50 protein-coding genes, 1 pseudogene and 1 other annotated feature are annotated in these 57,671 nt (G+C 35.6%); of the genes and pseudogenes, 46 read left to right on the forward strand and 5 right to left on the reverse strand.

What is annotated here, in order from left to right; all coding sequences use genetic code 11:
• Positions 1 to 135 precede the first annotated feature (135 nt).
• The 4 genes from rsmD (at position 136) to adhE (ending at position 5,041) form a co-directional block, all read left to right on the forward strand.
• Entirely contained in the window at positions 136 to 687 is a 552-nt protein-coding gene (gene rsmD / locus RU87_RS04535; RefSeq protein ID WP_068161600.1) for a 16S rRNA (guanine(966)-N(2))-methyltransferase RsmD, read from the forward strand.
• Complete coding sequence (gene coaD, locus RU87_RS04540) at positions 680 to 1,168, forward strand: pantetheine-phosphate adenylyltransferase (RefSeq protein WP_068161603.1); 489 nt, start codon at positions 680 to 682, stop codon at positions 1,166 to 1,168. Before rsmD ends, coaD begins: the two co-directional genes overlap by 8 nt.
• A complete protein-coding gene (locus RU87_RS04545; protein ID WP_068161606.1) occupies positions 1,137 to 2,207 on the forward strand; it encodes a SepM family pheromone-processing serine protease in 1,071 nt (356 codons plus the stop codon). Before coaD ends, RU87_RS04545 begins: the two co-directional genes overlap by 32 nt.
• Before the next feature lie 233 nt (positions 2,208 to 2,440).
• Positions 2,441 to 5,041 carry a bifunctional acetaldehyde-CoA/alcohol dehydrogenase gene (gene adhE / locus RU87_RS04550; protein WP_068161609.1) on the forward strand — a complete coding sequence of 867 codons (2,601 nt, stop codon included), beginning with the start codon at positions 2,441 to 2,443 and terminating at the stop codon, positions 5,039 to 5,041.
• A gap of 94 nt (positions 5,042 to 5,135) precedes the next feature.
• Here adhE and RU87_RS04555 read toward each other — a convergent pair whose 3' ends face one another.
• The gene (locus tag RU87_RS04555) at positions 5,136 to 5,558 is read right to left on the reverse strand and encodes an Lrp/AsnC family transcriptional regulator (RefSeq protein WP_068161612.1); all 423 of its coding nucleotides are present in this window, start codon (positions 5,556 to 5,558) and stop codon (positions 5,136 to 5,138) included.
• A gap of 110 nt (positions 5,559 to 5,668) precedes the next feature.
• On the opposite strand from RU87_RS04555, the gene RU87_RS04560 reads away from it, so the two are divergent.
• Positions 5,669 to 6,226: a cysteine hydrolase family protein gene (locus RU87_RS04560; protein WP_068161615.1), complete on the forward strand. Its 558-nt coding sequence runs from the start codon at positions 5,669 to 5,671 to the stop codon at positions 6,224 to 6,226.
• A gap of 58 nt (positions 6,227 to 6,284) precedes the next feature.
• Here the strand turns inward: RU87_RS04560 and RU87_RS04565 are convergent, their stop codons facing one another.
• Positions 6,285 to 6,851: a TMEM175 family protein gene (locus tag RU87_RS04565; RefSeq protein ID WP_068161617.1), complete on the reverse strand. Its 567-nt coding sequence runs from the start codon at positions 6,849 to 6,851 to the stop codon at positions 6,285 to 6,287.
• Between the two features lie 256 nt (positions 6,852 to 7,107).
• Here RU87_RS04565 and rpsB point away from each other — a divergent pair, with 256 nt between their 5' ends.
• From rpsB to RU87_RS04680, 23 genes and pseudogenes are all read left to right on the forward strand, one after another.
• The gene (gene rpsB / locus RU87_RS04570; RefSeq protein WP_068161620.1) at positions 7,108 to 7,890 is read left to right on the forward strand and encodes a 30S ribosomal protein S2; all 783 of its coding nucleotides are present in this window, start codon (positions 7,108 to 7,110) and stop codon (positions 7,888 to 7,890) included.
• Between the two features lie 234 nt (positions 7,891 to 8,124).
• Entirely contained in the window at positions 8,125 to 9,162 is a 1,038-nt protein-coding gene (tsf, locus tag RU87_RS04575; RefSeq protein ID WP_068161624.1) for a translation elongation factor Ts, read from the forward strand.
• A gap of 244 nt (positions 9,163 to 9,406) precedes the next feature.
• Positions 9,407 to 11,137, forward strand: coding sequence for a septation ring formation regulator EzrA (ezrA, locus tag RU87_RS04580; protein WP_068161626.1), 1,731 nt, complete (start codon positions 9,407 to 9,409; stop codon positions 11,135 to 11,137).
• A gap of 224 nt (positions 11,138 to 11,361) precedes the next feature.
• Entirely contained in the window at positions 11,362 to 12,234 is an 873-nt protein-coding gene (gene rfbA / locus RU87_RS04585; protein ID WP_068161629.1) for a glucose-1-phosphate thymidylyltransferase RfbA, read from the forward strand.
• Positions 12,235 to 12,237: 3 nt separating this feature from the next.
• On the forward strand, positions 12,238 to 12,831 hold the full coding sequence (locus RU87_RS04590) for a dTDP-4-dehydrorhamnose 3,5-epimerase family protein (protein ID WP_068161632.1): 594 nt from the start codon (positions 12,238 to 12,240) through the stop codon (positions 12,829 to 12,831).
• A gap of 12 nt (positions 12,832 to 12,843) precedes the next feature.
• The gene (gene rfbB, locus RU87_RS04595; RefSeq protein ID WP_068161636.1) at positions 12,844 to 13,893 is read left to right on the forward strand and encodes a dTDP-glucose 4,6-dehydratase; all 1,050 of its coding nucleotides are present in this window, start codon (positions 12,844 to 12,846) and stop codon (positions 13,891 to 13,893) included.
• A complete protein-coding gene (gene rfbD, locus RU87_RS04600) occupies positions 13,890 to 14,744 on the forward strand; it encodes a dTDP-4-dehydrorhamnose reductase (protein ID WP_068161638.1) in 855 nt (284 codons plus the stop codon). The genes rfbB and rfbD overlap by 4 nt, the downstream gene beginning before the upstream one ends.
• A gap of 159 nt (positions 14,745 to 14,903) precedes the next feature.
• Positions 14,904 to 16,046, forward strand: coding sequence for a beta 1-4 rhamnosyltransferase Cps2T (gene cps2T / locus RU87_RS04605; protein WP_068161642.1), 1,143 nt, complete (start codon positions 14,904 to 14,906; stop codon positions 16,044 to 16,046).
• Positions 16,036 to 16,971, forward strand: a complete 936-nt coding sequence (locus RU87_RS04610) for a glycosyltransferase family 2 protein (protein WP_068161647.1) — start codon at positions 16,036 to 16,038, stop codon at positions 16,969 to 16,971. Before cps2T ends, RU87_RS04610 begins: the two co-directional genes overlap by 11 nt.
• 275 nt (positions 16,972 to 17,246) lie before the next feature.
• Complete coding sequence (locus tag RU87_RS04615) at positions 17,247 to 18,056, forward strand: ABC transporter permease (RefSeq protein ID WP_068161650.1); 810 nt, start codon at positions 17,247 to 17,249, stop codon at positions 18,054 to 18,056.
• A 10-nt stretch (positions 18,057 to 18,066) separates the two neighbouring features.
• Positions 18,067 to 18,792: pseudogene (locus RU87_RS09990) on the forward strand (ABC transporter ATP-binding protein); the annotation flags it as partial.
• A gap of 518 nt (positions 18,793 to 19,310) precedes the next feature.
• Complete coding sequence (locus tag RU87_RS04625) at positions 19,311 to 20,717, forward strand: glycosyltransferase (RefSeq protein ID WP_068161655.1); 1,407 nt, start codon at positions 19,311 to 19,313, stop codon at positions 20,715 to 20,717.
• A complete protein-coding gene (locus tag RU87_RS04630; RefSeq protein ID WP_068161658.1) occupies positions 20,714 to 22,633 on the forward strand; it encodes a rhamnan synthesis F family protein in 1,920 nt (639 codons plus the stop codon). Before RU87_RS04625 ends, RU87_RS04630 begins: the two co-directional genes overlap by 4 nt.
• A 32-nt stretch (positions 22,634 to 22,665) precedes the next feature.
• On the forward strand, positions 22,666 to 23,499 hold the full coding sequence (locus RU87_RS04635; RefSeq protein WP_082782150.1) for an NAD-dependent epimerase/dehydratase family protein: 834 nt from the start codon (positions 22,666 to 22,668) through the stop codon (positions 23,497 to 23,499).
• Positions 23,492 to 24,523 carry an acyltransferase family protein gene (locus RU87_RS04640; RefSeq protein WP_068161665.1) on the forward strand — a complete coding sequence of 344 codons (1,032 nt, stop codon included), beginning with the start codon at positions 23,492 to 23,494 and terminating at the stop codon, positions 24,521 to 24,523. Before RU87_RS04635 ends, RU87_RS04640 begins: the two co-directional genes overlap by 8 nt.
• Positions 24,524 to 24,661: 138 nt before the next feature.
• Positions 24,662 to 26,446, forward strand: coding sequence for an LTA synthase family protein (locus tag RU87_RS04645; RefSeq protein ID WP_068161668.1), 1,785 nt, complete (start codon positions 24,662 to 24,664; stop codon positions 26,444 to 26,446).
• Positions 26,447 to 28,102, forward strand: coding sequence for a rhamnan synthesis F family protein (locus tag RU87_RS04650; protein WP_068161670.1), 1,656 nt, complete (start codon positions 26,447 to 26,449; stop codon positions 28,100 to 28,102).
• Positions 28,103 to 28,174: 72 nt separating this feature from the next.
• The gene (locus RU87_RS04655; protein ID WP_068161673.1) at positions 28,175 to 29,092 is read left to right on the forward strand and encodes a glycosyltransferase family 2 protein; all 918 of its coding nucleotides are present in this window, start codon (positions 28,175 to 28,177) and stop codon (positions 29,090 to 29,092) included.
• Between the two features lie 114 nt (positions 29,093 to 29,206).
• Positions 29,207 to 31,021: a rhamnan synthesis F family protein gene (locus RU87_RS04660; protein ID WP_068161677.1), complete on the forward strand. Its 1,815-nt coding sequence runs from the start codon at positions 29,207 to 29,209 to the stop codon at positions 31,019 to 31,021.
• 171 nt (positions 31,022 to 31,192) lie between these two features.
• Positions 31,193 to 32,317 (forward strand): glucosaminidase domain-containing protein, encoded by a 1,125-nt coding sequence (locus RU87_RS09930; RefSeq protein ID WP_143471378.1) that lies wholly within the window; start codon positions 31,193 to 31,195, stop codon positions 32,315 to 32,317.
• 18 nt (positions 32,318 to 32,335) lie between these two features.
• The gene (locus RU87_RS09935) at positions 32,336 to 33,775 is read left to right on the forward strand and encodes an NlpC/P60 family protein (RefSeq protein ID WP_068161685.1); all 1,440 of its coding nucleotides are present in this window, start codon (positions 32,336 to 32,338) and stop codon (positions 33,773 to 33,775) included.
• A 9-nt stretch (positions 33,776 to 33,784) separates the two neighbouring features.
• Complete coding sequence (locus RU87_RS04675) at positions 33,785 to 34,339, forward strand: hypothetical protein (protein WP_068161688.1); 555 nt, start codon at positions 33,785 to 33,787, stop codon at positions 34,337 to 34,339.
• A gap of 98 nt (positions 34,340 to 34,437) precedes the next feature.
• Positions 34,438 to 36,324, forward strand: coding sequence for a glycosyltransferase family protein (locus RU87_RS04680; protein WP_068161691.1), 1,887 nt, complete (start codon positions 34,438 to 34,440; stop codon positions 36,322 to 36,324).
• Between the two features lie 121 nt (positions 36,325 to 36,445).
• On the opposite strand, the gene pepA is transcribed toward RU87_RS04680, so the two are convergent.
• A complete protein-coding gene (gene pepA, locus RU87_RS04685; RefSeq protein WP_068161694.1) occupies positions 36,446 to 37,525 on the reverse strand; it encodes a glutamyl aminopeptidase in 1,080 nt (359 codons plus the stop codon).
• Positions 37,526 to 37,684: 159 nt separating this feature from the next.
• On the opposite strand from pepA, the gene RU87_RS04690 reads away from it, so the two are divergent.
• The 13 genes from RU87_RS04690 (at position 37,685) to pepT (ending at position 48,955) form a co-directional block, all read left to right on the forward strand.
• Entirely contained in the window at positions 37,685 to 37,984 is a 300-nt protein-coding gene (locus tag RU87_RS04690; RefSeq protein WP_068161700.1) for a hypothetical protein, read from the forward strand.
• Position 37,985: 1 nt separating this feature from the next.
• Positions 37,986 to 38,303 carry a thioredoxin family protein gene (locus tag RU87_RS04695; RefSeq protein WP_068161703.1) on the forward strand — a complete coding sequence of 106 codons (318 nt, stop codon included), beginning with the start codon at positions 37,986 to 37,988 and terminating at the stop codon, positions 38,301 to 38,303.
• A gap of 91 nt (positions 38,304 to 38,394) precedes the next feature.
• Positions 38,395 to 39,018: a YtpR family tRNA-binding protein gene (ytpR, locus tag RU87_RS04700; RefSeq protein ID WP_068161705.1), complete on the forward strand. Its 624-nt coding sequence runs from the start codon at positions 38,395 to 38,397 to the stop codon at positions 39,016 to 39,018.
• Positions 39,019 to 39,072: 54 nt separating this feature from the next.
• The gene (locus RU87_RS04705) at positions 39,073 to 39,459 is read left to right on the forward strand and encodes a single-stranded DNA-binding protein (RefSeq protein ID WP_068161707.1); all 387 of its coding nucleotides are present in this window, start codon (positions 39,073 to 39,075) and stop codon (positions 39,457 to 39,459) included.
• A gap of 64 nt (positions 39,460 to 39,523) precedes the next feature.
• On the forward strand, positions 39,524 to 40,087 hold the full coding sequence (locus tag RU87_RS04710) for a CHAP domain-containing protein (RefSeq protein ID WP_068161712.1): 564 nt from the start codon (positions 39,524 to 39,526) through the stop codon (positions 40,085 to 40,087).
• Positions 40,088 to 40,269: 182 nt separating this feature from the next.
• Positions 40,270 to 40,554: a co-chaperone GroES gene (gene groES / locus RU87_RS04715; RefSeq protein WP_068161713.1), complete on the forward strand. Its 285-nt coding sequence runs from the start codon at positions 40,270 to 40,272 to the stop codon at positions 40,552 to 40,554.
• A gap of 50 nt (positions 40,555 to 40,604) precedes the next feature.
• On the forward strand, positions 40,605 to 42,239 hold the full coding sequence (gene groL, locus RU87_RS04720) for a chaperonin GroEL (RefSeq protein ID WP_068161716.1): 1,635 nt from the start codon (positions 40,605 to 40,607) through the stop codon (positions 42,237 to 42,239).
• Between the two features lie 260 nt (positions 42,240 to 42,499).
• On the forward strand, positions 42,500 to 43,792 hold the full coding sequence (locus RU87_RS04725; RefSeq protein ID WP_068161719.1) for an adenylosuccinate synthase: 1,293 nt from the start codon (positions 42,500 to 42,502) through the stop codon (positions 43,790 to 43,792).
• Positions 43,793 to 43,966: 174 nt separating this feature from the next.
• The gene (locus RU87_RS04730) at positions 43,967 to 46,501 is read left to right on the forward strand and encodes a M1 family metallopeptidase (protein WP_068161722.1); all 2,535 of its coding nucleotides are present in this window, start codon (positions 43,967 to 43,969) and stop codon (positions 46,499 to 46,501) included.
• A gap of 35 nt (positions 46,502 to 46,536) precedes the next feature.
• Positions 46,537 to 46,608, forward strand: a sequence feature (ribosomal protein L21 leader region).
• 22 nt (positions 46,609 to 46,630) lie between these two features.
• The gene (rplU, locus tag RU87_RS04735; protein ID WP_068161725.1) at positions 46,631 to 46,942 is read left to right on the forward strand and encodes a 50S ribosomal protein L21; all 312 of its coding nucleotides are present in this window, start codon (positions 46,631 to 46,633) and stop codon (positions 46,940 to 46,942) included.
• Positions 46,943 to 46,956: 14 nt separating this feature from the next.
• Positions 46,957 to 47,301 carry a ribosomal-processing cysteine protease Prp gene (locus RU87_RS04740; RefSeq protein WP_068161729.1) on the forward strand — a complete coding sequence of 115 codons (345 nt, stop codon included), beginning with the start codon at positions 46,957 to 46,959 and terminating at the stop codon, positions 47,299 to 47,301.
• A 30-nt stretch (positions 47,302 to 47,331) separates the two neighbouring features.
• Positions 47,332 to 47,622 carry a 50S ribosomal protein L27 gene (rpmA, locus tag RU87_RS04745; RefSeq protein ID WP_003137946.1) on the forward strand — a complete coding sequence of 97 codons (291 nt, stop codon included), beginning with the start codon at positions 47,332 to 47,334 and terminating at the stop codon, positions 47,620 to 47,622.
• 106 nt (positions 47,623 to 47,728) lie between these two features.
• The gene (pepT, locus tag RU87_RS04750; RefSeq protein ID WP_068161732.1) at positions 47,729 to 48,955 is read left to right on the forward strand and encodes a peptidase T; all 1,227 of its coding nucleotides are present in this window, start codon (positions 47,729 to 47,731) and stop codon (positions 48,953 to 48,955) included.
• A gap of 32 nt (positions 48,956 to 48,987) precedes the next feature.
• On the opposite strand, the gene RU87_RS04755 is transcribed toward pepT, so the two are convergent.
• Positions 48,988 to 49,422: a universal stress protein gene (locus tag RU87_RS04755; protein WP_068161736.1), complete on the reverse strand. Its 435-nt coding sequence runs from the start codon at positions 49,420 to 49,422 to the stop codon at positions 48,988 to 48,990.
• A gap of 260 nt (positions 49,423 to 49,682) precedes the next feature.
• Between RU87_RS04755 and RU87_RS04760 the strand changes: the two genes are divergently transcribed.
• The 5 genes from RU87_RS04760 (at position 49,683) to RU87_RS04780 (ending at position 56,330) form a co-directional block, all read left to right on the forward strand.
• Positions 49,683 to 49,970 carry a hypothetical protein gene (locus tag RU87_RS04760; protein WP_068161739.1) on the forward strand — a complete coding sequence of 96 codons (288 nt, stop codon included), beginning with the start codon at positions 49,683 to 49,685 and terminating at the stop codon, positions 49,968 to 49,970.
• A gap of 131 nt (positions 49,971 to 50,101) precedes the next feature.
• Positions 50,102 to 52,147, forward strand: coding sequence for a cation:proton antiporter (locus RU87_RS04765; protein ID WP_068161742.1), 2,046 nt, complete (start codon positions 50,102 to 50,104; stop codon positions 52,145 to 52,147).
• 341 nt (positions 52,148 to 52,488) lie between these two features.
• Entirely contained in the window at positions 52,489 to 53,631 is a 1,143-nt protein-coding gene (locus RU87_RS04770) for a cysteine desulfurase family protein (protein WP_068161745.1), read from the forward strand.
• A 47-nt stretch (positions 53,632 to 53,678) separates the two neighbouring features.
• Entirely contained in the window at positions 53,679 to 54,902 is a 1,224-nt protein-coding gene (thiI, locus tag RU87_RS04775) for a tRNA uracil 4-sulfurtransferase ThiI (RefSeq protein WP_068161748.1), read from the forward strand.
• Between the two features lie 15 nt (positions 54,903 to 54,917).
• On the forward strand, positions 54,918 to 56,330 hold the full coding sequence (locus RU87_RS04780) for an MFS transporter (RefSeq protein ID WP_068161750.1): 1,413 nt from the start codon (positions 54,918 to 54,920) through the stop codon (positions 56,328 to 56,330).
• A 63-nt stretch (positions 56,331 to 56,393) separates the two neighbouring features.
• Here RU87_RS04780 and tyrS read toward each other — a convergent pair whose 3' ends face one another.
• Positions 56,394 to 57,647, reverse strand: coding sequence for a tyrosine--tRNA ligase (tyrS, locus tag RU87_RS04785; protein WP_068161755.1), 1,254 nt, complete (start codon positions 57,645 to 57,647; stop codon positions 56,394 to 56,396).
• Between the last annotated feature and the right edge of the window lie 24 nt (positions 57,648 to 57,671).

Genomic DNA, 57,671 nt, shown 5'->3' on the forward strand with positions numbered 1-57,671 from the left:
GTCGCAGGTTCGAATCCTGTCTTCCCGATATTTACGACTGTTATAGTCGTTTTTTTTGTTTTTAAGGAATTTTTAACTCGTATTTTGATATAATGTAACATGAAGTAAATCGACAAGTTAACGTAAGGAGAGTTTATGAGGGTTATTGCAGGAGATTTTGGTGGGAGAAACTTAAAAACATTGGGTGGGAAAACAACTCGACCTACAGGTGATAAAGTAAGAGCCGCCATGTTTTCTATGATAGGTCCTTTTTTTGATGGTGGACAAGTTCTTGATTTATATGCTGGTAGTGGAGGTCTTGCTATAGAAGCTGTTTCCAGAGGCATATCAAACGCTATATTAGTTGAACGTGATTATCAAGCTCAAGCTGTTATTCTGGATAATATTAAAATGACGAAAGAAGCGAATAAGTTTACGTTATTAAAAATGGATGCACATCGAGCACTACAGTCTATGAGTGAACGGTTTGATTTAGTATTTTTAGATCCACCATATGCTCAAGCATCAATCGTTGAAGATATAGAACAAATTGTATCGTTAAACTTATTAGCTGATCAAGCAATAATTGTCTGTGAAACTGATACATCTATAGATTTGCCATCTGAAATTGCTAATCTTAAGGTTATAAAAGAAAAAAATTATGGTATTTCTAAAGTCACGATTTATGAAAGAGGGTCTAATGAGTAAACGGATTGGGTTATATACAGGGACATTTGATGTGGCAACGAATGGTCATTTGGATATTATTGCTCGTAGTGCTAAACTTTTTGATATTTTATATGTAGGGATTTTTGATAATGTAAAAAAGAATCCTATTTTTTCTTTGAATGAGCGACAAGATATGCTAGTTAAACTAGTTAGTCAATATGAGCATGTGAAAGTCGTTGTTCACGAGTCGCAATTAACAGTTCATGTTGCCAAAGATCTGGGTGCCTCAGCACTTGTTAGAAGTGTTAGAAATGGGCAAGATTTAGCTTATGAATCTGAAATGTGTTTTTTTAATCAACAGATGACCGGTATTGAAACTATTGTATTATTAGCAAATCCAGAATTACAATATATCAGTAGTTCACGTATCAAAGAATTGGCAGCTATGGGGATGGATGTGTCAAAATGGGTGCCAGCATTAGTTAGTGATGAATTGGAGAACAAACTTGGCAGAAAATAAAAAAAATTTTATAAAAAAACGATGGTTTGTTGTGATTTTCCTGAGTATACTGATATTGTTAGGGACTTTAGTTCCCTTGCCATATTATATTGAAATGCCTGGATCAACAGAAAATGTTAGCAATATGATACAGGTTGAGAAAATGCCAGTAGTAGATAAAGGATCATTAAATTTAACCACAGTTTCTGTAATGCAAGCAACAGGTGCTAGTCTTATTTATGCTGCAGCAACAAATTTTACTGATGTTTATAGCAAAAAAGACATGATGGGCGATCAATCTGATAATGATTATAATCGGATGAATAAGTTTTATATGGAAAGCGCCCAAAATGTTGCAATTTATTCAGCATTTAAACTGGCAAATAAACCCTTTAGTCTAAATTATAAAGGTGTTTATGTATTAAATGTCTTACCAAAATCTACTTTTAAGAATGTTCTTCAAATTGCTGACACAGTAGTTGGTGCTGATGGAAAAACATTTAATTCTTCTCAAGAGTTAATGGCCTATATTAAATCCTTAAAGATTGGTGATAATATCTCAATACAATACACGAATGATAAGGGTGAAAAAAAATCATCTGAAGGTAAAACGATTAAGTTACAAGATGGTAAAGCAGGTATTGGCATTACCCTTGTGGATCACACGGATATTACAAGTACACCTGCTGTAAAAATTGATGCAGGGGATATTGGCGGACCATCAGCAGGTATGATGTTTACGCTTGAACTATATTCGCAATTAATGGGTAAAGATTTGACACAAGGCAGAAATATAGCTGGTACCGGTACAATTGAAGTCGATGGCAAGGTAGGACGCATCGGTGGTATTGATAAAAAGGTGGCTACAGCTAGTCAGAGTGGTGCAAGCATCTTTTTAGCACCTGATGATGAAATAACACCAGAGATGAAAAAATATGATAAACATATTGAATCAAATTATCAAGAGGCACTGGCTGCTGCAAAAAAATTAAAAACAAAAATGAAAATCGTACCTGTTAAAACAGTTGAAGAAGCGATTAGTTATCTGGAAAAGAATTAAAGTGAAGCTTGCTTCATTTTTTTTTTAAGTTTGTGAAAAGGAAAGTTAATCATCATACGTGTTTTAAAACAAAAAGTTAAACAATTCACAAAGTACAGAAGTTTTACGAAAAAAATTTTTATTTTTCTATTTACAAACGCTTACAAAGTGGTATAATAAACTCATAAATCAAGTTAGTGAATTCACTAACTTTACGAGATACCCTATACTTACCATTTTTAAGGAGAAAAAAGATGGCTACAAAAACAGTAGAAAAAATTGAAACATTTGACGTTGCTGGCATGATTGATGAGCTAGCTATTAAAGGTGCACAAGCACTTAAAGGGCTTGAGAAATTAAATCAAGAACAAATTGACCATATCGTTCATGAAATGAGTATGGCAGCTCTTGACAAGCACATGATGCTTGCAAAAATGGCAGTTGAGGAAACTGGCCGTGGTATCTATGAAGATAAAGCAATCAAAAATATGTATGCGTCTGAATATATTTGGCATGCGATTAAAGATAATAAAACGGTTGGTGTCATCAACGAAGATAAAGAAGCTGGTATTGTTGAGATTGCTGAACCAGTCGGTGTTATTTGTGGTGTTACACCAACAACTAACCCAACTTCAACAACTATTTTTAAAGCAATGATTGCGATCAAAACACGTAATCCAATTATCTTTGCATTCCATCCATCTGCACAACAATCGTCAGCAGCAGCAGCAAAAATTGTACTTGATGCGGCAGTAGCAGCAGGAGCACCAGCAGATTGTATCCAATGGGTAACAAAACCGTCAATCGAAGCAACTGGTCTCTTGATGAATCATCCTATTATTGCAACGGTTCTAGCAACGGGTGGTTCTGCTATGGTAAAATCAGCCTATTCGACTGGTAAACCAGCACTTGGTGTGGGTCCTGGTAATACGCCTGCTTATATCACTAAAGAAGCGAAAATTAAACGTGCTGTAAACGATTTGTTCTTATCAAAAACTTTTGATAATGGGATGATTTGTGCATCAGAACAAGCGATTATTGTTGATAACGAAGTCTTTAATGACGTTAAAGAAGAATTTTTAGCTCACAATGCTTATATCGTCTCTTCTAAATCAGAATTAGCTAAACTTGAAGCAGCCGTTATGTTACCGGATGGTCATGCGGTTAATCCTAAAATTGTTGGTTACTCAGCAAAACATATTGCAGACTTGGCAGGTATCAAGGTACCAGCTGAAACAAAACTGCTTATCGCTGAAATCGCTGGTGTTGGTCCAGAATATCCGTTATCACGTGAAAAATTATCACCAGTATTAGCGATGATTAAAGCGAATTCGACTGAAGAAGGACTAGACTTGTGTGAAGCGATGTTGGATCTTGGTGGTCTAGGTCATACAGCAGTTATTCATACTGAAGATGAAGCATTACAGATTGAATTTGGTATTCGTATGAAAGCTTGTCGTATCTTGGTAAATACGCCAGCAGCTGAAGGTGGTATTGGTAATATCTACAACGAAATGTTACCGTCGTTAACGCTTGGTTGTGGATCATATGGGCATAACTCAATTTCACATAATGTATCAGCAGTTGATTTGATCAATGTTAAAACACTTGCGAAACGGAGAAATAATATGCAATGGTTTAAATTACCACCAAAAGTTTATTTTGAAAAAAATTCAATCACTTACTTACAACAAATTAAAGCAAAACGTGTCATGTTAGTCTGTGATCCAGGTATGGTTCAATTTGGTTATGCTGATCTTGTTCGTAAACAGCTTGAGAAGAACCCAAACGATCCCCGCATTGAAGTATTTTCAGATGTTGAACCTAATCCTTCTACAAATACTGTCTACAAAGGGTTAGAAATTTTCAATAATTTCCAACCAGATGTCGTTATTGCACTTGGTGGTGGATCAGCGATGGACGCTGCTAAAGGCATGTGGATGTTCTTTGAACACCCAGATACAAGCTTCTTTGGTGCTAAACAAAAATTCTTGGATATTCGTAAACGTGCTTACAAAATTGAATATGCAGAAAAAGCGACATTTATCTGTATTCCTACAACATCAGGTACTGGATCAGAAGTAACACCGTTTGCGGTTATCACAGATTCAGATGATCATACTAAGTATCCATTAGCTGATTATGCATTGACACCAGATGTTGCGATTATTGATCCACAACTTGTTATGTCAGTACCGGCAAGTGTTACTGCTGATACAGGTATGGATGTGTTGACTCACGCGATTGAATCCTATGTTTCAGTTATGGCTTCTGATTATACACGTGGTCTATCATTACAAGCTATCAAGATTGTTTTTGAATACTTGGAAAAATCAGTTAAGACTGGTGATGCTGAGTCTCGTGAAAAAATGCATAACGCCTCTACAATGGCTGGGATGGCCTTTGCCAATGCTTTCTTAGGTATTTCTCATTCCATTGCTCATAAAGTTGGTGGTGCTTGGGGTATCCCTCATGGACGTACAAATGCTATCTTGTTACCACATGTCATTCGTTATAATGCAAAAGACCCTCAAAAACACGCGATGTTCCCTAAATATGATTTCTTCCGCGCTGATAGCGATTATGCTGATATCGCTCGTTTCTTAGGACTAAAAGGTAATACAACGGCCGAACTAGTTGAATCACTTGCGAGTGCTGTATACAATCTTGGTATTGCCACTGGTATCGAGATGAACTGGCAATCTCAAGGATTGACTAAAAAACAAATGGATGCAGAAATTGATCATCTTGCTGAAAAAGCATATGAAGATCAATGTACAACTGCTAATCCAAAAGAACCATTAATTTCTGAATTGAAAGAAATCATCGAAACTGCTTATGATTATAAAGCTTAAGTCATAAAAAAAGACCATCGTGAGATGGTCTTTTTGTTGTGGATAAGTTGAGAGTTCAGCAAATATGTTAAAGCAGTTGAGAGTTGACTGACTGCTATATATTGCAAAATACATCATCATTAGGTGTTTTTTTGTCTGCCATAACTGTTTCAATAGTATAGCGTCCCCATTTTGAAATAGTTGCTATAAACTGTTTTAAGGTATCAGTAGAAAAATGACTAACAATCATATAGCATGCTTGACCCGATACTTTATAAAAGTGCTCAATCTCTGTAAAGGTATTGACAGTTGACTCAAAATGACTATAGTCATTGTTGTCCATAAAGATGCGAATAAACTGTTGGTGATCATGCGTAATACAAATTGTATAGTGCTTAATATAGCCACTATCAATCAATTTATTGATTCTACTACCGACAGCTTGTCCTGTCATATGAATCATTTCTCCGATTTTTTTATGTGTGAGTTGGGAATCTTTTTTTAAAAAGTCAATAATCTGTTGGTCAACAGTATCCATTGTTTATTTTCCTTTCATGTTGAAAACAACTACCTTTATATGCTTTCAATAGCTTATTTACGAGTATATTAAAAACAATTATACTTTATTTTATAGAAAAGAGGTAGCTTATGAAACAAGGACTTTTAGTCATCGACGTGCAAAATGATTATTTTGCAGGAGGAAAAATGGTACTGAAGGGTGCTGATGAAGCACTTCGAAATATCAATCTTTTAGAAGCACAGTTTAGTGCTGCAAAATTACCTATTATTTACATTCAACACATCAAACATCAAAAAAATGCTGATTTCTTTGAGCAAGGTACGAGTGGAGCTGAATTACATGCTAAACTGAAAGTTGATGACACTTCGATCATTATCGTAAAACACTTTCCTAATAGTTTTCTCGAGACTACACTAGCAGAAGTGCTCAAAAACGATCAAATTGATCAGCTTGTTATTTGTGGGATGATGACACATATGTGTATTCGTGCGACAACACCAGTTGCAACAGACTTAGGTTATCATCCTATATTGATAGCTGATGCGACAGCGACGAAAGATCTCAGCCAAGATGGCCTGATCATTTCGGCTGATCAAGTACAAGCTGATATCATTTCAGAGTTATCATTAGTTGCAGACATCCAGACAACGAGTCAGTTTGTAAGGGGATTTAACCCAAGAACGTAGAGTTATCTTCAGATGATACGTTAAGTTGATCATACACAACTCAGTTCTGGCTAATAAGTTATCCAAGCATTTCTTCAACATTTTTATCTGGGATAATCCATAATGAAAATATAAAGATTGACATTAATAACATAATGATTGGTGCGATAAAGTAGCCTAGAACAATACTGAGTAGATTGAGTAGCAAACTTATCCTGTTTTTGATGATAGTGGACGTCCCCAACACTTTACTTTTATTAATGTTTAGCAATTCTCTCGTCAAAAGGTAATAAGTCAAGTTAGCCAATGTCAGTAATATGACGTAGCATAGTTCAGGAACAAAAGAATTGAGATAATGTGAGACCCAGTTGGATACAAAAGGCATCAAAGACAAAACAAACAGAAAAAACATATTAATCCATAATACTTTTCCGTTTATTTTGTTGATACTTTGTAACAAATGATGGTGATTAACCCAATAAACAGCTAACATGATGAAGCTGATAAAATAAACGCCCAAATGAGGTAATATTTTAGCAAGACTTTCCCAAGTGTCAGAATCAGGTCTAGCTAATTCTAATACTAAAATGGTCATAATAATTGCAATAACAGCATCAGTAAAAGCTTCTAATCTTGATTTATTCATTATAGTTTCTCCTTTAAACTTCTTTATTTTATCATAATCTTAAAGCCTTATCATTTTTTACGACCTGAAAACGTGATAGGTAATTGCGTATAAGGGTTGCAAATTAAAGAGAAACCGTGTATAATTAAATGGTTGTCGCGAAAACATCGTGCAACATAAACCACATTTTAAGTAGATATCATCGTAGTGCTAGCGATAGTAGCGGTGATAAGTGATACTTGAAAGAGGAAAAACTATTTTAAAAGGAGACTAGCTCATGGCAGTCATTTCAATGAAACAACTACTCGAAGCGGGTGTTCACTTCGGTCACCAAACACGCCGTTGGAACCCAAAAATGAAACCGTTCATCTTTACAGAACGTAACGGTATTCACGTTATCGATTTACAAAAAACAGTAAAACTTGCTGACGATGCTTACAACTATGTTCGCGACGCATCTGCAAACGGCGCAATTGTTCTTTTTGTAGGTACAAAAAAACAAGCTGCTGAAGCAGTAAAAGAAGAAGCACTTCGTGCTGGTCAATACTACATCAACCACCGTTGGTTGGGTGGTACTTTGACTAACTGGGGTACAATTCAAAAACGTATCGCACGTTTGAAAGAAATCAACAAAATGGAAGAAGATGGTACTTTTGAAGTACTTCCTAAAAAAGAAGTTGTACTTTTAAACAAACAACGCGATCGTCTTGAAAAATTCTTGGGCGGTATCGCAGATATGCCTCGTATTCCAGATGTTATCTACATTGTGGATCCACATAAAGAGCAAATCGCAGTTCAAGAAGCAACTAAATTGAATATCCCAATCGTTGCAATGGTTGATACTAATGCAAATCCTGATCCAATCGATGTTATCATCCCTGCAAATGATGATGCAATTCGTGCGGTTAAATTGATCACTGGAAAAATGGCTGATGCTATTATCGAAGGTCGTCAAGGTGAAGATGCTGTTGAAGCTGAAGATGCAAACGTTGCAGAACCAGCATCAGCTGAATCAATCGAAGAATTGGTAGAAGTTGTGGAAGGTTCAAAAGAAGCCTAAGCTTCTTTTGAATTGACCAATCAGTAACATGCGTGTTACGACAACAAAGAAGCCTAAGCTTCTTTTGAATTGACTAGATGAGTATTATTCTCTATCTAGTTAGTTAAAAAATGAAAATTAAAAGAGGGCGGGGCCTACGCCTCGTACCTCTTTTTTATAACATATCAACTCGTAGATTGTTTGCTTAAAGTTGTGCGTTAAGCATGGCAATCAGAATTAAAAAGGAGAAAAAAAATGGCAATTACTGCAGCTCAAGTAAAAGAATTGCGTGAAAAAACTGGTGCGGGCGTTATGGACGCTAAAAAAGCATTAGTTGAAACTGATGGTGATATTGCAAAAGCAACTGAGCTACTTCGTGAAAAAGGAATGGCCAAAGCGGCTAAAAAAGTTGACCGTGTAGCTGCTGAAGGTTTAACAGGTGTTTACGTTGATGGTAACGTTGCTGCCCTTGTTGAAGTTAACTCAGAAACAGACTTCGTTGCTAAAAATGAACAATTTGTAACATTAGTAAACGAAACAGCAGAATTGATCGCAAAAAATAAACCTGCTGATAACGACGCTGCACTTGCTATCCAAATGTCATCTGGAAAATCATTGGCAGATGCTTATGTTGAAGCAACATCAACAATTGGTGAAAAAATCTCTTTCCGCCGTTTTGCATTGATTGAAAAAACAGATGCACAACATTTTGGTGCTTACCAACATAATGGTGGTCGTATTGGTGTTATCACTGTTGTAGAAGGTGGAGATGCTGCGCTTGCTAAACAAGTCTCTATGCACATCGCTGCGATGAAACCAACTGTATTATCTTATACAGAATTAGATGCTCAATTTGTTAAAGACGAATTAGCACAACTTAATCACGCAATTGAACAAGATAACGAAAGTCGTGCTATGGTTGATAAACCAGCATTACCTTTCCTTACTTATGGTTCTAAAGCTCAACTTACTGATGAGATCATCTCAGCAGCTGAAGCAGCGATTAAAGAAGAGCTTGCTGCTGAAGGTAAACCAGAAAAAATCTGGGATAAAATTATTCCAGGTAAAATGGAACGTTTTATGCTTGATAACACAAAAGTTGACCAAGCTTATACTTTGTTAGCTCAAGTTTATGTTATGGATGACAGCAAAACTGTAGAACAATATCTTGCATCAGTTGATGCAACAGTTGTATCATTTGCACGTTTTGAAGTAGGCGAAGGTATCGAAAAAGCTGCAAACAACTTTGAAGCTGAAGTACAAGCTACAATGGCAGCAGCACTTGAAAACTAATAATTCATTCAACTTATTTAAAGTCAAACATTCCGAAGACTTAAGTAAAAAGTAGTTTCTCATTATCTAATAAACAATTTTGTTTATTAGATGTCGAAAGATGAGGATGAGGATAAGGAAATACACCGAAAGTTAACTTGCGGTGTATTTTTTTGCCTAAATGTGGTATAATGAAACACGGAATTTATAATTTGAATAGTAGCTATTGATAGATAAAAAAATCAGTGATGGAGAGTAAATAAGAATGCCAAAAAGTATCGTAATTGCAATAGTGATATTGCTAGTGATCGTCGTGATGTTTTATGTGATAGCGATGATACTACGCAAAAAAACTGAGAATCGGATTATTGCACTTGAAGAGCGCAAAGAAGATTTATTTGATTTGCCTGTACAAGAAGAAGTAGATGCTGTAAAAAAATTGCATTTAGTTGGTCAAAGCCAAACGCTCTTTAGAGAATGGAACCAAAAATGGATCGATCTTTCAGCGAATTCTTTTGCGGACTTAGAGAATCACATTTTTGAAGCAGAAGAATTAAATGATTCTTTCAAATTTATGAGAGCTCGTACAGCGGTAGAAGCATCAGAAGAGCAAATTAAGTTAATGGAAGAAGATGTTCAGTCTATCCGTGATGGTATTACTGAATTAACGAAACAAGAAACGATTAATTCAGCTAAAATTCAAGATTCACTAGATTTATATGATACACTTAGAGCTGAAATAACTGATAATGCTGATAAATATGGTGTCGCAATTACAGAACTTGAAACACAGTTAGATAATATTGAAACTGAGTTCTCGCAATTTGTCCAACTTAATTCAACGGGTGATCCGATAGAAGCTTCTGAAGTTTTAGAGACAGCAGAAGAACATACGATTGCTTTAGGAGCAATCGCAGAACGTATCCCTGCTATTGTGGTTGATCTTAAAGAAAAATATCCACAAGAACTTGACAAATTAACTGATGGTTACAAGGAATTTATAGGTCAAGGGTTCAAGTTACCGGAATCTGTGAATGTTGATGACCGATTAGAAGAAATTCAAGATAATTTAGCACAGACTGAACGTTTTGTTGAAAACTTTGAGCTAGATCGTGCTGATGCTGAATTAGAAAAAGTACAACTTAATTTAGATAATCTGTATACTATTTTTGAAGATGAGTATAAAGCTAGACGAGATGTCGCAAATAATGCGACAATCATTAAAGATTATATTACGCACACACGCACTAACAATAAAAATTTATTATTAGAAATTGATCATGTTTCTCAAGCTTACGTCTTAACAGGTAATGAGATGGGGATCGTTCGCGGTTTCCAAGAAGAATTAGAGCAGATTGAAGCGGGTGCAACTGAGTTATTAGATGTTATCAAAGAAAATGCACAACCTTATAGCTTACTTGGTAAAGAAGTAGATACGATTATTTCAACACTTGATGATATTGAAAAAAATCAAGTGAAGATAAGTAATGACTTACAAAATTTACGCAAACAAGAAAAAGCTGCACAAGATTTAGCAGACACATTTGATAGAGATATCCGTATACTTAAGCGTTACGTTGAAAAAAGAAACTTACCTGGGTTACCACAAGCTTATTTAGACAAGTTTTTTGCAACATCAGAGCGTGTACAAGCTTTGTTTAAAGAGTTGAATAAAGTCAAAGTTAATATTGATGGTGTCAATCATTTAGTTGAAGTCACAACAGAAGACGTTTCTAGCTTAAAAGATGCGACAGATGAGTTAGTTGATCAAGCACGTTTAGCAGAAGATCTGATGCAGTACGCTAATCGCTATAAAACAACTAATGAGCGTGTAGCCAAGAGTATTGCTCGGGCGTATCAATTATTTGAAAGAGACCGTAATTATCTCGCTTCTTTTGAAGAAATTTCAACAGTTTTAGATGAAGTTGAACCAGGAGCTACAGAACGTATTTCAAATGTATACCATAACACAAAAGTAACACCAGACTATCGTTAAAAAGTTTACCATTATGGTAAACTTTTTTTACTATCATATACTGTGATAGTAATGAGCAAATAGCAGACACATACAGATTAGCATTTCTAATATTAAATATGATATAATTAACTGATTGATATTTTAGTCAAGGTGATGAAAGTTAGCGATGAATTGAAATGATTTAGCATGATGTTAACAGTTATCATATTATATAAAGTAGATAAAAGAAAAGAGGCTTTTTTATGACAAAAGGAATTATCTTAGCAGGTGGGTCGGGGACGCGTTTATACCCATTGACGCGTGCGGCAAGTAAACAATTGATGCCGATTTATGATAAACCAATGATATACTACCCACTTTCTACACTTATGCTAGCTGGGATAAAAGAAATTTTGATCATTTCAACACCACAAGATTTACCACGCTTTGAGGATTTACTTGGAGATGGGAAAGAATTTGGTATTGAGTTAAGTTATGCTGTACAACCTAGTCCTGATGGATTGGCTCAAGCTTTTATTATCGGTGCAGATTTCATCGGTGATGACAACGTAGCTTTGATCCTCGGAGATAATATTTACTATGGTCCTGGTATGTCTAAGATGCTAGCGCGTGCAGCAGCGAAACCAAAAGGTGCAACTGTGTTTGGTTACCAAGTCAAAGATCCTGAACGTTTTGGTGTTGTAGAATTTGATAAAGATATGCGTGCAATTTCTGTAGAAGAAAAGCCTGAGCATCCAAAATCAAATTACGCAATTACAGGGCTTTATTTCTATGATAATGATGTTGTTAACATCGCAAAATCAATTAAACCATCACCTCGTGGAGAGCTTGAGATAACTGATGTGAATGATGCTTATCTTAAACGTGGTGATTTGGATGTTGAAGTGATGGGTCGTGGTTTTGCTTGGTTGGATACTGGTACACATGAGTCATTATTAGAAGCAGCGCAATACATTGAAACAGTACAACGCATGCAAAATGTTCAAGTTGCAAACTTAGAAGAAATTGCTTACCGCATGGGATACATTAGCCGTGAAGAAGTGATTGCGCTTGCTCAACCGCTTAAGAAAAATGAATATGGTCAATATCTATTAAGACTTGTGGAGGCTGACTGAGTTATGACGACAGAATTTTTTGGTAAAACATTAGCAGCGCGTGAGATTAAGGCAATCCCAGGTATGCTTGAATTTGATATTCCAGTACACGGTGATAATCGTGGGTGGTTTAAAGAAAATTTTCAAAAAGAAAAAATGTTGCCATTGGGCTTCCCAGATCATTTTTTTGCTGAAAATAAATTACAAAATAATGTCTCTTTTTCTCGTAAACATGTCTTGCGTGGTCTTCATGCAGAACCATGGGATAAATATATATCAGTGGCTGACAGTGGACGAGTACTCGGTGCTTGGGTAGATTTACGTGAAGGTGAGAGCTTTGGACATGTTTATCAGACTGAAATTGATGCAAGTAAAGGTATTTTCGTACCTCGTGGCGTTGCAAATGGCTTTCAAGTATTAAGTGATGAAGTATCGTATAGTTATTTAGTAAACGACTACTGGGCTTTGGAATTAAAACCAAAATATGCGTTTGTAAACTATGCTGATCCAACTTTAGGGATCAAATGGGAAGATGTGGTGAATGCTGAGGTTAGCGATGCGGATAAGCATCATCCGCTGTTAAAGGATGTTAAGCCTTTGACTGCTGACTTGTTATAATTGGAGAAAGAAATGACTGAATTAAAAAAAATCATCGTAACAGGGGGAGCTGGATTTATTGGCTCAAACTTTGTACATTATGTTTACAATAACCATCCTGAGATTGAAAAAATCATTGTTTTGGATAAATTGACTTATGCTGGAAATAAAGCCAATATTAGTGAGATTTTAGGGGATCGTGTTGAACTCGTTGTTGGCGATATTGCTGATGCTGAGTTAGTAGATGAGTTATCTGCTAAAGTGGATGCGATCGTTCACTATGCTGCTGAGTCACATAATGACAACTCGCTTAAGTCTCAAGATGAATTTATTCATACTAATTTTATTGGGACTTATACATTGATTCAAGCTGCTCGTAAACATGATTTACGTTTCCACCATGTCTCAACAGATGAGGTTTACGGAGATTTACCATATCGTGAAGATTTACCAGGGCACGGTGAAGGTGAAGGCGAGAAGTTTACAGACCATACACCATATAATCCAAGTTCTCCTTATTCTTCTACTAAGGCTGCAAGTGATTTGATTGTCCGTGCCTGGGTTCGCTCTTTTGGACTTAAAGCAACAATTTCAAATTGTTCAAATAACTATGGTCCTTACCAACATATCGAAAAATTTATTCCTCGTCAAATTACAAATATTTTAGCCGGTATTAAACCAAAGTTATATGGCGATGGTAAAAATGTACGAGATTGGATACATACAGAAGATCACTCATCTGGTGTTTGGACAATTTTGACTAAAGGTGAAATAGGTGAAACTTACCTAATCGGCGCTGATGGTGAGAAAAACAATAAAGAAGTTCTAGAAGAAATTCTAACTGAAATGGGTCAAGAAGCAACAGCTTATGATCGTGTAACTGATCGTGCTGGTCATGATTTACGTTATGCGATTGATAATACAAAACTTCGTAAAGAGCTTGGCTGGGCGCCGAAACATACTGACTTTGAATCTGGTTTGAAAGATACAATCAAATGGTATACAGATAATAAAGATTGGTGGCAAGCTGAAAAAGCAGCAGTTGAAGCTAACTATGCTAAGTCACAAGAGGTGCTTAAATGATTTTAATTACGGGAGCAAATGGTCAGCTAGGGACAGAATTGCGTTATTTACTTGATGAACGTGGTGAGGAATATGTTGCAACGGATGTTGCGCAATTAGATATTACAGACGTTAAGCAAGTTAATAAAGCTTTTGATGAGATTAAACCTACTTTGGTTTATCATTGTGCAGCATATACAGCAGTTGATAAAGCTGAAGATGAGGGTAAAGCACTAGATTATGCAATTAATGTAACTGGTACTGAAAATATTGCTAAAGCAACTGCTGCTCATAATGCGACCTTAGTTTATATTTCTACAGACTATGTGTTTGATGGTCAAAAACCTGTTGGTGAAGAGTGGGAAGTCAACGATAGACCAGACCCTCAAACTGAATATGGTCGGACGAAACGTTTAGGCGAAGAATTGGTTGAGAAATACGCAGAAAAATTCTACATCATTCGTACAGCTTGGGTTTTTGGTAACTACGGCGCTAATTTTGTATTTACCATGCAAAAATTAGCAGAGACGCATGATGCCCTAACGGTGGTAAATGATCAACATGGTAGACCTACTTGGACACGTACGTTGGCAGAATTTATGACTTATCTTACTGAAAATCAAAGAGATTTTGGTTATTACCATCTATCCAACGATGCAGCTGAAGATGTCACTTGGTATGATTTTGCGGTAGAAATTTTGAAAGATACGGCAGTTGAAGTCAAACCTGTTGACTCAAGCCAATTTCCAGCAAAAGCAAAACGCCCGCTCAATTCAACGATGAGTCTGACAAAAGCTAAAGCAACTGGCTTTATCATTCCAACTTGGCAAGAAGCGTTAAATGCGTTTTATCATCAACAAAAACCTGAATAAACTTTAATTAAAACATGCTGTGCAAGCATGTTTTTTGTTATGTCAAAGATAATCGAGATCATAATCACGTATTAAGAAGAAAATAATGAAATGGTAAAATGACAATGAAAAACAAATATGCTATAATTAGAAAGAATATCTTAAGAAATCAGGTGAATAATGCAACATGTTTTTATCATTGGCTCACGTGGTTTACCGGCCAAATACGGAGGCTTTGAAACTTTTGTTGATGAGCTTGTGAGTCATCAATCATCAAACCAAATCAAATACCACGTTGCATGTCTTTCTGATCATAATACGGGTAAACACTTTGATTATAAGATGGCTGACGTCTTTGAAGTTAAGAAACGCAACTTTGGAGGCGCCAACGTCATTTTTTATGATAGAGATGCAATCAATTACGCAATCAGTTATATCAAAAAAAATAATATTGTTAAGCCTATATTTTACATCCTAGGGAATACCTTGGGTGCATTCATTGGACGTTATATTAACAAGATTCATGATATCGGTGGAAAAATCTATGTTAACCCTGATGGTCTTGAATGGAAACGCAGTAAATGGATAAAGCCAATTCAGATGTACCTCAAGTATTCTGAGAAAAAAATGGCAGAAAAAGCAGATTTGATTATTTCTGATAATCAAGGAATTGAAGACTATTTAAAAAATGAGTACAAAGATGTAGTATCCACTGTCATTGCTTATGGGACAAATCCAGTATCAGAAAAAGGTCATGTTGATTTATCATGGTTTAACAAATATGACGTTCAGCCAAAAGGATACTATCTTGTAGTTGGGCGGTTCGTGCCTGAAAATAATTACGAAGCAATTATTCGTAACTATATGCTATCTGATACGAAACGTGATTTAGTGATTATCACTAATCATGAAGATGATCCCTACTTTGACAAACTGAGACAATTGACACATTTTGATCAAGATAAGCGGATAAAATTTGTTGGCACAGTATATGAGAAGTCTTTACTAGTTGCGATCAGACAAAATGCTTTTGCCTATATTCATGGTCATGCAGTAGGTGGTACAAATCCAGGGTTGCTTGAAGCAATGAGCTTGACGGATTTAAATTTAGTATTTGATGTGAACTTTAACCACAATGTCGCATTGGATTCTGCACTTTACTGGCAAGTAGATACCTTAGTTGAGTTAATTGAAAAATCTGAGCAACTTGACAATATAGCAATAGCTACACTTGCTAAAAAAGCACGCACCATTATTTCAAATAATTATATGTGGTATCAGATTGTCAATCGATATGAGAGGCTGTTTTTAAATGAAAGTTAATATTGTCCTCTCGACATATAATGGTGAGAGGTTCCTAACTGAACAAATCCAAAGCATTCAAAAGCAAACGTTCACTGATTGGCAATTATTAATCAGAGATGATGGCTCTACAGATCGTACGCCAGAAATCATTAAAAAATTTGTGGCAAATGATGAACGAATTAAATTTATCAATGAAGATAATCGTGAAAATTTTGGTGTGATTAAGAATTTTTATACTTTAGTTCATTATGAGGCTGCTGATTATTATTTTTTTAGTGATCAAGATGATGTCTGGTTACCTGAAAAAATGATGACAATGCTAAATGAAGCGAAACAATATCCTGTTGATCAATCTCTTATGGTATATATGGATTTGTCGGTTGTGGATGAAAATTTATCTGTTATTAACCCGTCAATGATTCGTAGCCAAAGTGGCCATGCGAATATTAGTTTATGCCCAGAATTAACAGAGAATACTGTAACTGGGGGTGTCTCTATGATTAATCATACATTGGCTCAAAAATGGGATAAAACTGATAGTATTATCATGCATGATTGGTATTTGGCGCTTCTAGCAACAGCTACAGGACGCTTAGTGTATATCGATCAACCAGGTGAATTATACAGACAACATGACGCCAATGTTTTGGGCGCAAGAACACTAAATAAGCGTATAAAAAAATGGCTCAATCCTTTACAAGCTGTCAATAAATATTGGGAGCTTATCGTAAACAGTCAAAAGCAGGCGGCAATTTTATTAAATCAAGCTGATCTGTCAGACGAATACAGGGAAATTATCGAGAAGTATGTTGGTATATTGAACCAAACAACGATGAACCGGATTAAGTATTTAAAGAAATACGAATTTAAAAAAAATAAATTATTCCACACAATTGTTTTTAAAACACTTGTTGTGACAAAGTTGGGATATACTAATCATTAAGTCTAGCATGACAGATGATAGTAACCGCTGTAAGCTCATAAAGTAAGGTCTAGATAATCATTAAAGCTTTTAATGATAAGGAGCAGTAGGCCTATTATGGTGGACAATATACCAAGGTTTTTTATGAGTATGTTTATGATTTAATTAACGACTATGGTGTGACATTTATCTTTGTACGTGGCTAATAACGTTTAGCATGCGCTGCTAAACCACTGGTTGTTGAAAGAAAAATGAGATTATCGTATAATTAACCTTGCTATAAGAAAGAGGAAAGTATGAACTTTTTTGATAAAAAAAATAAGATTCTATTAAAAGAATTGATAAAAACTGATTTTAAATTACGTTATCAGGGATCCGCAATTGGCTATCTCTGGTCAATATTAAAACCTGTACTACTATTTTTAGTTTTGTACATGGTATTTGTGAAGTTTTTAAGATTTGGTGCGGGAGTACCTCACTTTGCTGTTGCGCTACTTTTGGGGATGACGGTATGGAACTTTTTTACAGAAGTAACGAATATGGGGATGGTCTCTATTGTTTCTAGAGGCGATTTGATGCGAAAAATTTCTTTTTCGAAACCTATTATTATCTTTTCAGTTACTGCTAATGCTTTGATTAACTTTGGTATCAATCTTGTTGTCGTATTAATATTTGCATTAATTAATGGCGTAACATTTTCAGCTAAAGTTGTATTTTTACCTTTTTTAGTAGTTGAATTGATCTTATTATCTGTTGGGATTGCTTTTTTACTTGCAACACTATTTGTACGTTATCGAGACCTAGGACCTGTTTGGGAAGTATTTTTGCAGGCATTTATGTATGCAACACCAATCATTTATCCTGTAACGATGTTGTTTACTAATGGGACACAGGCGACTTGGTACGCTAGAGCTGTCATGTTGAATCCTATGGCACAAATTGTTCAAGATTTTAGATATACACTAATTGATCCCGTAAATATTACTTCTTGGCAGCTCTTGCCATTATCGGTTGTATGGGTACCATATATACTATCACCTATCATCTTCTTGCTAGGTATGGCTGTTTTCAATAGACAGTCTGATAGATTTGCTGAAATTATTTAAGAGGTGGAAAATGGAAAATAATAATATTGCAGTTAAAGTTGACCACGTCTCAAAATCGTTTAGACTACCGACTGAGAGTACGTCAAGTTTACGTACAACACTTGTTAATCGCCTTAAAGGAATAAAAGGCTACACAGACCAACATGTGCTAAAAGATATTTCTTTTGAAGTTGAAAAAGGAGATTTTTTCGGTATTGTAGGTCAAAATGGTTCCGGAAAGTCTACGTTACTTAAAATTATTTCGCAAATCTATAAACCAGAGCATGGACAGGTTCTAGTTGAAGGTAAGTTAGTATCCTTTATCGAGCTTGGTGTAGGATTTAATCCAGAGTTGACTGGTAAAGAAAATGTCTACCTTAATGGGGCGATGCTAGGGTTTTCAGTTGATGAAATAGCAGCTATGTATGATGACATTGTTGAATTTGCTGAACTTAGTGACTTCATGAATCAAAAACTTAAGAATTATTCTTCTGGTATGCAAGTCCGCTTAGCCTTTTCTGTTGCAATCAAAGCAGAAGGTGATGTACTTGTACTAGATGAAGTGTTGGCGGTAGGTGATGAATCTTTCCAAAGAAAATGTAATGATTATTTCATGGAAAGACGTAAGTCTGGTAAAACAACTATTCTTGTAACACATGATATGGGTGCTGTACAAAAGTATTGTAACAAAGCTATCATGATAAAAAATGGAGAAATCGTATCAAGTGGTAAACCAAGTGTTGTAGCAGCGAAATACCGTGCGGCAAACTTTGAAGATATAGGCAAAGATAAAACAAATAATCAAGAGAATCATATGACTTATCTGCCTGGTACGAATGCAGATGTGCCTAAAGTTGATATCACGCTACTAACAGAAGATGTACTTAATAGAGATGAGACTCTGAAGTTTGAAATTGTTTATGAAACAATTAAAGATATTCCAACTGGTTTTGGTTTTTCAATTATCGATTTAACTAGTGGTGGTCAATTCTCTATAATTGACGATGGTGCAGTAGTTGAAAATGTTTTCACACCTTGGTCAACTCAAAAGGGAGTTGTTTCAAGAGTTTATGAACTCCCATTAGCGATGTTCAATAATCGGGACTTCATGATCGTTGGGTCTGTATTTACAGGCACAAGTGATGTTGGAGATTTTAAACAAATCGGGTATATTTTTACAGATCGTGGCCCAAGATTTTTTGTAAGAAATGAGGATGGTATATCAGGTCCTTTACTTGTAGAAAAGGGACGATTTCTTGAATAGAAGAGGTTAAGATGTCAAAAATACTTTTTCAATCACCAGCTGGCGGCGTATTAAATGGTGCAGATATGGCAACTAAATGGCAGATGAAATATTTAGTTGAACAGGGTTTTGAAGTTGGTTATATTTATTGTGATAAGCATGGCATGACAGATGGTTTTAAGCAATTTTTATCTGATTATCAAATAAATGATTATTTTTTAGAATATAACTGGTGGATGAATCAATCTTTAGATGTTCCTGATTTTCAAGCTATATCTGAGATTGTTAAGATTATTGACGAACATCAATACGATGTAGCGATAACTGCTACTGCAAATATACCACATTTAGCAGTGGCAGCAGCGTTAACTAATATTAAACACATTTGGCTAATTCATGAATATCCTGAAGGAGAATTCGCTTATACCAAAGATAAATATGATATGATCAACCAATTATCTAATCGAATATTAACCCCTAATCAAGATCTATCAAAACAGATAGGTGAGTTAATAGCTGATAAAGATAAGATGAGTTATTTCTATCCATTTTCTGATGCAAATGCTCAAGTCATACAAAAAAGTCAATCACCTAGTAGATTAATTAATGTTAATGCATTTTCCGAGGGGAAGAATAGTTTAGAATTAATAAAGATTTTTCAAAAGTTGCAAAATCAATTTCCAGATTTGCAATTAATTTTTACTGGAAACTCTGATAGTGAATATGGTAAGCTCTGCCAGCAATATGTTGAAGAATATGATATTAAGCATATTAAGTTTCTGAACGATTTTACGAAAAATTGGTCAGCCGTCCAAGAAAATGATATTTTTGTTAACCCTTCTAAAATGGAGACATTTGGTTTAACACTGGTTGAGGCGTTAAAATTTGGTATTGTGACTATTGCTGCAACTAATCATCAAACAGGAAACGAGATGGCGAAGCTAGGTTATCTTGATGCACATCATCTTTATCAAAATGGTGATATAGATGATGCAGTAGCAAAAATCACAGTTATTTTAACTGAATTTGGGAAATATAAAACGGATGCTAGCGAGTTAGCTAAACGTGTGATAGAGGAACAAAGCCTTGAGGTGATTACAAAAAATCTGAAATTAGCGGTTGAGCAAAATCAAGAAAATTCTAGCAATTTTTTAAGACATCTTCATCGGATGTTCTTAACGAGTGGTGTGGCTTTGGAAGAACGCCTAACCGTCATCAACCAACAAAAAAACCTAATTGATGAGCGTTTAGCCATTATTGAGAATCAAAAAGTAATGTTAGACGACCAAAAACGTGTTATGGATGAGCGCATGTCAATTATTGACGAGCAAAAAACTGAACTTCAAACATGTAAAGCGCTGATAGATGATCAAAATCACATGCTCAATCGGATTAGAGGCACGTTGATTGGTAGAATATTTTTTAGAGGGAAGCTATGAAACGAGCGGCAATTTATTTCTTTTATGATAGTAAGGGGCTAGTACAAGACTATGTCTCTTACTTTTTGAGTGATTTAACTCAAAATGTTGACAGGCTACTTATCATTGTGAATGGTCGATTAGATGAAGAGAACAAAGATAAGCTAGCGCAATTTGGTGAAGTCTATTTTAGAGAAAATGACGAACTAGATGTTGGTGCCTATAAGTTTGGTTTGGAAAAGCTTAGTGAAACCATAGCTACATTTGATGAATTAATTTTACTTAACAATACGATCATGGGGCCAATCTATCCATTTAAAGAAACATTTGATAAAATGTTGACTAAAGATGTAGATTTTTGGGGATTGACAAAAGTTGGAGATTTAGGCATTGGTGAGACACTTCTCAGTAAGTCTAAATATGACAAGTACCATGAACATATCCAGTCACACTGGATTGCAGTGAGAAAATCATTATTTTTATCACAAGATTGGCAAAAGTTTTGGGATGAGCTACCTTATATTACGGATTATGATACAAGTGTGGGCATGTATGAGGCTGCGTTTACAAAATATTTTAGTGACTTGAATTATAAATGGGAAGTATCGGTTGATTCGGATAATATATACCCACATTCACCATGTCCAATCTATGATTTACCTAAACAACTAATCGAACAAGGCAGATGTCCGATATTCAAGAAAAGAGCTGTCTTTAATGATCTTGAAAGATCAGTTATTGTTGGATCTGGCGAGCAAAACCCTGAATTATTCGAGTATATCAAGACTGCTACTGATTATCCTATAGCATTGTTAGCTAAAGCGGTTTTACCATATTATCATTACGACTTAATTCATAAAAATATGGCTAATGTGTCTATTATGAGTCGAACAGAATCTAAGGTTAATGATAGTCAATCAAAGATTGCTTTAATCATTCATTTATATTTTGAAGATATGGTAGATGACTTCTTGAGTTATGCTAGCTATTTTCCTAAAACAGTTGATATTTTTATTACGACTAGTCAAGCAAATGTGAAAGCAAAAGTGACTGCTAGAAAACAAGATATCCAGCAAAATATAACGGTAGTAGATGTAGATAATCGTGGTCGAGACGTATCTGCGCTTTTAGTTGGGGCAAAACCTATTATTACAAGTGGGGATTATGATTTAGTTTGTTTCACGCATGATAAAAAGACGTTACAGCTAGGCAGTGAGACTTCTGGTTATAGTTTTGCTCACAAATGTTATGAAAATATTCATGGATCAGCGCAATATGTCTCAAATGTCATATCACTTTTTGATGATAACAAGCAACTCGGACTTGCTGTTGCTCCAGCACCAAATCATGGGGATTATTTTTGGACTGTGGAAAAAAACTGGACACCAGATCCTAAAAATTTGTCAAATACCAAGTCGTTGTTGGAGAGATTAGATGTGCATGTCCCAATAGCATTAGATCATCAACCGATTGCACCAATTGGATCTGTTTTTTGGTTTAGACCTCAAGCGATATCAAAACTTTTTGATCATGATTGGCAAATAGAAGATTTTCCTGGAGAACCGCTGCCTGTTGATGGGACAATTAGCCATGCAATTGAGCGGAGCTATCCATTTATTGCCCAAGATGCTGGATACTATACTCAAACGATTATGAACGACCAATATGCATCAATTGAATATTTAAATTTATCTTATTACCTAAAACGCGTATTGCAAGAGGTGGGTATTTTTGAAAATGTTTCAGAATCTGGTAATCTTTTAGGTAAACTCTATCAAATACAAGAAGTGAAACAACAAATGTTAAGTTATCAAGATCAAATATCAGATTATCAAAATCAAATTTCTGAGCTACAACAAATTATTCATAATAATAATTGGAATACGAATAACTTGTTAAGGAAACTAAAAACAGGTTTTAAAAAAATTTTTGGTTAGGTTAATATCAGAGAATATCGGAGGAAATTGCAGTGAAGATTGCAGTAACTGGTGCTGGTGGATACATTGGCGCGCATATAGTTGATGAGGCACTATCTCGAGGGCATGAAGTGCTTGCGATTGATGTCAGTTTGAAAAATATATCTGACAAAGCAATTAAAAAAAATATAGATATTTTTGCTACGCATGAGAATATCTTTGAAGCTCTTGGAAAACCAGATGTTTTAATCCACTTAGCTTGGCGTGATGGATTTATTCATAACTCTGAACAACATATGAAAAATTTATCTTCACATATCGAATTTATCAGAGACTTTGTCAAAGCAGGTGGAAAAAACATTGCTGTTATGGGATCTATGCATGAAGTGGGTTACCATGAAGGGGCAGTTGATGAAGATACTCCGACTAATCCGGAATCTCAGTATGGGATAGCTAAAAATGCTATGCGAGAGTCTCTGATGTTGGCAAGTAAAGAATTAGCGTTTAATTTATATTGGTTACGGGCATATTATATTTTTGGAGACGATGCCTACGGGTCATCTATTTTTTCAAAATTAACTCGAGCGGCTAATAATGGTGAAACTTCTTTCCCGTTTACAACAGGTAAAAATTTATATGATTTCATTCATGTCAAAGATCTAGCTAAAATGATAGTCGCAGCCAGTACACAAGACAAAGTGACGGGGGTCATCAATGTCGCAACTGGAAAAGCTAGATCTTTAGCTGATCAGGTTGAGTGGTTCATCAAAGAACATAATTGGCCTATCAAATTAGCATATGGTGCTTTTCCAGATCGACCATATGATAGTCCTGGGATTTGGGCAGATGCAACGAAAATAAATGAAATAATGGAAAATTATGATTAAAAAACAAAGATTATATAACTTAGACTTCATCCGAGCGGTTGCAGTTGTCATGATTTTGCTAACTCACTATAATGCTAATTTTATTGGGTTTAATGGTCCAGTCCAACTCAATAAAGTAATATTGACAGCCTTTCCTTTCAATATTTATATAGGAGATTTGGGTGTTGGCTTATTTTTACTTATTTCTGGTGCAAGCATGTACCATGTTTATGTGAATAAACAGCTGAATTTAGTATCATTTGCAAAAAAAAGGTTATTTCATATTCTACCTATGTTTTACATTTCTTATGTGCTAGCTTTCTTTTATAATTTTTGGATGAATAAAGGATTTAGTCATGAAGGTGTTTCTTTAAAGTGGGGAATTTCAACTATTTTTGGATTTGATTCTCTTATGCAGACGAGTGGCTTTCCCTCATTCATGCTTGTTGGGGAATGGTTTTTAGGATTGATCATGATTGTTTATCTTCTCTTTCCACTAATAAAAATCTTTTTTGAGAAACAAATGTTGTTGACACTTTGTATTGCCATTTTTTTGTTTGTTATTATTCAGTCTATACAAGATGTAAATAATCATTATTGGCTTTTAATTCAGTACACAGTTGGTCTGATACCAGTTTTTATATTTGGTATGGCTTTACAGAAATATGTAAAAGCATGTGCCAATTTACTTTCAGTTTGTCTATCAATTATGATTTTAGCTGTGACTTCACTAGTTAAATTTGAGTTTATTGCACCGAAAATCATGATGGCTATTGTTAGTATCGCAGTATTTATCATTTTATTGAATGTCTCAAAATATTTTGAACAAAAATTAATAAAAAGAGTCGTTACTTGGCTTGTCAAATATTCGTATCCAATTTTTTTAATTCACCATTTTTTGATAAATAAATTGGTTTTACACTTTGATTTATTAACAATTGGTAGACTTGACTCATATATATTATTTGCATTTTGTCTATGTTTAATTTTCCCAATTTCCGTTTTAATCTATCATTTAGAAAAAGCCATCGTTAATGTTAGATAAATTTTGAATTAATTTGCTACATTAGAATTAAGATTATGATTTTATATAGGTTTATAATTACGTTAAAAATAGTTATTATAATTATAATTTAAATTTTATAAAGTGTTTGGGGCTGCCATTCGCTAAAAGGAGAACACATTGAATCTGAATATCGGATTGAACTTAATTAAATTTGCTGCTGCTATTTATTTCATATCATTTATTTTATTTTTCCTTTTTAATAGTACTAAAAGAATCAAACTATCAAATCGGATTGGTATGGCGATATTTATATCAACAGTTACCAATAGTTTAGCGTGTGTTGTTTTATTTTTTTTGACACCTCTCAACCCACAAACAACAGGAAAGAAACATTATCTCGTCTATTTAATAATTGTTGGTCTGTTTACATATCTAATAAGAAGTATATTTATAAAATACAAATTTAAAATCAAGATTTATCCCTTAATCTTGTCTTGGACAGGATTTGTTGCAAGCATGTTAGTATTGGGTTCAAACTGGGTGATTCACATATTTAGCGATATTAATGTTGATCAAATTGTGTATACACTGGCTAATGCTGAAGGGACTGATACAACAAACATATATACATTTATCAATAATGTTTTGATTCCTTCTATTTTGATTTCAATTTTATTCTATTTTATCTTACATTTCATCTATAAAATAAACGTCATATCGTTTCCTAAATGGACGTCAAGATTCATACAAGTTATGATGGTTCTCTTGTTACTGATAGCTTCTACAACTTATGGATTAAAACACTTTGGATGGTCAAAAATTGTTAATTATTTTTCGGATTCAACATTTATCAGAAAAAATATAGTGAATGCTAAAGATACAACTGTTTCTTTTTCTGGAGAGAAAAGAAACTTGATATATATCTTTGTGGAATCATTAGAGACTTCTTATGCTAGCAAAGATAAAGGCGGAGATCAAAATTTTAATTTGTTGCAGCCTCTGATGGATGTTGATCCAAACAGTATTAACTTTTCAAATACTGAGAAGTATGGTGGACAACAGCAATTACCAGGGATGGATTATACAGCAGCTGGCATTATTGCGCAAACTTCTGGTCTACCCTTAAAATTTGGTGGAAATTATACACAAGAGGATTTGAGAGAAAATGCTTCAGGGAAAAAAATTAACAATATGTTACCTGGCATTAAAAGTCTTGGAGAAATACTTAAAGAAAATGGCTATACAAATTATTTTCTAATGGGATCATATCCAGATTTTGGTGGACGTGCTTCTTATTTGAAACAACATGGTGATTATCACATTACAGGTTGGTTTGATGCAATACAAAATAAATGGTTACCAAAAGGGTATGCACAAAATTGGGGATTTGAAGATGCAAAACTTTTCCAATTTGCAAAAAATATGTTAACAGACATTTCTAAAAAAGATACGCCATTTAACTTCTCTATGTTGACAGCAGATACACATTTTCCAAATGGATACACTTATGGTGATGAGAAAAAAGTGACGAATATGCAATATAAAAATGTTGTTTTTCATTCTAGTACTATGATTGCTCAATTTATTCAATGGTGTCAACAGCAACCTTGGTATGACAATACGACAATTGTTATATCTGGAGATCATTTGACGATGGATCAGCGGTACATTAACTCACTTGATAAGGGGTATGATCGTACGGTATTCAATTTGTTCATGAATACGGGGCTTATAGCGGAGACTAATAAAAATCGACAGTTTTCTAACATGGATATGTTTCCTACAACATTAGTAGCGCTCGGTGCTCAAATAGAGAATGATAAGCAACAACTTGGACTTGGTGTTAACCTATTTTCTGGAGAAAAAACGATGATAGAAAAATATGGCTATCAAAAAACTAAAGATCAGATTGAGCAACGGTCTAAATTTTATATTAAAAACTTGATAGAAGGAAAAAAATAAATGAAAAGGCTTTTGCTTTATGTTCACTATAATCGTGAAGATGCGTTATCTCAACATGTTGTTTTCCAATTAAAGGCATTGAGAAAAAGCTATGATCGTATTGTATTGATATCAAATTCTAAGTTAGCAACATCGTCAGTTGCACAATTACCTATTGATGATTTTTTACAACGTAAAAATGTTGGGTTTGATTTTAAAGCATGGTCTGATGGTATGGTTAAGGTTGGCTTTGAAACATTAAAACAATTTGATACGGTTACCATCATGAATGATACGACTTTTGGCCCTATTTTTGATTTTAATAGTATCCTCACAAAAATGGATAACTCAGATGCTGATTTTTGGGGGATTACAGATAATCGAGCACATGTAGCCGAGATTGGTGGGAGTGAGCATAACTTAAAAGCACATATTCAATCTTATTTTATAACATTCAATCAAAATATTATTTTACATCCAAGCTTTGAAGCATTTTGGGGAAATATTCAACAATATGACGATGTTAATCGTGTGATTTTAGAGTATGAAACTCAAGTCACTGATTATTTTTGCCAAGCTGGTTTTAACTATAGTGTGCTATTTAATACGCAAAATGAAGATATATCCGCTATGCAGAATTCAGATTTTTCAATTTTCGGTTTGACAAAATTACTGGAGCATGGTGTACCTTTTATTAAAGTAAAAGCCTTTATTCACAATGCAGAAAAAAATGATATAAAAGCTACTTTTATGGATATCATGAGATTATCGGATTATCCTACTGATTTGATTGTTGATCATATGACTTTTGCAGATTATCCAGATAGAAATTATATGTTACGCCCTAAAGTATTACGTTTTGAAAGTTTGAAATCAACTCACCAACAAGTTGGCATTCATATCCATGGTCAAGATATTGATGCTGTAATACGTGCGATTAACGATTTTGATTTATATTTATCTAAGTATGATTTATATTTGACGACATCTAATGTAGAAACAGTTCGTTATTTTGATCAGAAAGTAAAAAAAGTAGTTTTAGTTGATGAGCATTTAAATGACATCCTAGCTTGGCAGCAGATTCATAAAGCGTTAAGCTGTTATTCAGTTGCTGGACATTTTGTATTATCAGATTTTGATAATACGGTTGATGTGCTATTGAAACCTTCTGGTAAGATTATAGGCTATTTATCAGCTAATGATAAGGTTGGCTTAGTATTATCAGATTTGTCTTCTGGTGTTGAGGAGTTGAATTCAGATAGTACTTGGCCGGTTATGGCACAATTATGGAATACAATCTATCCTAATAATGAAAAAAATCTAAAAAAACAAGATGTATATATCAAAAGTAATACTACAAATCTTTGGTACAAGCCACAAGCGCTTGAGAAACTATTGGCTATTGAGCTTGATAGGGTCTTAGAAATTGCAAATCAAGATACTACGCTCATCGCTCAAAGCTTTGCAAATTTATTACCCTATGCAAGTTGGGCTAATGAGTTTGACTTTAGACTATCAGTTTTAGAAGATTTTACAGTATTTGAAACTAGCCGATTTATGGCTAGTCAGCAGAGTAAACTATTAGATAATACACCAAGACAAAAAACTAATCTTTCAACCATCAAAAAATTAGCTTCTCATTTGAAAATGCATTTTAGAGGAGTTTCAAACAGATAATATATAAATAACCTAACGTTTATTATTAAACTATACTAATCAATTGGTAAACAGATAAAAAAGGAGAAGCCTATGATATCAATTATCGTGCCAGCGTATAATGAAGAAAAATCCATTCCTATATTTTTTGAAGAAACTGAAAAAATTAGACATCAAATGACTGAGCAATTCGAGTATATTTTTGTGAACGATGGATCCAAAGATAAAACACTATCAGTATTGAAGACGCTATATCAGACAAATGACAACGTTCATTATATTGATTTTTCAAGAAATTTTGGTAAGGAGGCTGCTCTTTTAGCCGGATTAACTCAAGCAAAGGGCGAATTTGTTGCTGTAATGGATGCTGATTTACAAGATCCACCCGAGATGTTAATTGAGATGCACAAGTTACTAACTTCTGGAGAGTACGACGTGGTTGGGACTAGACGTGTGAGTCGAGAGGGTGAGCCACCTATTAGAAGTCTTTTTGCACGTTTATTTTACGTCATGATTAACAAAATTTCATCAACTGAAATGGTCGATGGTGCTCGAGATTTTAGATTAATGACTCGTCAAGTTGTGGCATCTATTTTAGAGTTAAGAGAGTATAATCGATTTTCCAAAGGTATTTTTAGCTGGGTAGGTTATAAGACTAAATATTTAGAGTATCAAAATCGACAACGTGTAGCTGGAGAAACGTCGTGGTCATTTTGGAGTTTATTAAAATATTCGATTGAAGGTATTATCAACTTTTCGAATGCGCCATTGCAACTTGCAACTTATGCGGGAATTTTATCTAGTTTGACAGCTATTATTTCTATTGTTATCATTGTTATTAGAACGTTCCTATTTGGTGATGCAGTTTCTGGTTGGCCAAGTCTTGTAAGCATTATCCTACTAATTGGTGGTATCCAATTATTTTCATTAGGTATAATCGGCCAGTATATCGGCAAGATATATCTGGAATCAAAGAAAAGACCTATCTATATTATCAAAGATCAAAAGTAACTACTTAGCGATAATCAACGTGTCCCAGGTATCAGGTATAAGTAAATATTTTGCAGTATTTTATTAGAGCTGAAGCAAACTCATGGGGTATTTTATAAATAAGAAGAGGGAATTTTGTCAACTAATATTTTATTTTATGTACATTATAATAAGTTTAACAGACTAAGTGATCATGTTATTTTCCAACTTGAGGCAATGCGTCAAATATATGATGAAATATATCTAATCTCAAATAGTCAGCTATCTGATAGAGATTTAAATTCTCTTGCTAATAATGGATTATATGACCATTTTTTACAGCGAAAAAATAGTGGCTATGATTTTTGTGCCTGGTCAGACGGGATTAAGGCATATGGTTATGACCAATTAGACAAATTTGATAACCTCACTTTGATGAATGATACTTGTTTTGGACCTTTTTGGGATTTCAAACCAACATTCGACAAATTTACTAATAAGACAAACGTAGATTTTTGGGGTATCACGAATAATCGGTCTCATACTGTGAAACCTGAAAACAGCTCTTCTGTTACTTTGCCTGATCATATCCAATCTTACTTTGTTACGTTTAAACGTCAAGTAGTAATCAGTCAGAGTTTTCATGATTTCTTTGCTAATATTAAAGTACTTGATGATGTTGTACAAGTTATCATTCAATATGAAACAGCAATGACAAAATTCTTTGAAGATAGAGGATTTAAATCAGACGTTTTATTTGATACAAGAAAAATGCCATGGAACAATATGTTGACACATGATTTTTCAGTGTTTAATATGCCTGCACTTATTCAGAGAAAAATACCATTTCTTAAAGTTAAAGCTTTCATGATTTGGTCAACGCATCCGCAAACACCATTATTGGTAAATAAATTGATTCAAGAATCTGAGTATCCTTTCGGACTTGTTGCCAATCATATGTCAGTTTATGATTATCCTGATCGTCCATATCTTATTTCCTATAAGGTACTCGATTTACCAGTGAGTATTGCAAGTGATAAACCTGAGTTGAAGATAGCTATTCATCTACACGCTTTTTATCCTGATTTAGTTCAAGATTTTGTCGATAATTTTGAACAATTTGTAGGTCAATATGATTTATATTTAACAACAGACACACTAGAAAAACAACAACAGTTAGAAGCGATGTCACTACCAAATGTAAAACAAATCGTATCAGGATTTAAAAAAGGTAGAGATGTGTTGCCATGGATGAGTTTGACGCGTACACTGTCAGACTACGATGTGGTTGGACATTTTCATACTAAGAAATCACTTGATAACGACTGGATTGTGGGTGAATCATGGCGTAATGATATTTCTGAGATGTTGGTAAAACCTGCTCAAAGCATCTTTGATGAATTTGTGAAACATCCTGAGTTAGGTATTTTTATCAATGATGTACCAACTACGTTTAACTTTAATTACGGACCGTCATATCTCGGTGAGCGTGAATTACTACCGTTTAAAGAAAAACTTTGGTCACAAATAAAATTTGATAAAAAAGCTAATTTACAAGAGAGCAGTACAACGGTTATGTCTTATGGTACGATGATTTGGTATCGACCAAAAGCTCTAGAAAATTTATTATCTTTAGAAATTAGTGATGATGTACCTGAGGAGCCACTGCCATATACATCCATCTTACATGCTTTTGAGAGATTATTAGTTTATGTTGCATGGGCAAATGGTTACGATTATCGCATTTCTAAAAATAAATCTTTAACCAATGGGTTTATATCAAATGTTGCACAAAACAACATGTTGAAAGTGGAAGCGATCAATGTGTTGAATAATGATAAAGGTTTGTATAGCAGAATTGGTCAAAAGCGCAGCTTAAACTTGTTATTTGCTACACCCAAATATGCTTTTAGAGCAGCTAAATTTTTAATTAAATATAATCTACTTCGTCTAAAAAACAAATTGAGGTAACTAGTTTGATTTAAACTATTTTATTGGTGATCAATCAGTTAGTCAGTTACATTTTAGATGAGTATGCCGTAGAGCCCAAAAAACATATCAATAATGATATGTTTTTTATTATCTTTAGATTTTTTAATATTTTTATTTTAAATAATTAAAAAGTATGTTATAATTTATATTATGATGAGAAAAATAAAAATAGCAGTCTATATAATGTCTGCGTTTGTTGTGTCGCTTTTTTTTGTAAATACAGTTTCCGCCAATACATCACAAGCCATGTATAGGCTGTATAACCCAAATAGTGGTGAGCATTTCTACACGTCAAGTTTTGTTGAGGCCAAAAGTATTATAACTGCTGGTTGGCAGTATGAACATGTTGGTTGGAATGCACCAAGTACTGGAGATCCAGTTTATCGACTTTACAATCCAAATGCAGGAGATCATCACTTTACATTAAATTCAAATGAAAAAGTGATGTTAGTTAACCAAGGATGGAGAGATGAGGGAATTAGTTGGTATTCGGATGCTAAAAAATCAGTCAAGCTTTACAGAGCCTACAATCCTAATGCCAAATCAGGCAGCCATAATTATACGACATTTTATGGCGAACAGACCAGTCTGATAAAAGTAGGATGGAGAGACGAGGGGCTTGCTTGGTATGGTACTAATATTAAACCTTTAGACAATAAAGATTCGATTTTAAAGGAGTTATCTGATGGTGCAGTTGGGCTCAATAAGGTGCGTTTTGATAAAGTTGGATCTGAAAAACGTAGGAATTGGCTTTATCAAACTATCAAATGGTCTATTCCTTTAGCGGCAGACGGTCGACTTTATCCATCAGTTATGACTGCACAAGCTATACTTGAAAGTGGTTGGGGTGAAAGTGGTCTTTCGGTTAAAGCCAATAACCTCTTTGGCATTAAAAAAGGAAACTGGTCGGGTGAAGTCTATCAAGCTGTAACTGCAGAAGCTGCCCACAAAAATGGGAAATATACTGGATACAGAACACAAGCAGAAGCAAATGCAGGTGGCAAAGCTCAAGTTTTAGACCTTAAAAAAGGACAATATTATTGGATTATCACACCATTTCGTAAGTATAGTTCCCAACAAGGTAGTCTGGCTAATTATGTATCTGTTTTATCTCAAAGTGGTTATGCTGATGTGAGACGTACACAGGCGAAAGATTATAAAGCATCTGCTAAAGCTCTAGTTGATAGGGTTGGATGGAAATACGCAACAGATCCTAAATACGCACAAAGTATTATTAATGTCATTGAGATGTATAACTTGCAAGCGTTAGATTAGGAAGTATAGGGGAGCTTCATGAAAAAAAAGATTTTAGGTGTCGTATGTTTAACGGCATTATTATTTACACAGAAAATAGCGGCACAAGATAGTGATTCTGCCAATACGCTAGTTAGTGAGACAAAAACACCACAAATTAGCGCAGCAGAACCCAATCAGTCAAGTTCTGATGTGATAAGTGCTGTTTCTAAGTCATCGGCAACATCAACTGAGATACCGTCATCTTCTACTACCTCAACAGAACAGTCAACTCCACCAAGTCGCACTTCTCGAGCTTTGAATAAAACTATTACAACTCAAGCTATGTACAGGTTATATAACACAAATAGTGGAGAACACTTTTATACGGCCAATCTTGTTGAGGCTCAACAAGTTATTAATGCTGGATGGAATTATGAGGGTATCGGCTGGTATGCACCGGTGTCGGGAGATCCTGTATATAGAGTTTATAATCCTCAAGCAGGAGATCATCATTATACACTATCTAGTTACGAAAAAGATAGCTTAGTAAAATTGGGTTGGCGGTATGAAGGTATCGGGTGGTATTCTGATACCAAGAAAAAGGTTAAACTGTATCGTGCCTACAACCCGAGTGCGAAATCTGGTAGTCATAACTATACTGCTAATCTCAACGAACAACGCCAATTAATTTCAATGGGGTGGCAAGATGAGGGGATTGCTTGGTATGGTAGCGATATCAAACCAAGCGAAGACAAAAATCAGCAACCTGTTCAGACTTACTTACCTAATCAGTGGTATACAGTAAATGGAGAAAAAAGACATACTGATCAAAAGAGTAATTGGATGACAGGCTTTCAATGGATATCAGCTAAAGTTTACTATTTTGACCAATCGGGTAATATGAAAAAAAATACAACGGTAACAGATCGTGGTAACACATACCGATTAAACGCTGATGGGATATTAACGTCTGGAGATAGCAGAATTGAGAAGGCTATCGCTTCAGGTATGACCAAAGTTGGTAAGTCTCCTTACGTTTTAGGAGGTGGTAGAACTCCTGCATCTATTGCTGCAAACCACTTTGATTGTTCATCATTTGTCTATTGGATGTATCAACAAGCGGGTGTGTCTTTAGGAAATCAGTCCTCGACAACTACTTGGACACAGCGAAATTTAGGGACTGCCGTAGCGTTTTCAAAAATAAAACGAGGCGATATTTTTATGATGAATAATATTGGACACGTAGGGCTATATCTTGGTGGTGGCTACTTTATTCAGTCTTCACCAAATGCTAAATATTCAACTGTTTATGGTGGTCAAGCACAGCCTAATCTGACGCATTCTTCCTATGATTATAATGGGGTATATTATGGTGGTGTAGGTGTTTCAAAATTATCAGATGTACTCTCAAAAGATCCAGCTGACGGGAAACATTGGGTGACGTATAAAACTTGGGAACAAATCCAAGATAATGTCGTAAGACGACTTGTAAAATAGGTGGTTAATATGAAACGGATAGCATTAATCGTAGGTGCATTACTTTTACTAACTGGATGTGGTAAACATGTCACTGAAAAAAAAGAAGCGAAGCATACAGATAATTCTAGTAAAATAAGTACTTCTAGGCCTAAAGATACAAAAGAATCAAAACAAACTGCTGACAAGCAAGCTAAAACAGATGTACCAGCATCTAGTAACAAAACATCGGAAAACCCTGTTGATAATACAAGTTCATCTCCTGTTATCGGTGAAAAGCAACCTACGATTTCGGAAACAGTTGCTAATTTACCAGCTGAGTATCTAGGCACCTGGGAAAATCATAATAATGGAGACTATTATAAGATTACAGAAACTCAGATAGAATCAGGAAGTAGTGTGGGTGCTACGACATCAGATATTAGTAAGGTAGGTAAAGATCATGAAGGTTACCTCGTGCAAACAGTCGATGGTAGGTCTTATTATTTCACGCTTAGAGAAAATAAACTTTATCCTATGACGTCTCAAGAAGATTTGTCTTCTGATATAGCTAACCAACTGATCTTCGAAAAAACATCAAAATAGTATATTTTTATCAAATTTTTAATATATGTTGTTATAAGTAGTTGATTACTATATAATTAAAAATGGTGGAAATATTTGTTTAGAGAAGAGATATGATTATGAAATATAATAAATATAAAAAGTATATACTAAGTGATATGGCAAATATGGTGTTGATATTTGTCATTTCTTTGTTCATTTGTAAGCTGATATTATTTAAGTCAGATGCATTATTTGATAATGATGTAGATTTTCATTATGCTAGAGTGATGTCTACCGTGCATGCGTGGATGGATCATCAATTCGTTCCGCAATTAGATCCCACAGCTGTCAAAGGTTTTGGATATTCATGGAATTTATTTTATGGTCCCTTCCCAACTTATTTTATTGCAGGCTTGTTTTTTATATGTCGAGATCTTGCTTTTAGTGTAAATTTAACAAGTGTCATTATTGTTTTTTGTATTGGATTGATGATGTATCGCTATATAAAATATCGGACACAATCCCAAGGAGCAGCACTAGTTTCGGCAGTATCCATGATAACAAGTACCTCAGTACTTCTTAATATTTATCAATACTCGGGATACGGCCCATTATTTGCCATGTTTTTTGCTATTTTATCTTTATATGGTATCCAACTTATTTTTGATAAAGAAAAAAATGGTTTAGGTGTCCTACTACTCGGGTTTGGTGGCTCTGGTATGTTACTTAGTCATACACTTAGTTGTTTAGTTATGGTGATATACATCATGCTACTGCTTATCTGTCATTTTAAAATCACTTTGAAAAGAATGAAGTCTTTTGTTCTGTCTGCTTGTTTAAGTTTGGGCTTATCTGCTTATTTTTTGTTGCCATTTATTGAATTGAAAAATTTAAATATTTACAATCTGTTTAATGAATCTTTTGTAAAAGTTTATATGTGGAAAAATCCAAACAGTATGAATTTTGGAAGAGTATCGTTTAAGCAAATGTTTTCTTTAGAACAATTAAATGTTGCATCTTTTCCAGTCGTGTCACTCATTATTTCACTTGTGTTGCTCTGCTTGATTTGTTCATTATTAGTGTTTAAACGGATAAAAAAAGAAGAATCAAAATTATTAAGCGATGTCTTTCTATTTTTCTTATTTGCCCTAAGTATTTTTGTACTTTGTAGTAACTGGATGGATTGGCATAAATTGCCCGGTTTTCTATGGACGATGCAATCACCTATAAGAATTATGTTTTATGCATCAGGTTTATTATTTTCTGTTTACATTGGCCTTTCTTATAGTTATGTCATTAGGAAAGCGCCACGCTTTATTACGATAATATTATCAATATTTTTAGTCGTTATCAATGTTATATTTAGTCAAAGCTTGATCGATTCCCCTCATAATAATTTCGCTAAATATTTCCATAATCTAAAGAAAATAGATGCATCGTATTCGATAGAAGGTGAACAATTTTTAAAAACTGCAATCGGTGAATTTTTTCCAACCAGTATAGGAACACAAGAGAAGTCATTGTCACAGATTATTTCTGAAAAGGATTTCGCATATTATTTTTCTTTAGGCTATATATATCCTGCACTAGATAAGCGTATACAAGAGGGGATAGTTAATACATCTGATAATCAACCTACAAATTTTAAAGTTCACGAACAAAAGTATAGTCGCTCGGAGTTTGTATTTGATGTGCCTAAAATGGTCAAAACAACTGATGTTGAGATACCAAAAATTTATTATCCGGGGTATAAAGCATATAGTTACATGAATGGTGAAAAAGTAGCCCTTCAGGTGGTACCTTCTAAACGTGGTTTCGTTCAAGTTAACCTTCCAAAAGAAAAAGCGGGCCGGATAATAGTCTACTATGGTTTATCTCGTGCGACCATTATTGGTGTTAGCTTAACATTACTATCTATCTTTATCTCTATCTGTTATCTTATTAAATATAGGAGAGATAAAAAAAGAGAAATAAGGCATGCTTCATTGAAGAGGAGAACGTTAAGATATAGTACTGATGCTTAAATATCTGAAGCATAGCTAATTTTTGAAGTAGCTAAGTAATGGCTGATAAAATAGAAGAATAGTCTATTTAGTATATAGATAAATTTTATAAAAAAAGATGACCGCTTAGTCATCTTTTTTGTTATACACCTTTTATCAAATCAACCGTACTGCGGTCTAATTTTTTAACAATTTCTCGTAAAAAGGCTTGTGCAGTATCAAAGTCTTCAAGTGAGAAGAGTGTTTGATGACTGTGGATGTATCGTGCACAAACGCCAATAGTTGTTGATGGAATTCCTGCATGTTTAAGGTGTGCTGCACCGGCATCTGTACCACCTTTAGACACATAATACTGATACTTAACCCCAGCTGATTCAGCCGTATCTAATAAGAAATCTCTCATAGTTGGGAGTAAGATATGGCCAGGGTCAAAAATTCTGATTAAGGTACCGTCGCCAATATGACCGTCAGCATTAGCATCAAACGTATCTTGGGCAGGTGAACAGTCTACCGCAAAAAATAAATCGGGATTAAATTTTGTCGTTGACACATGTGCACCACGAAGCCCAACTTCTTCTTGGACGTTGGCTCCTGCGATGAGTGTGTTGGGTAATTGTATATTTTGGGTACCTAAATGTGCTAAAAGTTCAGTGACCATAAGGCACCCATAGCGGTTATCCCATGATTTACTAATGACATTTTTCTTATTGGCTGTCAAAATTGCTTTGGTTTCAGGAATAATCACTGCACCAGGGTGTACACCAAATTGTTCAGCTTCAGTTTTGTCACTAAACCCTGCATCAAAAATAATATCTTCTAGTTTGGGGATACTTGGGCTACCATTTGATCCACGCATTAAATGCGGTGGTACACCACCTGTAATAACCGGTATTGCGACATCATTTCTTGCAAATAAAGTAAACCGTTGGGCTGAAATAACTAGTGGGTTCCAGCCTCCTAGCGCGACAACGCGCAGTGTCCCATCTGCTTTGATCGTGCTAACCATGAAGCCGACTTCATCCATATGACCAGCCACCATAATTCTCGGCGCATTGGGTGTTAATGTCTGTTTAATACCAAAGATCCCGCCTAAGTTATCTGTTTGGACCTCATCAACATAAGGCGTTATGTTTTGACGCATGAATGACTGTAGACGTCCTTCAAAACCAGATGTAGCTTGAATTTCAGTTATTTCTTTAATTTTATTAAATGTGATAGGCATGGTATATGCTCCTTAGGTTTATTGATCAACTTGCCTTTTTAACTAAAAAAATAATAGGTAAAGTAAGTCTTTCATTAATAATACCAAAAAATGTGATACTGGTGGTTTTTAAAGTCAATCTCACTCGCGATGCGTTAAAAAGTATGCTAAAATAGGGACATGAAAAAAATTTTGAAAATTGGTTTGAGCGCACTGTTAGGTGCAGGTGTAGCAGCGACTGCGACTGTACTTTATCAGAAACAACAAGACCAAAAGTTAGCAGATCTTTTGGCTGTTGCCAAACAACATTTTAAATTTGATGATGTCCTGACTAGCTGGCTTGTATCAGATCCTATTTTATTGCATATTTATGAAGGTGGGATTATTCGTGCAGACGGTACAGTCGTCAGATTTGAAATCGATGCTGATAGTTTAAGTATTATTGAGACAGTTATTGACAAAGATAAGGTAGGTGTTTAGCATGATTATTCCTAAAAGTATTGAAGAGTTAGCAACTTATGTAGAAAAAGGTAGACATGTATTTTTCTTTACAGCAGATTGGTGTGGGGATTGCTCTTTTATCAAACCATCAATGCCTGAAATTGAGGCAGCCCACCCCGAGTATATATTTGTCGAAGTTGATCGTGACGAGTATTTAGATATCGCGATTGAATGGGGCATCATGGGGATACCTAGTTTTGTTGTCATTGAAGATGGCAAGGAAACAGGGCGTTTAGTCAATAAATTAAGAAAAACAAAAACAGAAATTAACACGTTTTTAACAAATATAAAAGCATAGTAGCCTTAATTACTGCACCTTTATCGTGTGTTAGATACGGTTAATGGTTGTTGCAGTAATATAGGCACTATATTAAGGAGTAAAAAGATAAATGATTGCAATATATAACACCCACTTAAATGATGTTTTAATGTTGATTGTTGGAGATAATCAGGGTGAAAAATTGACGGCGACTAGACAGCAGAATGTTGCTAAAATTTCACGTCAAGATAATGACAAAGTAGTAGCTTGGAATTTTTTTGAAGCTTCAAAACTGATCTCAATCACTGGTAATGGAGAGGTAAAACTTACAGCGTCAGATGTTGACATATTAAATGAGGAAATTAAGAAATCTGGTTTTGATGCATCCATCTTTTATGATGCAGCTCCTAAATTTGTCGTGGGTGAGATTGTTTCATTAACACCACATCCTGATTCAGATCACTTAAATATCGCACAAGTGAATATTGGAGATGAAGAGCCTATACAAATCGTTGCAGGTGCTCCTAATGCGCGTGTTGGGTTGAAAACAATTGTTGTATTACCGGGTGCGATGATGCCAAACGGTGGGCTAATTTTTGCTGGTCAGCTACGTGGTGTACCAAGCCATGGCATGATGGCAAGTCCACGTGAGTTAGCGCTACCTAATGCACCACAAAAACGTGGGATTATAGAATTAGCTTCAACGGAAATACCAGGGACCGCATTTTCTCAAGCTAAACATTGGCAAAAATAAGATAGTGAGTAACATCATATAGACTTTCGTATAAATATCTAGGAGGATAGTTATATGATGAATAAAAGTTTATTAATTGGTCGCTTGACAGCAAAGCCAGAACTAAATAAAACAGCTTCTAAAAAATCTGTCGTACGGTTTAGGCTTGCTGTAAATAGGATATTTAAAAATACTGATGGTGAGCGAGAGGCAGATTTTATATCTGTTGTTATATGGGGCAAGCCAGCAGAACTATTTACATCCTATGCTGATAAAGGCAGTTTAGTTTCTATTGAAGGTGAATTGCGGAGTAGTCGCTATGATGATAAAGAGGGTGTCACACACTACGTTACAGAAATTTTGTGCCAGCAATTTAACTTGCTAGAAAGTAAGGCTGCTGTAGCATTAAGAGAAAATAATGTGGTATCATCAGCTGATGATGTAGAGACATTACCTTTTTAAAAAATAAGCATTATCCCGTCACACGATGGGATTTTATGTTAGATAACTAGAGGGATGAGTTGAGATGGATCATATCCGAAAAAAAATAAGCACAGTAAAGTTATGCGTACTGACTGGTGTGTTAGTACTAGGTCTTTTTAATGTTGTGTTGTCTAGTCAAACCGTAAACGCTGCTAGTGTTAAAACCAGTGCAGGTGTTAAAAACTGGTTAAACGCAGTAAAAAATAAACAAGTCAAAGCTGTTGGCGGGTTTGGTGGTGAATGTGTAGATTTGGCTAGAGCCTATTCTCAAAGATTTGTTGGAAAAGATATTGGTAGAGCTTCGATCAGTGGTGGTGCTAAAGATTATGCCAGGCAAGCTGTTCCAGCAGGCTATGTTCGCATTAATTATAAAAAAGGTGTGACAGCAAGGACAGGAGATATCGTTATCTGGGTGAAAGATGGCGGTGGCTATGGTCATATGGCTGTGGTTTACTCAGTAACAGGAAACAATATGGTCATCTATGAGCAGAATTATGCCGGTAAACGATATGTGATATCAAATGTTGTCAGAAATTATGACCGGATTTATAAAGGAACAGGTGGTCAGGTCACAGCTATTTTACGTCCGACCAATATATCTAGCTAAGCCATCAATAGGTGATTTCTCTTGATAAATGACGATACCAAGAAGGAATCATCAGTGTGCAGTGAGGCTTAAAAAATAAATAGTATTTCCTTGACTATTACTGACCAAATCAGTATAATAATAATTGTTAGCACTCGTACGTATTGAGTGCCAAAAATTAAAAATAATTGGAGGCTTACCAGATGTTAAAACCATTAGGTGATCGTATTGTTTTACGTGTTAAAAAAGAAGAAGAAAAATCAATTGGCGGCATTGTTCTAACAAGTAGTGCGCAAGAAAAACCATCTACTGCAGAAGTGATTGCCGTTGGTGAAGGCAAAAGAACTCACCATGGTGATGTAATAACACCAAGTGTTAAAGTTGGTGACATCGTTGTTTTTGAAAAATTCGCAGGCAGTGAAATCAAAGATGGATCAGATGATGTTTTGATTGTACGCGAAGGTGATATTTTAGCAATCGTAGAATAAACCAAAAGGTGTAATAGCTTAACGATATAAATATTTTTTAGGAGGTAAACATGTCAAAAGAAATCAAGTTTTCATCAGATGCTCGTGCCGCTATGGTGCGTGGTGTAGATGTATTAGCAGATACTGTAAAAGTAACATTGGGACCAAAGGGACGTAATGTTGTATTAGAAAAATCATTTGGCTCACCGTTGATTACAAATGACGGGGTGACGATAGCTAAAGAAATAGAGCTAGAAGATCATTTTGAAAATATGGGTGCAAAACTTGTTAGTGAAGTAGCATCTAAAACAAATGATATCGCAGGAGATGGAACGACTACTGCAACTGTTTTGACTCAAGCGATTGTGCGCGAGGGATTAAAGAATGTGACAGCAGGAGCAAATCCTATTGGCATACGTCGTGGGATAGAAAGTTCAGTAGCCACTGCTGTTGAAGCTTTGAAAAATATTGCTATTCCTGTTTCAGGAAAAGAAGCAATAGCCCAAGTAGCTGCAGTTTCTTCACGTTCTGAAAAAGTTGGTGAATACATCTCTGAAGCGATGGCAAAAGTTGGTAACGATGGTGTCATTACCATCGAAGAGTCCAAAGGGATGGAGACAGAGCTAGACGTTGTAGAAGGGATGCAGTTTGATCGTGGTTACCTGTCACAATATATGGTGACAGATAATGAGAAGATGGTTGCTGATCTTGATAATCCGTACATCTTAATTACAGATAAAAAAATCTCAAATATCCAAGATGTATTACCATTATTAGAACAAATTTTACAACAAAATCGACCTCTTTTAATCATCGCGGATGATGTTGATGGGGAAGCTTTGCCAACACTTGTTTTAAACAAAATTCGTGGGACCTTTAATGTTGTTGCTGTCAAAGCACCAGGATTTGGTGATCGTAGAAAAGCAATGTTGGAAGACATTGCTATCTTAACAGGTGGTACAGTGATTACAGAAGATCTTGGTCTTGATTTGAAAGATGCAACAGTAGACTCTCTAGGTCAAGCAAGTAAAGTAGTTGTAGATAAAGATACAACTACTATCGTAGAAGGTGTTGGTGATAAAGATGCTATTGCTAACCGTACTGCAGTGATTAAATCACAGATTGAACAAACAACATCTGATTTTGATCGTGAAAAATTACAAGAACGTCTTGCTAAGTTATCTGGTGGTGTAGCAGTAGTCAAAGTAGGTGCTGCTACTGAAACTGAACTCAAAGAGATGAAACTTCGTATTGAAGATGCCTTAAACGCAACTCGCGCAGCTGTAGAAGAAGGTATTGTTGCTGGTGGTGGTACTGCGTTGGTGAATGTCATTTCAAAAGTGTCTGAAATCGACTTAACTGGTGATGAGTTAACAGGGCGTAATATTGTTTTACGTGCACTTGAAGAGCCTGTTCGCCAAATCGCTAAAAATGCTGGGTATGAAGGCTCTGTTGTGATTGATAAATTGAAACAATCTGATACAGGTATCGGCTTCAATGCTGCTACTGGTACATGGGTAGATATGATAGAAACTGGTATTATCGATCCAGTTAAAGTCACACGCTCAGCTTTACAAAATGCTGCATCAGTTGCAAGTTTAATTTTAACAACTGAAGCAGTTGTTGCAAATAAACCAGAACCTGAAGCAGCGCCTGCAGGTATGCCAGGAGGCATGGATCCATCTATGATGGGCGGCATGATGTAATAGTCAAAAAGAACCCTTGTAAATAAAGGGTTCTTTTTATGTTTTAGTGCTGTTCTGTTATAGAAGGTGCAAGAAAAGGGCAAAATTTACTAAAAAATCTAGCAGAGAGTTACATGAACTCAAGCAATTTTTGAAAAATGGCTCAGATAAAATAGCTTGAACTGTGGTAATACTTTGCTAGATTTGATATAATTAAGTGTTGCAATTTTGCGAGTTTTTAAATTAGTATCGCTTAGGATACTAATCTTGAAGGAGAGAATATGTCATCAGTAGTAGTTGTAGGTACCCAATGGGGTGATGAAGGTAAAGGAAAGATTACAGACTTTCTTAGTGAAAATGCGGAAGTTATCGCGCGTTACCAAGGTGGAGATAACGCAGGCCATACCATTGTTATCGAGGATACTAAATACAAATTACATTTGATTCCATCTGGCATTTTTTATCCAGAAAAAATTTCTGTTATTGGCAATGGTGTCGTAATCAATCCCAAATCATTAGTCAAAGAATTAGCTTATTTACATGATGCTGGTATCGTGACAGATAACTTACGTATTTCTGATCGTGCACATGTGATTTTACCTTACCACATTAAACTTGATCAATTACAAGAAGATGCTAAAGGTGATAAGAAAATTGGTACAACGATTAAAGGTATCGGCCCAGCGTACATGGATAAAGCTGCGCGTGTTGGGATTCGTATCGCTGATCTATTAGATAAAAACATTTTTAAAGAACGCTTGAAAATCAATTTGGAACAAAAAAATCGTGAATTTGTTAAAATGTACGAATGTGATCCGATTGCTTTCGATGATGTGTTCGAAGAATACTATGAATATGGTCAACAAATCAAGAAATATGTGACAGATACGTCAGTTATTTTAAATGATGCTTTAGATGCAGGAAAACGTGTGTTGTTTGAAGGTGCACAAGGCGTTATGCTTGATATCGACCAAGGTACATACCCATATGTAACCTCTTCTAATCCAGTAGCTGGTGGTGTAACCATTGGTTCAGGTGTCGGACCTTCGAAAATTACTAAGGTTGTTGGTGTCTGTAAAGCCTATACATCTCGTGTTGGTGATGGACCATTTCCTACAGAATTAAATGATGAAATTGGACATCAAATCCGTGAAGTTGGACATGAATATGGTACAACTACAGGACGTCCACGTCGTGTGGGATGGTTTGATTCTGTAGTAATGCGTCATTCTCGTCGTGTATCAGGATTGACAAACTTATCATTAAACTCTATCGATGTCTTATCAGGTCTGGATGAAGTTAAAATCTGTGTTGCCTATGATTTAGATGGTGAACGTATCGATTATTATCCTGCAAGTCTTGAGACATTACAACGTTGCAAACCAATCTATGAAACACTACCAGGTTGGTCTGAGGATATTACAAGTGTTCGTAACTTAGATGATCTACCAGAAACTGCTAAAAATTATGTTCGTCGAGTATCAGAACTTGTGGGTGTTAAAATTTCTACATTCTCAGTTGGTCCTGGTCGTGAACAGACTAATATTTTGGAAAGTGTTTGGGGAATTTTATAAGAAAAATGCAACTCATCGAGATGAGTTGTTTTTTGATAGCCTCTAACACGCTTATGACAGTCGTATGTCAAGGATTTACATCGCCATCAGTGGTTGATTGATAGGGATTTTGCTATACTAGAGAAGACTAGTAATGAATAAAGGTAGTATGTATACCTTTTTATGGAGGCAATGATGCAAGCATTTAAACAGCTATATAATGATTTTAAACCAGAAAATTACAACATATTTTTAGATATTAATCGGGAAACAAAACGGTTTGAAGGGAAGGTAACAGTTATTGGTCAAGCCATGACAAATTCGTTAGCTTTTCATCAAAAGGGATTGTCTATTCAATCTGTTTTAGTTAACGAAAAAGCAGTTGCGTTCACAATCGATGAACCTGCTGAAACAGTTAACTTTTCAATTGCTGAATTAGGCAAAACTAAAGTAACGTTTACTTATTCAGCAGCACTTACAGATAATATGACAGGGATATATCCTTCTTATTATGAAGTAGATGGTGAAAAAAAACAGCTAGTTGGGACTCAGTTTGAAACGCATTTTGCACGTCAAGCATTCCCATCAATTGATGAACCTGCCGCTAAAGCAACTTTTGACTTGTCAGTAAAATTTGATGAAAAGGCTGGCGAGTCGATCATCTCAAATATGCCTGAGATTGCTAACGACAATGGAGTTCATACCTTTGACACCTCTGTGAAGATGTCTTCTTATTTACTAGCTTTTGTTTTGGGTGATTTGCAATCTAAATTAGGGAAAACAAAAACTGGTACGCAAGTAGGTGTATTTTCGACAAAAGCACATAAATTGGCTGCTTTGGATTTTCCGCTTGATATTGCCATTCGTGTGATTGAATTTTATGAAGATTACTTCAAAGTGCCTTATCCGCTGCCTCATTCATGGCATATCGGCTTACCTGATTTTTCTGCTGGGGCGATGGAAAACTGGGGTGCAATTACCTATCGTGAGGTAGCTTTACTTGCTGATCCAGATAATTCAACACTAGAGAGTCGTCAATATGTCGCTTTAGTCATTGCACATGAACTTGCGCATCAATGGTTTGGTGACTTGGTGACGATGCAGTGGTGGGATGATCTCTGGTTGAACGAATCTTTTGCCAATATGATGGAGTATGTGGCTGTTGATAGTATTGAGCCTGATTGGCATATTTGGGAACAATTTTCTATAGCTGAAGCACCTATGGCACTTAATCGTGATGCCATTGATGGCGTTCAAAGCGTTCATGTTGCAGTGAATCATCCAGATGAGATCAATACCTTGTTTGATGGCGCGATTGTGTATGCTAAAGGCGCACGATTGATGGTCATGTTACGTAAGTGGTTGGGAGATGAGGCTTTTTCAGCAGGTCTTAGTATGTATTTTGAAACACATCAGTATGGCAATACTGTCGGTGCAGACTTATGGCATGCTTTATCAACAACATCAGGTCGTGATGTCTCTGCATTTATGACGTCATGGATTGATCAGCCAGGGTATCCGGTACTTTCAGTATCTGTAGAAGGGGATGAGCTTGTCCTTCGCCAACAACAATTTTTTACAGGACAAGGTAGTGATCAAAATCGTTTATGGCAAATTCCACTCAATAGCAATTGGGTGGGGTTACCTGATGTCATGTCAGAAGCTGAAGTTCGTATCCCTGGGTTTGCTGAGTTATCAGATCAAAACGGTGGCTTACCGCTATTGTTTAATGCTCAAAATGCTGCGCATTATCTAGTTAACTACTCAGAAGACCTTGCTCATAAAGTGATGTCCAATCTTAGCACTTATGATGCGGTGACAAAAGTGCAATTGATTCAATCTGCATTGAAATTAGCTGAGGGTGGTTTGAGTGAGTATGCAGATTTGGTCAGTTTATTAGCAAATTGTCGCAATGAATCCTCAAAAGTAGTCAATACGGCAATCTCACAAGCACTAAACGCACTCAAGATATTTATCGACGAAGCAAGCGAGTCTGAAATAGAGTTTAAATCATTTGTTGACCAGCTGTTTAATACGCAATATAAACGATTGGGTTGGGACAAAATTCCCGGTGAATCATTTAATGATGAGCAGTTACGGGTCCTACCTATTTCCTGGGAAGTTTACGCTGAAGATGCTGATGCTTTAGCTAAAGCATCAGAGATTTTTGAAGCACACAACTCTGATATACACACGATTCCAGCAGATATCAGACAAGTTGTGTTGAAAAATCAGATTGTCAAAAAAGAGTCAGATGCGTTAATCAAACAGTATATTGATGCTTATGCTAAAACGACAGACCAAACTTTCCAACGTGAATTAAATGTGGCGTTGTCGAGTACGAAAAATATGGCAACTGTTGCATACATTATTAAACAGTATCACAATACTGACTTGGTTAAACCACAAGATTTACGCTTTTGGTTCTCTTCTTTAATTTCTCGTTCATTTTCACAAGATGCTGCCTTTAACTGGTTAGTGCAAAATTGGGATTGGGTTCAAGAAAAACTTGGTGGAGATATGGCATCTGGTGATTTCATTAAAATTATTGGTAACACTTTCGATACGCAAGATAAACTTGTGGCATTTACTGCATTTACTGATCGTTTTAAAGATGAACCAGCATTTAAACGAATTGTAGAGATGGCAAAAACACAAATCACAAGTAAGATAGCATTACTAGAAGCACAAAAAGATAAAGTACAACAAGCTATTGCAAAAGTGATATGATTATGATATAATTATAACGTTGTCTTTGTGAGTTTCATAAAGTGCAACCGCACGAGGTAAGGTTTAAGTGACTTAGTCCACCTGCTTAGGCGAGTCTAACATACCAAACTATAAGGAGGAAACACGCAAATGACTTATGCAATCGTAAAAACTGGCGGGAAACAAATCAAAGTTGAAGTTGGTCAAGCAATCTATGTTGAGAAATTGGACGTTGAAGCTGGCGCTACTGTTACTTTTGATGAAGTAGTACTTGTCGGCGGTGAAAAAACTGTCATTGGTGCACCATTCGTATCTGGTGCAACTGTTGTCGCAGAAGTTGAGAAACAAGGTAAGCAAAAGAAAGTAGTAACTTTCAAATACAAACCTAAAAAACACTCACACCGTAAACAAGGTCACCGTCAACCGTATACAAAAGTTGTTATCAAAGAAATTAACGCTTAATCGCGTCAATTAACATGATTAACATCAAGTTTACTCGGAAAAATGGTATGATTACACGTTTCGTGATTACAGGACATGCTTTTGATGGGAAACATGCACATGATATCGTTTGTGCTGGAGTATCTAGTCTTGCGATTACGACGGTTAACTCATTAGAATCACTAGCACATTTTCAACCTTTGGTTGAGATTGATGCAGTAGATGGTGGGTTTCTGGATTGTGAAATTATAGCAGAACTATCTGACAAACAAAAAGAAATTGCGCAAATATTATTGCAAAATCTTGAGAATGGCGTTAGTGCTATTGCAGATGAAGCAGAGTATCGTAATTTCATTAGTGTTACTGATCATGATCTGTAACCTATTAATAAATCAAGGAGGAAAAACCCTATGTTGAAAATGAATCTATCGTTGTTCGCCCACAAAAAAGGTGGTGGTTCAACTTCCAATGGTCGTGATTCACAATCTAAACGTCTTGGCTCAAAAGCTGCTGACGGACAAACTGTGACTGGCGGATCAATTCTTTACCGTCAACGCGGTACTAAAATTCATCCAGGTGAAAATGTTGGCCGTGGTGGAGATGATACACTTTTCGCTAAAATCGAAGGCGTTGTAAAATTTGAACGTTTTGGTCGCGATAAGAAAAAAGTTTCTGTATATCCAGTAGCTAAAAAAGCTTAATCTCAATTGATTAAGGTTAACAAAAAAAGAAAAAGTTTGACTAAAATCAGGCTTTTTCTTTTACCATAATAGTTAGATACTACCTATAGTTTGATAAGGAAATCATATGAATAATGGAAAATTATTACAACGTTTTTTACGTTATGTAAAATTAAATACACGATCTAACGAATTAAGTACGACTGTACCAACGACGCAATCTCAAGTTGATTTTGCTAACTTATTGGCCCAAGAAATGCGAGAAATAGGACTTGAAGCTGTACATTATTTATCTGAAAATGGATTTGTAGTGGGGACGATTCCTGCAACGACCACAAAACAAGTCCGTAAAATCGGATGGATTGCACATTTAGATACAGCTGATTTTAATGCTGACGGCGTAAACCCACAGGTGATTGATCACTATGATGGACAAAAAATTATGCTCGGCGATAGTGGCTATGTGCTTGATCCAGAAGAGTTTCCTAATCTGAACAATTACAAAGGTCAAACTTTGATCACAACTGATGGGACGACACTATTAGGTGCAGATGATAAAGCAGGAATAGCTGAAATCATGACAGCAGCAGATTACTTAATACGGCATCCTGAAATTGAACATGGCGAAATTCGCATTGGGTTTGGACCAGATGAGGAAATAGGTGTGGGTGCCGATCGTTTTGATGTGACCGATTTTGATGTCGATTTTGCTTATACGATTGATGGTGGTCCGCTAGGTGAGTTAGAATACGAGACATTTAATGCTGCGAGTGCAACGGTTACACTGTTAGGTCGTAACGTACATCCTGGTACAGCGAAAAATCAGATGATTAATGCCTTGCAACTCGCTCATGATTTTCATCATGCTTTACCAGAGGAAAAACGTCCTGAGCTAACAGAAGGACGCGCTGGGTTTTATCATTTAACAGCAGTGACAGGTACACCCGAAGCAGCCAAGATGACTTATATTATTCGAGATCACGACCGTCAAATCTTTGAAAAGATGAAGATAGCATTAAGCCAAATTGCTTCTGATATGAATAGTCAATACACGACACAACGTGTTAAAGTAGATGTACAAGATCAATATTATAATATGGCTGAAATCATCGAAAAAGATATGTCTATTGTGTCATTAGCTGAAACGGCAATGAAGCATGTGGGAATCATACCTAAGATCGCACCTGTTCGAGGAGGGACTGATGGGTCGAAACTATCATTTATGGGTATCCCAACACCTAATATATTTGCAGGTGGGGAAAATATGCATGGTCGGTTTGAGTTTGTTAGTTTACAGACGATGCAGAAAGCAGTTGATACAATGATTGAAATTGCCAAATTAAACGTAAAATAAAATCAGGACAGATATCTGTCCTGATTTTTTAATTAGCGAATAATTAATGTGTCACATGTTGCGTGTGTCACGATGTATTGGGCAACTGAACCGATAAATAAGCGTTCAATGTAGCTTAATCCTGTTGCACCAATCATAATCAAATCAACTTGTTCTTGTGTTGGAATGGTTGTGGCCATCATCACTTTTGGAGAACCAAACTCGACAATTGTTTTAATTTTTGTCACACCAGCTGCGCGTGCATCATCAGCAAAGTCAGTAATTAGTTGCTCTGCACCTCTTTTAGTATCTTCAGCGACCATCGTATCATAAGTTGAGATGCTTTGGAAAGAACGTAAATCAATGACATTAACTAATAGTAGTTCTGCATCATTACGTTTTGCCACAGCAACGGCTTTATCAAATGCTGCTGCTGACTCTACTGAACCGTCAATACCAATTAAAATCTTTTTGTACCCTTGAATCATTTCCTTATCCTCCGAGAGATTGTTTAAAATCCTGCTTTATTTGCGTTACGACCTGCACAATTTAATATGCAAGAGGTGTAATGGTGAAACTAGTAATTCATATATTGCCATTATATGCTCATTTTCTGAAAAAGTAAAAGAAAATGTCATACGATAGGCAATATTATTTTTTTACCAAGTAACAGCTCTCGGATGGGAGTTTAGAATTCTAAGTGAAAATATGCTATAATTAGCCTTATAAATTTAATTGGGGTTATGAAATGAAAAGATTATCTGATGATGACTGTCAAAAAGAGATTCAGGAGATGAGAAGACTATATTTAGAGAATGACGAACATCATGATCTAGATACGAATCTTAGTGTGAAAGCTTCTTTTTTCGATCGGTTTCGTAGTTTAGAAAATCAAAAAGAAAGACTACGTCGACAGTTGGCAGAACTAGAAGTTAAACGTTGTCGTGCTACTTTAGATAAAAAATCTGCTCAGAAAGTAGATGAAAAATTAGCGATTAAAAAAGCACTATTTAAAAAATTATTAGACGAGAAATAACTAGAAGTTTAAGCTATAGTGAGTAATCATGGGGATACCCCAAATAGATGTGTCCAGTATAAGTTGATTGCATTTGGGGTATTACTTTGCCATGTAGCAGATTAGGCAGGATAGAAAGGAGATACATACCAATGATTCATACTGTATTCTATGTCATCATATTTTTTGCGGCCTTAATCACATCAAATGTCATTAATAAAGTATTTCCTAAACTACCTTTACCACTGATTCAGGTTGTGTTTGGGTTAATTCTAGGTGTCCTTGGGGCTGGTAATGTGCTCAGACTTAACCCAGAACTATTTTTAGCTTTCATTATCGGTCCACTTCTGTTTAGAGAAGGTGAAGAAGCTGATATAAAAGGTATTTTAAAACATACGCCAACAGTAACCCTACTAGTTTTTCCAGTTGTTTTTATTACGACATTAGTCGTCGGTGTGATCAGTCATAGCTTTTATACGAGTATTCCTCTGGCTGCAAGTTTTGCCCTTGGTGCAAGTTTAGGTCCTACCGATGCTGTAGCAGTAGGGTCTCTATCCGAACGTTTTGATTTCCCCAAACGGACCATAGCTATTTTAAAAGGAGAAGGTTTATTTAATGATGCATCGGGCATTATCGCCTTCCAGTTTGCTATTTTAGCTTTAACGACAGGGGAGTTTTCTTTAGGTCGTGCGTCAACTAGTTTGCTATTTTCGGCAATTGGTGGGGCGTTGATTGGGTTTTCGGTTTCTTGGTTAAATCGTTTAATTCTTACTTTGATGGAGGATGTAGCCGCACAAGATGTGACTGGTTATCTGATGTTAGAGTTGATTATGCCACTGTTAGCTTTTTTTCTAGCAGAGGAGTTACATGTTTCGGGAATCATTGCTGTTGTTGTCGCAGGTGTTATGCAGGCAAGTGGATTTAAAAAAATTACCTTATTTGATGCACAAGTTGAGAATGTGACAAAAACAGTTTGGGATACCATCTCATTTATATTGAATTCCATCGTCTTTTTATTTTTAGGGATTGAATTAGAACAGATTATCACGCCAATCATCACAAATGCTTATTATGATAATGGTCGTTTGTTAGTGACTGTTATCGTTTTGACTATCACCTTGTTTCTAGTGAGATATATCGTATTAAGTGTTTACTACGCGATAATTGCTAAGAAAAGACGTCAGAAATTTAGCAGATACGTGGATGATATTTTGCTGTTAACGTTTTCAGGTGTTAAAGGTACAGTGTCTGTTGCCACTATTTTACTTTTGCCAGCAGCTATCTCTCAAAAATATTCTTTGCTTATTTTTTTGAGTGCGTCAGTTACGGTATTGAGCTTTTTAGCAGGTATTTTGATTCTACCGATTATTGCACCAAAGAAAGAAGAAAAAGTTGATAATGTTGCGAGAATCGCAATTCTAACGAGTGTCGTCACACAGTTAGAAAAAGAATCAGCGAATAATAAAAATCGTCTAGGCTATATTGCAACCATTGATAATTATCAAGCGCGTATTCAAAAGTTAATTATCAGTCAAGAATCAGCTAAGATGACTGCCGAATTTAATGACCTACAACTGTTAATCTTAAGATTAGAAAATGAAGGGCTTGAAAATGCTTTTCGAAATAATGAAATAACCATGAAAACATATCGCATTTATCAAAGATATCTGAAAGAGTTAGAACGCTCAATCGTTCACAGGTTTGTTTCAAGTTTAGCATTTGCGATAGCTATTTTCTTAAGAGCTATCAGGTTAGTGTTAAGTAATATGCTTCATATAAACATTGCATTTAGAGGTAAGAAAATTAGGAAGTTAATTGGTGATTCTAGGACAGAAATCCGTGAGTTATATTTCAGTAACACAACCCTGATTATGGAAGCATTAGAAAGTCTGGAAGGTGTTTACAATACAGAATTAATTAATTATCTGCAATCGGAGCGTCTGAGAACGTCAGAGCAGGTAGCATCTGGCGGGTTTATTAACAGGATTATCACCAAAGTTCGACCAAATAATCTGGATGAGATGATGCGTGGGTATTATCTTGAAAGAAAATTAATTTTTGAATATGAAGCAAAAGGTGATTTGACAGCAAGGGAAGCACAAATGATGCGAAAAAATGTCAATGCACTAGAAAATTATTCTATGAATGATCAACACAGTAACTTGCTTTATGATTTTCTAGAATATAAAACAAAATAAACCTTACTGTGCATGGGCGAGTAGCGATGTAAAATGAAGATAGTAAAAAAATTAAAAGTTGCTATTCACGTGTAAAAGGTATAATATAGTAGTATAGGTATGATTATAGTAAGCTAGCAACTCCTTATTTAGTTATAAATTTGGCTGTTAGCTTGAGCGTTCTGATGGTAATTATTATTGACAGATGAATGCTAAGATCTATAGGATACTAGATGTTAGTTTAAAACCAGAGGTGGTTTTTTTATTTGTTGAAATTGTTAAAGATTGACAGTGTTCACATTTATTAAAACATATGGTCTAGAGCTAAAAATTTCATGTCTAAAGTAAAAAGGAAAACAAAAGTGATATATTTAGATAACGCAGCGACTACAGCAATTTATCCTGAGGTGTTAAAAACCTATACTGACGTTGCGGTTAAAATTATGGGTAATCCATCTAGTTTGCATGATTTAGGAACAGTTGCTAGTCGGATGCTTATGGCGTCACGTAAACAAATTGCGGACTTATTAGAGAAAAAAACATCAGAAATTTATTTTACCTCAGGCGGTACTGAAGGAGATAACTGGCTGATAAAGGGTGTTGCTTTTGAAAAGAAAAGTTATGGTAAGCACATTATCATATCGGCGGTTGAGCATCCTGCTGTAAAAACGTCTGCCTTATGGTTAAAAACGCAAGGATTTGAGATTGATTTAGCACCTGTAGATAGCAACGGGTTTGTTAAACTTGATGCACTTGCTGCGTTAATCAGACCAGATACTATTTTAGTCTCTGTCATGGCCGTTAATAACGAGATTGGTGCCATTCAACCTCTTCAGGGAATCGCTAACTTGTTAAAGAATCAACCAAAAATATCTTTTCACGTCGATGCAGTCCAAGCGATCGGTAAATTAATGCCGGCTGATATGTTACCAGAGAGAGTTGATTTTGCAACATTTTCAGCGCATAAGTTTCATGGCCCACGGGGTGTTGGTTTTGTCTATATAAAAGAGGGTAAAAAACTGCAACCCCTGCTTTCTGGTGGAGGCCAAGAACAAAATCAACGCTCTACAACGGAAAATGTTGCAGGAATTGCAGCTACTGCAAAAGCACTACGCTTGTTCTTATCAGAAATGGCACACAAGCAAGAGAAAATACAAGCGATGAAATCAGTGCTTATGACTGCACTTGAGGCTTATTCTGATGTTGTGATCTTTAGCCAAACAGAAAACTTCATTCCCAATATTTTGACCTTTGGGATAAAAGGTGTCCGTGGTGAGGTATTAGTCCATGGGTTTGAAGCGCATAATATCTATATCTCTACGACCAGTGCTTGTTCATCAAAAGCTGGTGTCGCATCTAGCACACTTGGCGCGATGAATATATCGCCTAGAGTTGCAACCTCTGCGGTGAGAATTTCTCTTGATGCGAGTAATAATATGGCTGAAATAGAACAGTTCTTAACAATTTTCAAACAGTTACATGAAAAGTTTCAAAAAATAACCTAGTAAAATAGTTTACTACACGTCGTAGTAAACGAGGATAGAAAGTACTTATGACAAATTTAAATTACTCAGAAATACTAATTCGCTATGGTGAATTATCAACTAAAGGTAAGAATCGGATGAAGTTTGTTTCCCGATTAGCAAATAATGTACGAGAAGTATTGACGCAATGGCCGATGGTCTCAGTTAAATCGGACAGAGATCGTACGCATATATTTTTGAATGGTGCAGATTATAATCCACTTTCTGAAAAGCTGGCCAAAGTCTTTGGTATCCAAAGCTTTTCTCCAGCCATAAAGGTGGAAAAAAATATGCCTGCGCTTGAAGCTGCTGTGGCTGAATTGATGAAAAAAATATATCGTGAAGGGATGACCTTTAAGATTTCAGCTAAACGTTCTGATCATGATTTTGAACTAGATAGTACAGCATTAAATCGTGAATTAGGACATACAGTGATAGAAACCATTCCTTATGCAAAAGCACAGATGAAGCAACCTGACATTGATTTACGCGTTGAAATACGTTTAGATGCTGCTTATTTGAGCTATGAGACAATCAAGGGCGCAGGAGGATTACCTGTTGGTACAGCAGGTAAAGGTATGTTGATGCTATCTGGTGGGATTGATTCTCCTGTAGCAGGATACTTAGCGCTTAAGCGTGGTGTTGAGATAGAAGCGGTTCACTTTGCTTCTCCTCCTTATACAAGTCCAGCTGCATTACAGAAAGCTAAAGATTTGGCGAAAAAATTAACGGTATTTGGTGGAGATATCCAATTTATTGAAGTGCCATTTACAGAGATTCAAGAAGAAATCAAAAATAATGTTCCGATGCCTTATCTGATGACAGTAACACGTCGATTTATGATGCGTGTCGTTGATGAAATAAGAGCAAGACGTCATGGTCAAATTATTATTAATGGTGAAAGTCTAGGACAAGTAGCCAGTCAAACTTTAGGATCAATGGTAGCGATTAATGCTGTAACGACAACGCCGATTATAAGACCTGTTGTAACAATGGACAAGTTAGAGATTATCGAATTAGCTGAAAAAATTGATACCTTTAACTTATCTATTCAACCTTTTGAGGATTGCTGTACTATTTTTGCTCCACCGCAACCCAAAACAAATCCCAAATTGGATCATGCGGAGAAATTTGAAGCACGTATGGCAATTGATGAGTTGGTGGCGCGTGCTGTTGATGGTATGATGATTAATCGATTATCTAATGATGATAGGACAGATAAGTTAGATATGGATATTCAGGAGTTGCTATAAGAAAAGAAGGTAGATATGTTTAGTAAAGAAAAATTTCCAGGACTTTTAGCCCTAGGTATTTTCACATTCATGTCAACACTTGATGGGTCAATAGTTAATATTGCTTTACCAAGTATGGCACGTGAAATGCATCTTGAAATGAGTCAAGTGACTTGGTCGGTAACGATCTATTTAGTGGTTATTTCAGGGTTAATTTTGTTATTTGGTCGACTAGGTGATTTACTTGGAAAAACCAAAATTTTCAGTATTGGGAGTATCGTATTTACATTAGGTTCGCTACTTGCGGGGATAAATCTAGGGTTACACTTTTTACTTTTCTCAAGAATCATTCAAGCCATAGGTGCATCAATGACGATGTCTAACAGTTTTGGGATTACTAGTCAGCTATTTCCACCGGCACTTAGAGCCCGAGCGATGAGCATCATGTCAATGTTTGTTAGTTTAGGGGCGATTGCCGGACCTGCAATTGGCGGCTTTATCTTACAGTTTGCGAGTTGGTCTTATATATTTTGGATAAATGTGCCTTTAGGTATTGTGGCTTATTTGATAGGGCGCAAGGCATTGCCAAAAGACGAAGGAATTGGTAGGTTTAAAGATGCCGATTTATTAGGGGCTACACAAATGTTCTTAACAATTGTTGCCTTTTTTATCGCGATGAGTTTAGGGCAAGCACAAGGATTTAGTCACCTTCCCGTCTTGATCAGTTTTGTAGCGATGATTATCTTGTTTATTTGGTTTATTCATACAGAAAGAACCGTCGATAAACCATTGTTAAATCTTAATATTTTCCGCAGTAAACTTTTTTCTATGAGTGTCATTACGAGTATGACAATGTTTACAGCAGGTAGCTTTGTCAACATCTTAATGCCTTTTTATCTGCAAGATTATAGAGGGAGTGCTGCGGGATTTGCAGGTATGGTAATGATGGCTTATCCTGTTGGTATGTTTATCTTTAGTCCAATTGCTGGTGTTTTATCAGATAAATTTGACAAAGAAATTATCACATTTATTGCGATTACTGGTGTGCTTGTTGTGCAACTAGGTTATCTGATATTTGGTCAAACAACGGCGATAGCTTTTGTGATGCTTGTTTTATTTTTACATGGTGGTAGTGTTGGGTTCTTCCAAAGTCCTAATAATGCATTAGTGATGTCAACGGTTGAATCAAGATACTTAGGCATTGCTGGGTCTGTTAATGCACTCGCACGAAATCTCGGTTTTGTTTTAGGGACGACACTGTCGACAACAGTTTTGTTTGTTGCGATGTCATCTTTAGTAGGACATCGTGTATCTGGATATATAACATCACGTCCTGACATTTTTCTAACTGGTATGCATCATGCTTTCTATGTTGGGCTTGCTTTGGTTATTTTTGCTTGGTGTTTGTCAGGGTATCGATTAGTGACACGAAAAAAAGCAGTTGATTAAACAAGTGATAGGTACATAAAAAAAGCAGTTCATTTGTTGAAATGAATTGCTTTTTATTAAACCTTAAAAGTTAATAATGGTATATTTTTTCTTACCACGACGAATCACGGTTAATTGTGATTCCAGTTTATCTGCATCACCAATGACATACTCTAGACTAGTTTGTCTATCTCCATTAATATAAATAGCGCCATTTGAGATGTCTTCACGAGCTTGACGACGACTAGGTGAGATTTTAGCATCTACTAAGAGATTAACTAAATTACCATCAAAATCGGCAGCCACGGTAAAGTTAGGCACATCAGATAGGCCTGTTTTAATATCTTTAACAGATAATGATTTGATATGACCATCAAATAATTGTTGAGAGATATGTACAGCATTGTCGTAAGCAGTTTCACCATGAACAAGTGTTACAACTTCTTTAGCTAATGTTTTTTGTGCTAAACGTTCGTGTGGTGCTGCTTCGAATGCTTTAGCAATGTCATCTATTTCATCAAGGCTTAGGAAAGTAAAAATTTTGAGAAATTTTACTGCATCAGCATCGGCTACATTTAGCCAAAATTGATAAAATTCATAAGGGGAGGTTTTATCTGCATCTAGCCAAACAGCATTACCTTCTGATTTACCAAACTTTTTACCAGTAGAGTCTGTAATTAAAGGCACTGTAATGACGTGTGTGTCATTACCAGATTTTTTACGGATGAGATCTGTCCCAGCAATCATATTACCCCATTGGTCTGATCCGCCGATTTCTAAGGTAACGCCATAGTTTTCGTTGAGTTGATAAAAATCATAGCCTTGTAGAATTTGATAAGCAAATTCAGTATATGAGATCCCTGTTTCAATCCGTTTCTTCACAGATTCCTTACTCATCATGTAGTTAATTGTAAAGTGCTTACCAACATCTCGTAAAAATTCGAGAATATTCATTTGTGAAAACCAGTCATAGTTGTTAACGACTGTTGCAGCGTTCTCGCCTTCAAAGCTTAAGAAACGAGAGAGTTGTTGCTTAATTGCAGCAGACCAAGCGGCTACTGTTTCAGTTGTTTGAAGTGAGCGTTCGGCATCCTTAAAAGATGGGTCACCAATCATGCCTGTAGCACCACCGACTAACGCAACAGGTTGATGACCAGCTAACTGAAGGCGTCTCATGTTTAGAATCGGTACTAGATGTCCCAGATGAAGTGAATCAGCTGTCGGATCATAGCCAGAATAAAATTTAATAGAGTCTTCGGTTAATGCTTTGATCAAAGCAGCTTCATCAGTTGTTTGAAAAATCAAACCACGCGCTTTTAGTTCTTCAAAAATATTCATGTTAGTCATCCTTATGTACAGTCT

The sequence above is a fragment of the Pseudolactococcus plantarum genome (genome assembly GCF_002441715.1).
Taxonomy (GTDB): domain Bacteria; phylum Bacillota; class Bacilli; order Lactobacillales; family Streptococcaceae; genus Pseudolactococcus; species Pseudolactococcus plantarum.

Excerpts from the sequence above, each read along its gene's own strand:
- rsmD (WP_068161600.1), top strand. The coding sequence starts at position 136 with ATGAGGGTTATTGCAGGAGATTTTGGTGGGAGAAACTTAAAAACATTG.
- coaD (WP_068161603.1), top strand. The coding sequence starts at position 680 with ATGAGTAAACGGATTGGGTTATATACAGGGACATTTGATGTGGCAACG.
- RU87_RS04545 (WP_068161606.1), top strand. The coding sequence starts at position 1,137 with ATGAATTGGAGAACAAACTTGGCAGAAAATAAAAAAAATTTTATAAAA.
- adhE (WP_068161609.1), top strand. The coding sequence starts at position 2,441 with ATGGCTACAAAAACAGTAGAAAAAATTGAAACATTTGACGTTGCTGGC.
- RU87_RS04555 (WP_068161612.1), bottom strand. The coding sequence starts at position 5,558 with ATGGATACTGTTGACCAACAGATTATTGACTTTTTAAAAAAAGATTCC.
- RU87_RS04560 (WP_068161615.1), top strand. The coding sequence starts at position 5,669 with ATGAAACAAGGACTTTTAGTCATCGACGTGCAAAATGATTATTTTGCA.
- RU87_RS04565 (WP_068161617.1), bottom strand. The coding sequence starts at position 6,851 with ATGAATAAATCAAGATTAGAAGCTTTTACTGATGCTGTTATTGCAATT.
- rpsB (WP_068161620.1), top strand. The coding sequence starts at position 7,108 with ATGGCAGTCATTTCAATGAAACAACTACTCGAAGCGGGTGTTCACTTC.
- tsf (WP_068161624.1), top strand. The coding sequence starts at position 8,125 with ATGGCAATTACTGCAGCTCAAGTAAAAGAATTGCGTGAAAAAACTGGT.
- ezrA (WP_068161626.1), top strand. The coding sequence starts at position 9,407 with ATGCCAAAAAGTATCGTAATTGCAATAGTGATATTGCTAGTGATCGTC.
- rfbA (WP_068161629.1), top strand. The coding sequence starts at position 11,362 with ATGACAAAAGGAATTATCTTAGCAGGTGGGTCGGGGACGCGTTTATAC.
- RU87_RS04590 (WP_068161632.1), top strand. The coding sequence starts at position 12,238 with ATGACGACAGAATTTTTTGGTAAAACATTAGCAGCGCGTGAGATTAAG.
- rfbB (WP_068161636.1), top strand. The coding sequence starts at position 12,844 with ATGACTGAATTAAAAAAAATCATCGTAACAGGGGGAGCTGGATTTATT.
- rfbD (WP_068161638.1), top strand. The coding sequence starts at position 13,890 with ATGATTTTAATTACGGGAGCAAATGGTCAGCTAGGGACAGAATTGCGT.
- cps2T (WP_068161642.1), top strand. The coding sequence starts at position 14,904 with ATGCAACATGTTTTTATCATTGGCTCACGTGGTTTACCGGCCAAATAC.
- RU87_RS04610 (WP_068161647.1), top strand. The coding sequence starts at position 16,036 with ATGAAAGTTAATATTGTCCTCTCGACATATAATGGTGAGAGGTTCCTA.
- RU87_RS04615 (WP_068161650.1), top strand. The coding sequence starts at position 17,247 with ATGAACTTTTTTGATAAAAAAAATAAGATTCTATTAAAAGAATTGATA.
- RU87_RS04625 (WP_068161655.1), top strand. The coding sequence starts at position 19,311 with ATGTCAAAAATACTTTTTCAATCACCAGCTGGCGGCGTATTAAATGGT.
- RU87_RS04630 (WP_068161658.1), top strand. The coding sequence starts at position 20,714 with ATGAAACGAGCGGCAATTTATTTCTTTTATGATAGTAAGGGGCTAGTA.
- RU87_RS04640 (WP_068161665.1), top strand. The coding sequence starts at position 23,492 with ATGATTAAAAAACAAAGATTATATAACTTAGACTTCATCCGAGCGGTT.
- RU87_RS04650 (WP_068161670.1), top strand. The coding sequence starts at position 26,447 with ATGAAAAGGCTTTTGCTTTATGTTCACTATAATCGTGAAGATGCGTTA.
- RU87_RS04655 (WP_068161673.1), top strand. The coding sequence starts at position 28,175 with ATGATATCAATTATCGTGCCAGCGTATAATGAAGAAAAATCCATTCCT.
- RU87_RS09930 (WP_143471378.1), top strand. The coding sequence starts at position 31,193 with ATGATGAGAAAAATAAAAATAGCAGTCTATATAATGTCTGCGTTTGTT.
- RU87_RS09935 (WP_068161685.1), top strand. The coding sequence starts at position 32,336 with ATGAAAAAAAAGATTTTAGGTGTCGTATGTTTAACGGCATTATTATTT.
- RU87_RS04675 (WP_068161688.1), top strand. The coding sequence starts at position 33,785 with ATGAAACGGATAGCATTAATCGTAGGTGCATTACTTTTACTAACTGGA.
- RU87_RS04680 (WP_068161691.1), top strand. The coding sequence starts at position 34,438 with ATGAAATATAATAAATATAAAAAGTATATACTAAGTGATATGGCAAAT.
- pepA (WP_068161694.1), bottom strand. The coding sequence starts at position 37,525 with ATGCCTATCACATTTAATAAAATTAAAGAAATAACTGAAATTCAAGCT.
- RU87_RS04690 (WP_068161700.1), top strand. The coding sequence starts at position 37,685 with ATGAAAAAAATTTTGAAAATTGGTTTGAGCGCACTGTTAGGTGCAGGT.
- RU87_RS04695 (WP_068161703.1), top strand. The coding sequence starts at position 37,986 with ATGATTATTCCTAAAAGTATTGAAGAGTTAGCAACTTATGTAGAAAAA.
- ytpR (WP_068161705.1), top strand. The coding sequence starts at position 38,395 with ATGATTGCAATATATAACACCCACTTAAATGATGTTTTAATGTTGATT.
- RU87_RS04705 (WP_068161707.1), top strand. The coding sequence starts at position 39,073 with ATGATGAATAAAAGTTTATTAATTGGTCGCTTGACAGCAAAGCCAGAA.
- RU87_RS04710 (WP_068161712.1), top strand. The coding sequence starts at position 39,524 with ATGGATCATATCCGAAAAAAAATAAGCACAGTAAAGTTATGCGTACTG.
- groES (WP_068161713.1), top strand. The coding sequence starts at position 40,270 with ATGTTAAAACCATTAGGTGATCGTATTGTTTTACGTGTTAAAAAAGAA.
- groL (WP_068161716.1), top strand. The coding sequence starts at position 40,605 with ATGTCAAAAGAAATCAAGTTTTCATCAGATGCTCGTGCCGCTATGGTG.
- RU87_RS04725 (WP_068161719.1), top strand. The coding sequence starts at position 42,500 with ATGTCATCAGTAGTAGTTGTAGGTACCCAATGGGGTGATGAAGGTAAA.
- RU87_RS04730 (WP_068161722.1), top strand. The coding sequence starts at position 43,967 with ATGCAAGCATTTAAACAGCTATATAATGATTTTAAACCAGAAAATTAC.
- rplU (WP_068161725.1), top strand. The coding sequence starts at position 46,631 with ATGACTTATGCAATCGTAAAAACTGGCGGGAAACAAATCAAAGTTGAA.
- RU87_RS04740 (WP_068161729.1), top strand. The coding sequence starts at position 46,957 with ATGATTAACATCAAGTTTACTCGGAAAAATGGTATGATTACACGTTTC.
- rpmA (WP_003137946.1), top strand. The coding sequence starts at position 47,332 with ATGTTGAAAATGAATCTATCGTTGTTCGCCCACAAAAAAGGTGGTGGT.
- pepT (WP_068161732.1), top strand. The coding sequence starts at position 47,729 with ATGAATAATGGAAAATTATTACAACGTTTTTTACGTTATGTAAAATTA.
- RU87_RS04755 (WP_068161736.1), bottom strand. The coding sequence starts at position 49,422 with ATGATTCAAGGGTACAAAAAGATTTTAATTGGTATTGACGGTTCAGTA.
- RU87_RS04760 (WP_068161739.1), top strand. The coding sequence starts at position 49,683 with ATGAAAAGATTATCTGATGATGACTGTCAAAAAGAGATTCAGGAGATG.
- RU87_RS04765 (WP_068161742.1), top strand. The coding sequence starts at position 50,102 with ATGATTCATACTGTATTCTATGTCATCATATTTTTTGCGGCCTTAATC.
- thiI (WP_068161748.1), top strand. The coding sequence starts at position 53,679 with ATGACAAATTTAAATTACTCAGAAATACTAATTCGCTATGGTGAATTA.
- RU87_RS04780 (WP_068161750.1), top strand. The coding sequence starts at position 54,918 with ATGTTTAGTAAAGAAAAATTTCCAGGACTTTTAGCCCTAGGTATTTTC.
- tyrS (WP_068161755.1), bottom strand. The coding sequence starts at position 57,647 with ATGAATATTTTTGAAGAACTAAAAGCGCGTGGTTTGATTTTTCAAACA.